The following is a 57,671-nucleotide window of genomic DNA, read 5'->3' as shown; positions in this document are numbered from 1 at the left end:
GAACTCCGCACCGATGCCGATGTTGCACGAGAGGTGCGCGTTCAGGTCGCGGAAGCCCACGGTCTTGACGAGGTCGGAGATCCCGGACACCACGTCGCGCACGGTCGCCAGCGCCTCCGACGTGCCGGCGACGCTGACGACGAGGAAGACGGCCGCGCGCGACAAGGGCGCGTCCACGCTCTGCGGCTCGATCGGGACACGTTGCCAGGGGTGATCGCCCGTGCTGTTCGCCATGCGCCAACTCTGGCGGAAAGTCCGCGTCTGCGGAAGCGTGGGAAGGCGAGGATCATGAGGGTGTTCTCACCCTCGATTCGCGATCGCTGCGAGAACACTGATAGCGTCGAAGGCGCCCCGGCGTGCCGAACGGCATGGCGCACCGGGTGAACCAGCCCGCGATCCGGGCCGTGTGGCCGCACAGGTGGCCCGGTGGGATCGTATGGTCGGCTGGCGTGGGCGCACCCCGATGGTCGCGCCGGCGATGGCGATTCGCGCGGATGGTCCGCGCTCGAGTCGTGCTGCCGTCGCCACACGCCTCCGGCCCGGGCGCAACAACTGTGCGTGCCTCGCGGAGGCGAGTGCGCCTGGGAGTACAGAGTTGAGTGACACGATCGCCGTCGAGGCGAGGAACATCTTCAAGGTCTTCGGACGCAAGCCCCACGAGGCGGTTCGCCGTCTGCGGGACGGGGCGACGAGGAGCGACGTGACCGGTCTCGGGACCGCCGCCGTCATCGATGCGGGGCTGACGGTGCGGCGGGGCGAGATCTTCGTCGTGATGGGGCTGTCCGGCTCGGGCAAGTCGACGCTCATCCGACTGCTGAACGGGCTGCTGGAGCCGACCGCCGGTGAGGTGGATGTGATGGGCACGACGATCACCGGGCTGCCGCCGAAGCGTCTCCGCGAGGTGCGCCGGAAGCACATCTCGATGGTCTTCCAGCATTTCGCGCTGCTGCCGCACCGCACAGTGCTGGACAACATCGCCTACGGTCTGGAGGTGCAGGGCATGCCCGCCGCGGACCGGCGCTCCCGTGCGACCGAGATCCTCGAGCTGGTCGGGCTCGGCGGCTGGGGCGAGAAGCTGCCGTCCGAGCTCTCCGGCGGGATGCAGCAGCGGGTCGGCCTCGGCCGGGCGCTGGCCGCCGACACCGACGTGCTGCTCATGGACGAGGCGTTCTCGGCGCTCGACCCGCTGATCCGCCGTGAGATGCAGGAGCAGCTGCTCGAACTGCAGGGCTCGCTGGGCAAGACCATCGTGTTCATCACCCACGACCTCAACGAGGCGATGTTCCTCGGCGACCGCGTGGCCGTGATGCGCGACGGCCGCGTCGTTCAGACCGGCACGCCCGAGGAGATCCTCACCGACCCGGCCAACGACTACGTGGCGAGCTTCGTTCACGACGTCGACCGCGCCCGCGTGCTGACGGCCGCGAGCGTGATGGAGCCGGCGCGAGCGCTGGTCACCGTCGCGGGCGGACCGCGCGCGGCGATGCGCACCATGCGCGACCTCCAGACCTCGGCCGCCTTCGTGGTGGGCCAGGGCCGGCGCCTGCTCGGGGCGGTGCGCGATCGCGACGTGATGCGGCAGGTGCGGGAGGGTCGCTCCGACCTCACCGAGTCGATCACCGAGGACATCGCGACGGTGTCCCGTGACGAGGTGCTCAGCGACCTGGTCGAGCCCGCCGTGGGCAGCGCCCTTCCGCTCGCGGTCGTCGACGACCGGCGCCGGCTGCTCGGGGTCATCCCGCGCGTGACGCTGCTGGCGGCCCTCGGCAACGTCAGCAGCGACACCACGGAGATCCCGGTGGTGGTCGAGCCCCCGGCGACGGTCCCGGTGGACGCGATGACGCTGGCCCTGCGGGAGACCGCGGACGACGAGACGGAGGTGCACGCATGACCGCCGCCTACACATTCGGAACCACCAAGGTCATCCCCCTCGGAGACGCGGCGACGCACGTCGTCGACTTCGTGACGACGACCTTCGGCGGAGTCTTCGACGCGATCCGCATCGTCTTCACGGGCATGTACGACGGCGTCGACTGGGCGCTGCAGACGCCGCCGTTCTGGGGCGTCATCCTCATCGTCGCGATCCTCGGCGTCTGGTTGCGCGGCTGGGTCTTCGGTGCCGGGGCGGTCGTCGGGCTGCTGCTCATCGCCGGGATCGACCAGTGGTCGAACGCGATGGACACCCTCGCGCTGGTGCTCGTCTCGGCCGCCATCGCGGTCGCGCTCAGCGTTCCGCTCGGTATCCTCGCCGCCCGCTCGAAGACGGCGTCGGCCGTCATCCGGCCGGTGCTCGACTTCATGCAGACGATGCCGGCGTTCGTGTACCTGATCCCGGCGCTCATCCTGTTCCGCGTCGGAGTCGTGCCGGGCATGGTCGCCACGATCGTGTTCGCCATGGCTCCGGGCGTGCGGCTCACCGAGCTCGGCATCCGCGGTGTCGACCGCGAGCTGGTGGAGGCCGGCCGGGCGTTCGGCTCCCCGCCCGGCCGCATCCTGCGCCAGATCCAGCTGCCGCTCGCGATGCCGTCGATCCTGGCGGGCGTCAACCAGGTGATCATGCTCTCCCTGTCGATGGTCGTGATCGCCGGCATGGTCGGCGGCGGCGGCCTCGGCCGTGACATCGTGCAGGCGCTCAGCCGCGTCGATGTCGGGCTCGGCTTCGAGGCGGGGGTCGCCGTGGTGATCCTGGCGATCATCCTCGACCGGCTGACCGCCGCAGCCGGCCGGGCGCGGTCGCGGATGCCCAAACGCGCCCTGGCCGTGCTCGGCGCCGCCCTTCTCGTCGTGGTCGGCGGCACGGCCGTGACCGCGGCCTCCACGGCCGGCGGCGACAAGGGCACCGTGAAGGTGGCCGTGTTCAACGGCTGGCCGGAGGGCGAAGCGGCTTCGTACCTGTGGAAGCACGTGCTCGAGAAGCAGGGGTACACCGTCGACTTCGAGTACGCCGACGCCGGTCCCGCTTTCGCCGGCCTGAGCACCGGCGACTACGACATCGCCTTCGACGGCTGGCTGCCGACCACGCACGCGCAGTACATGAAGACCTACGGTGCGCACCTGACCGACCTCGGCGCCTGGAACGATGAGGCGAAGCTCACCATCGCGGTGAACAAGGATGCCCCCATCGACTCCCTCGACCAGCTCGCGTCGCACGCCTCGGCGTTCGGCGACCGGCTGGTGGGCATCGAGCCGGGAGCAGGCCTCACCGAGGCGGTCCAGCAGAAGGTCATCCCGCAGTACGGGCTCCAGAAGCTCGACTTCGTGACGTCCTCGACCCCCGCGATGCTCGCCGAACTGTCGAGCGCCATGAAGAGGGCGACAACGTCGCAGTGACGCTCTGGAGGCCGCACTGGGCGTACGACCAGTTCGACCTCAAAGACCTGAAGGACCCGAAGGGCACGCTCGGCGCCGCCGAGTCGATCCACTCGATCGCGAGCGCGGACTTCCCGAAGCAGCAGCCGCAGATCGCGAAGTGGGTGAAGAAATTCCGGATGAAGTCCGATCTGCTCTACTCGCTCGAGAACGCGATGTTCAACAGCGGCGCCGACTCAAGCGAATACGACCGCATCGTGGCGAAGTGGATGGATGAGCACTCGTCCTACGTCGAAACGCTGACGCGGTAAGGACGCTTAACCCGGTCGCGCTGACGCCCTCCGGGCGCAGCCAGTCGAACAGGCTGCGCTGCGCGCGGAGGGCGACCCTGCCGTGCCTTCGGCAGGTTCGCCGAGTCGCCGTCAGCCTGGCCGTAGGCTGGCAGCATGAGCCTCCCCGCCGCCGACACCGTCGTCACCTATCCCGACGGCGACCTCGCCTCCACCGGAACCGTGCTGCACCTCCAGCCCCTGGACGACGGACGGACGGCGGTCGTCCTGGATCGGACGGCGTTCCACCCCGTGGACCCGGTCTGGCCCGACCAGCCGGCCGACACCGGTCTCCTCCGCGTCGACGGTGACGTCGTCGCCGTCGTCGCCGCCGTCGTCGGCGCGACCGACGGCACGACCCTCCACGTCGGCGACGCGCCGGTGCGGACCGGCACGCCGGGCTGGGCGTTCGTCGTCTGCCACCTCGTCGACGACGCCACGCGGTTCGCGCCGGGCACCACGGTCGAGGTGGAGGTCGAACCGGAGGTCCGACGCGCGCTGTCGAGCGGACACACCGCGTGCCACCTCGCCTCGCTCGCGCTCGACGACGCGCTCGCCGGGCTGTGGACCAAAGAGGTCCCCGTCGACGGACGCGGCAAGCCCGCCTTCGACCAGCTCGCCATCGCCTCCTCGCGGATCCTCCCCGACGGCTCGCTCGACGAGTACCGCATCGGCAAGAGCCTGCGCAAGAAGGGTTTCGCCGCGGCCGAACTCCCGGCGGCGCTCGCCGGGGTGACCGACGCCGCGAACGCACTGCTCGCGCAGTGGGTCGCCGCCGGCGACGGCATCGCCATCACGATCGAGCGCGACGGCGACGGCCTGGGGGAGCGCCGCCGCTGGCGGGCCGACCTTCCCGACGGCGCCGTCGAGATCCCGTGCGGCGGCACGCACCTGCGCTCGCTCGCCGGACTGTCCGCGATCGTCATCGAGCTCGACTACGACCAGGAGGCCGCCTCCCTCACGATGCGCACGAGTGTCGAGCGCGCCTGAGCCGCGCCCGACGCGCCCGACCTCTCAGCGCACCCCCGGCCCTCGGGCCTCAGTGCGGGAGGAACGGCAGCGCCACCGCGAGCATCGCCAGGGCCGCCGCGACCGCCCATCCCGCACGCACCCGACGCGCAGCCCGCACTTCGCGTTCGATGAGCGCGAACCGCTCCAGCGTGTCCGGTGACGACTCGGCGGGCCGCCAGGTTGCCGGATCGTCGAACAGGCGGGCGATGTCGGAGACGGTCCCTCCGTCGATCACGGCCGGACGCCGGGTCAGCCAGCGCAGCAGGGCCTCCGCGCGCAGGACGCGCACGCGCCGCGGCTGCTGGCGCACAGTGACCTCCTTGGTGCCGACCAGCACCACGAGCGCCGTGACCGGTGCCACCAGGCCCGCCTGAGCGAGCACTCCGCGCACGCGGGAGGCCTCCAGGTCGGAGTTGCGCAGATAGGGCTGCTTCTGACCCGAGACCAGGACAGCGCGCTCGCCCACCCAGACCCGCTGGCCGCGGTGATGCTTGGTGTTGATGACGAAGACGCCGGCGGGCCCGACGACGACATGGTCGACATCGGCGACACCTCCCGACTCGTCGGGCCGGGTGCCGACCGGCACGGCATGGAACGCGCTCCATCCCGGCGGGAGCCGGTCGAGGAGCGCGCCGACCTCGCGCTCGCCGAGGGCGCCGGCGAACCACGGTTCGGTCTCGGCTCCCAGCGGTCGCGCTCCGAGAGCGCGGGCGAGCGGGGAACGCGGGGGGGACTGGGTGTGCAGACGCACCACCTGCTCCATCACGGCCGCCCCAGGGGCGCGATCGCGCATGCGCGCCGCGCGCCGTCCATCCTCGTTCATCCCTGCCAGCGTATGCAGGCCGATCCGGCCTCCCCAGTCCCCACTGAGGGACGACCGCCTCGGCCTACCCCTGGCCGGGTGCCCCCTCCCCGTGGGGCACCCCGTCGGCCTCGCCCGCCTCGGCGTCGCCCGCCTCGGCGCCGTGGTCGACGCCCGGCTCCGCACCCGGGAGGCGCTCCTCGAGTGAGTCGTTGCGGCCGGCGACCGCCTTCAGGGCGTCCTCCGGAGTCTCGCCGAGCTCGGTGACCGCGTCGGCCAGGTCGTGCGCGTCGCGCGGCGCTTCGTGTCCATCCGTCATGCGGCGCACTGTACGCCGCAGCGCGACGCATACGATGGCCCGGCCGTTCGCGCACCCGCAGCCCGCAGCGGACCGAGGGGGACTACGATGCCGGACATGAGCCGCATCGAAGCCGGGATCGTCTCCTACACCCTCTCGTCCGACTACTACGCCCAGGTCGGGGCGGACTTCGACACCGAAGCGGTGGACGACGCCATCCTCGCCGAGCTGAACCGTTCGCTGCCGTCGGGCATCGTCGTCGAGCGCAGCGGCAAGGTGCTGGCCGACGAGGACATGGCCGATGTGGCGCGCTCGCTCGACTGGCCGGCGCTCCTGCAGCGGATCGATGTGGACCAGATCCTCGCCGATCACGCCCGCTGAGCCGACCCCTTCACGGTGTCGTAAGCGGCGAGGGCGGCGCGCCGTGTCTCGGCGAGGTCGACGACCGGCTCGGGATACTCGTCGGTGTCCCACTCCGGCACCCACCGGCGGACGTAGTCGCCGTGCGGGTCGAACTTCGTGCGCTGCAGCTCGGGGTTGAAGACGCGGAAGTACGGTGCGGCGTCGGCGCCGGAGCCGGCGACCCACTGCCAGTTGAACGGGTTGCTGGCCGGGTCGGCGTCGACGAGCGTGTCCCAGAACCACTGCTCGCCGCGCCGCCAGTCGATCAGCAGATTCTTGGTGAGGAAGGACGCCGTGACCATCCGCACGCGGTTGTGCATGGTGCCCGTCGCCCACAGCTCGCGCATGCCCGCGTCCACGAGCGGGATCCCCGTGCGACCTCGCTGCCAGGCGTGCAGCGCGGACGGGTGCAGCCGCGGCCAGGGGAACGCGTCGTACTGCCGGTGGATGTTGACCGTGGCCAGATCGGGGTGCTCGAAGAGCGTGTGGTAGGCGAACTCGCGCCAGCCGAGCTCGGACAGGAAGACTGCCGCGCTGTCGGCGAGCCCCCGGTCGCGATCGCGGACGGCGGAGGCGGCGTGCCAGACCTGATGCGGGCTGAGCTCGCCCCAGCGCAGCCGCGGCGACAGCCGTGAGGTGGCGTCGATCGCCGGGACGTCGCGGTCCGCGCGGTAGCGGGCGAGGTCGTCGCCGACGAACCTCCTCAGGTCGGCGTGCGCCGCGTGCTCTCCCGGCTGCCACGCGTCGCGCAGCCCTCCCGCCCAGTCGGGTCGGGTGGGAAGCAGGGCGAGATCGTCGATGCCCACGCCGGCCGGCGGGCGTGCCCCGTCGATGCCGCGAGGTGCCGCCAGCGGCTTGCGCGGAGTCGGAGCCGAGAGGCATGCGCGCCAGAACGGTGTGAAGACCGAGAAAGCCGTGCCCGAGCCGGTGCGGATCGTCCACGGCTCGAAGAGCAGGTTCGCGCCGAAGCTCTGGGCGTCGATCCCGGCCTCCCGTGCCGCCGACTTGACAGCGGCGTCGATGGTCCGCTCCGCCCCGCCGTAGCGCCGGTTCCAGTACAGTGCGCCGGCGTCCAGCTCGGACGTCAGCGCCTGCAGCTCCGCCTCGGCCGCTCCCCGGCGGACGACGAGCTGCCCCCCGCGCGTGCGGAGCTCCTGGTCGAGAGCGGTGAGGCTGTGATGCAGCCACCAGCGCGCAGCGCCTCCGGGCAGCCGCAGGCCGGGCGAGACGTCGTCCCAGAGGTAGACGCACACCACCGGCCTGCCGCTGCGTACGGCGGCGTCGAGCGCGGGATTGTCGGCGACCCGGAGGTCGTCGCGGAACCAGACGACCGCAGGCCGCCGGTCCCGGCCCGCGCTTCGGTCGCCGCTCACAGGTCGAGGGTGTCGCCCGGCTCGAGCGCGAAGAACTCTCCGCCGCCCTGCTCGGTTGCCCAGCCGATGCGGGAGTTCGAGAGGTCCTTGCCCGCACGCGACAGCACCATCTCGTGGGTCGGGAAACTGCGCTTCGGCTTGGTGGCGAGCACGTAGTCGATGGTCTCGGCGACCTTCATCCAGGGCGCCCCGGCCGGCACGGCGAGGACGTCGATCTCGACGCCCTCCGGGATGACGAACGAGTCGCCTGCGTAGTAGAGCTCGTCGTTGATGAGGACGCCGACGTTGTCCACGACCGGGATGCTCTCGTGGATGACCGCGTGCCGTCCGCCGAAGAAGCGGAGGGTGAACGGACCGGCCTCCACGGCGTCGCCGGCGTGCACGACCGTGACGTCGAAGTCGGCGGCCGCACGTGCCACGCCCTCCGGCGCGAAGATCGGCACGCCGGGGTTCAGTTCGAGGATGCGGTTGAGCTGTTCCGGGGTCCAGTGGTCGGCGTGCTCGTGCGTGATCACGACGGCCACCGTGTTGGCCGTGTCGGTCAGGGGGGAGGTGAACGAACCGGGATCGAGGAACAGCTTCTTGCCGGAGTCTTCGAGGAGCAGTGCGGCGTGTTCGAACTTGGTGAGTCTCATGGCTTCATCATCCTCCAGCTGTGTCATAGTCGTGGTCTATGCCAGTCTCCCCTCGGACCGTGGTCGTCGCGGTCAACCCGATGGCCTCGTTCGGCCGCCGCCGCGATGTCGGACCCCGGGTCGTCGAACGACTGCGTTCCGCCGGCCACACCGTGATCCCCGTGGACGAGGCGAACATCGAGCTGCTGCGCCGCGAGACCGCGCGCGCCGTCGAGGCCGGAGTCGACGCCCTGGTCGTGGTCGGGGGAGACGGGATGGCGAACCTCGGGATCAACATCGTCGCCCAGACGGAGGTGCCGCTCGGCATCGTGCCGAGCGGCACCGGCAACGACCTCGCCGACGGCCTGGGCATCCCCACGGACGACAGCGAGGCGGCCATCGACCTGCTGCTGGCCGCCCTGCAGCGGGCGCCGCGCGTGATCGACGCCGGCGTGATCCGTCACGGCGAGCTGCACGCCGAGCTGACCACCTGGTTCGGCTGCGTGCTCTCCGCCGGCTTCGACGCCACGGTGAACGAGCGCGCCAACCTCATGACCCGGCCGCGTGGTCGCAGCCGCTACGTCTTCGCCCTGCTCCGCGAGCTGACGACGCTCCACGCGCGCCCCTACCGGATCGTGGCGGACGGCGAGTCGATCACGGCGGAGGCGATGCTGGTCTCCGTCGCGAACAACCGGTCCCTCGGCGGCGGGATGCGCATCGCGCCGCACGCCGAGCTCGACGACGGCCGCTTCGATCTCTTCGTCGTGACCGCGATGTCGCGGGGGCGCTTCCTGCGCCTGTTCCCGAAGGTGTTCCGCGGTGAGCACACCGGCCTGCCCGAGGTCTCCTTCCGCGGACTCAGCGCGGCGCGCATCGAGGCGGACGGAGTCGTCGCATACGCCGACGGCGAGCGGATCGGCCCGCTTCCGGTCGAGGTCTCCGTCGTCCCTGGCGCGCTGCGCATGCTCGCCTGAGCGGCCGCGCGACACTCCCGGGGTGACCCGCTCGTTTTGGAGCTCAGCACCCATCTGTGGCATTATCGATGAGTTGCAAGACGGCCCCATCGTCTAGCGGCCTAGGACGTCGCCCTCTCACGGCGGTAACGCGGGTTCAAATCCCGCTGGGGTCACAACCGCCCGCTTCCCTTGATTTTCAAGGGAAGCGGGTTTTTTGTTACTCGGCCACGAGTGACGAAAACCGGGTGTGTGGCAACACCTGTGGGTAAGTCGAGTGGATAATCTCCACCGTCGAAAAGCTTCGATGGCACTGAACTGGCGCCCGAAGCAAAACCGTCAGGCGCTGTACGCTCGCGGCATGACCAAGGGACGAGCGAGGCTGTATGTCGGATGCTGAGGGATCAGTCTGGCCGGAGATAATGCGCCAGATTCACGACGCGTCCGTGGATGTCGAAGTTCTTCCCGTCGATCCCCGTCGGGGCCGAGCGGTCTTGCAGGAGCTTCAGCTCACTGAGCGCTCCGCATTGGGAGCGATCGCCGCCAATACCGGGGGCGTACTCATCGAAAGCGGCTGGTTGCGCATTCTCGGCGGGGGCGCGCCGGGCCTGCCGAGTCTGTCGGAAGAGAGCGGAGGAAGCCGTGCTCAGTCGCACCTCGTCGTCGCACTCGATGCGCTTGGTGGGCGCTTCGCCATCGATGGCGGTGGCCTGGGTGTGGCCACGGGAGAGGTTTGCTATTGGGGGCCGGACACACTCGCGTGGTCTGGCATCGGCGGGAGCCACTCGGCCTTCGTCGCCTGGGCGCTCGGCGGAGGGCTGGACGAGTTCTATGGCGCGCTGCGGTGGACCGGCTGGCAACAGGATTCGTCGTCGCTGACCGTAGACCAGGGCTGGTCGCTGTATCCGCCGCCCTTCTCGAGAGAGGGACAGGACGCAAACGCCGTGTCCCGCTCGGCCGTTCCACTCGCCGAGCTCCACTACTTCTACGCGGAGGCCGCGCGCCAACTCGATGGCGGCGACGCGTAAGGACGGGTACGGGAACCTCGCCAGTCGACAACCTACTGGCGGGGGTCCAGGACAAAGTCCTGGCGGAAGTGGCGCTCGCCCGTCATCGCCCGCTTCCCTCTGATTTTCAAGGGAAGCGGGATTTTGGCCCCGTTCCATCGCCGCCCGCCTGCGACCGCCGGTAACCGCTCGGGGTGAAGCCGAGCGTGAGCCGGAAGTCGTTCGTCAGGTGGGCGTGGTCGGCGTAGCCCAGTTCAAGCGCGAGGGCGGTCAGGTCGAGGCCGGGGTCCTCCCGGAGCCGTTCGGCCGCCTCTTGGAGCCGCCGGCGCCGGATCAGTGCGGCGGGTGGCAAGCCGACAAAGGTGGCGGCCAGCCGTTGCAGGGTGCGAGTGGACACGTGGAGGCGGCCCGCGAGGTCCGTGATCGTCGACAGAGTGCGATCGGACTCGGCGAGCTCGACCATCCGGTTCGCGAGCCGGCCGTCGTCGGTCACCTCGCCCAGGCGGTCGTGCAGCCAGGCGCCGAAAACGGCGATCGCGGCGCGATGGCGGTCGCCGGGTGGCGCGTCGCCGGCCATGATCGCGGTGACAGCGTCGGTCAGGTCGGGGAGGTCGAGCGGGCGGAAGTCGTCGCGGAGCGCGGTAACGTCGTCGACCAGTGCAGGCACGGCTGCAGGGAGCAGCAGGGCGCCGACCGCCCAGCCGGTTCCGGAGAGATCGCGGAAGGACGCCCGGGTCGTCGGACCGGCGATCCCCGCCGCGCCGTTCTCCACCACGAGGTTGCACGCCGGGTAGCCCACGACATGCTGTCGGGAGACGCGACCGGGCTCGACATCCCACTCGGGGATCCAGAACCAGCGCACGAACACGGCGAGGTCGCCCTCGGCGGGCAGGCGATGGAAGGTCGGCAGCCGCGCCGGGTAGAGCACTCCGCGCGACGACGGCGGGACGGTGTTCACGCGGCCACACTATCCTCGCGCAGGCCGCCTGTCCGGGCCCGGGCCTGTCGCGTATTTACAAGCCGGCCTTCTCCGATGGCCCATAACCTCATCGCATGACACGAGCAGCGCACGGCGAGCACACCGATCACGGCACCCCACGGGGTGCCAGCAGCATCACCCCGTTCCTGGCGATCCCGGACGCGCGGGGCGCGATCGCCTTCTACCGCGACGTGTTCGGAGCGCGCGTGGTCGACGTCACCGAAATGGGCGGTGTGGTCGCCCACGCCGTGCTCGACTTCGGACACGGACTGCTGCAACTCGGGGAACCGATGCCCGACTACCACCTCGTCGCGCCGCCCTCGGGAGACGACGACTGCTATTCGCTCGGACTCTACGTTCCGGACGTCGACGCCGTCGTGGCAGCGGCCGAAGCCGCGGGTGCGGTCATCCGCGAGCCCGTCGCGGACTTCGTGTCCGGCGACAGGTACGCCAGCATCCGCGACCCGTTCGGCGTGCGGTGGTCCATCATGACCCGGGTCGAAGACCTTTCGGAAGAGGAGAGCGCGCGCCGCGTGGCCGAGTGGGCGGCGACCCTGCAGTGAGGCGGGCACGTCAGGGAACCCATTCCTCGGGGAACCGGTCGCGGATCCGCTCGGCGAAGTAGCGCCCGGCGGACTCGGCGGCTGTCAGTTCGCGCCAGACGCTCGGCGGGACGAGCCGGTAGCGGTAGAGGCCCCCGCCGGCGAATTCGATCTCCAGCACCGCCGTCGCCGGGTCGTAGCCGGCCGACGCGATCGCGGTGCTGTCGAACTTCACCCGGCGCATGGGGCGGACGATACTCCTCGACCCGGTAGGATGGGGGTCTGCGAAGGGGAGTATCCCGAAGGGGCCGAACGGCTCCGCGCTGTGCACGTCATCACGGTCCGACCGGCAGAGCCGATCAGACCCGGGCACAGCGGCACCGAAGAGTGCGGGAGAGACTTTCGGGTCCGTCATGTACGCCCTCCGAAAGGTCCCTCGGTTGGAACTCGCCCTTCCCCTCTGGTTCGAGGTCGGCAGCTTCGTCGTCCTCCTGCTCGTCCTCGCGTTCGACCTGCTGATCGTCTTCAAGCGCCCGCACATCCCGGGGCCGAAGGAGTCGGCACTGTGGGTGTCGTTCTACGTCGCCCTGGCGCTGATCTTCGCGCTGCTCATGCTCCTGATCGGCGACGCCGAGCATGCGGGGCAGTTCCTCGCCGGCTGGCTGACCGAATACAGCCTGAGCATCGACAACCTCTTCGTGTTCGTCATCATCATGGGCCGCTTCGCGGTGCCCAGGAAGTACCAGCAGGAAGTGCTCATGGTGGGCATCATCCTCGCGCTGATCTTCCGCGGCGTGTTCATCCTGCTCGGCGCCGGCCTCATCGCCAGCTTCAGCTGGATCTTCTACCTCTTCGGCGCCTTCCTGCTCTGGACCGCGTTCAACCAGGCGTTCGGCAGCCACGACGACGAGGGCGCGAACGACAGCTGGTTCATCCGCTTCGCACGCAAACGGCTGAAGGTGTCCGACCAGTTCGAGGGCAACAAGCTGCGCACCACGGTGAACGGTCGCCGCATGTTCACACCGCTGATCATCGTCTTCCTCGCCCTCGGCACCACCGACCTGCTCTTCGCGCTCGACTCGATCCCGGCGATCTTCGGCATCACCCAGAGCCCGTTCATCGTGTTCACCGCCAACGTGTTCGCGCTGATGGGCCTGCGGCAGCTGTACTTCCTCCTGGGACACCTGCTCGACAAGCTCGTCTACCTCAAGTACGGGATCGCGTTCATCCTCGCCTTCATCGGCGTGAAGCTGGTGTTCCACGCGATGCACGAGAACGAGCTGCCGTTCATCAACGGCGGCCAGCACATCGAATGGGCGCCGGACATCAGCACCTGGACCTCCCTCGCCGTGATCCTCGGTGCGATGGTGGTCGCCACGGTCGCTAGTCTGGTCAGGCTGCGCATGAGCGGCAGCACCGTCGCCGACGCCATCCACGGGGATGACGATGCGGCCGAGGACGACCCGGCCGCCGGGTCGGCTCCGGCCGAGGCACCGACCACCACCGCATCGACCGAGACTCCCACGGAGGACCCCCGCACATGACTTCCGCCGTCGACGTGAGCGCCCGCAGCGACATCGGTGCGGTACGGCACGTCAACGAAGACAGCTATCTCGCGCAGGATCCGGTCTTCGTCGTGGCGGACGGCATGGGCGGGCATGCCCGTGGCGATGTCGCGAGCCGCACCGCGGTGGAGAGCCTCGCGCACACCCTCGCCGCCGGCACCACGCCGACGCCCGACGAGGTGATCGCCGCGGTCGACGAGGCCAACGCCGCCGTGCGGGCGCTCTCCGACGCGGAGGAGACAGGGGCCGCTGTCGCGGGAACGACCCTCGCCGGTGTGGTCCGCGTGCGCGTGCCCGAGCGCGCGGCGGAGGAGTGGATGGTGATCAACGTGGGCGACTCGCGCGTCTACGCGTGGGACGGGCGCACGCTGGAGCGTCTGACTGTCGACCATTCCGCTGTGCAGGAACTCCTGGACGCCGGGCTCATCACGGCCGAGCAGGCGGAGGTCCATCCGGAGCGCAACGTCATCACGCGCGCCCTCGGAGCGGAGGATTTCGTCGACACCGACAGCACGTTCGTGCCCGCCGACGCCGTCCCGGACTTCGTGGTCTGCTCCGACGGACTCACCAGGGAGCTGAGCGACGAGACGATCGCCGAGATCCTCGCCGGCGACCCGGACGACCCGGCCGCCGTGCTGGTGGAGGCCGCCGTCGCGGCGGGCGGCCACGACAACGTCACCGTGATCGTGATTGAATCGAAGCCAGGGGATGACGCTCCGGCCGCTGTCGACACCGTCGACAGACTCACCGGCCGAGAGCTCGACGACACGCAGCCGAGGGAGTAGCCAGCACGTGTTCGAGGTGCAGCAGACGACGGCAGGGGAATGGGCGGTCGTCGTCGCGGAGGGGCGCGCGCTCGTCGTGGCGCGCACCGACCGCGAGCGGCTGCTGCGCTACCTCACGGCCGTGCGGACCGGTTTCGCGGAGACTCTGGATGAGCTGATCGCCGACGGTCTGGGGCGTACCCCGCCCTTCGGCCTCCTCGACGTCAGCGACGGTACCGCGATGCTCGCCGTGCGCGGCGGGCTCCGTGCCTCGGTCACCGACCGTGCGGGCACGCGCGACCTCAGAGCCGCGGTGTCGTCGTGGCTGGAGACCCGGCTCGACGAGGCGACGTCCGTCACGCTCGGGTCGCCGTCCGGCGAGACCCTTCCCGTGGTCCACGGCGTCGTGCGCGGCGGCGCCCTGGTCTGGACGGCGTCGGACGACGTGCGCGCACAGCCCTCACCCGCACCGCAGGCGGCGAAGCAGTCGCGAGCGATCGAGCCGGTGGTGCTGGAGCCGACCCGGGTCTCGGAGCCGACGCAGGTCTCCGAGCCGATGCCGGTCTCCGAGCCGACGCTGGTCTCGGAGCCGACGCAGGTCTCCGAGCCGACGCCGGTTTCCGAGGCGACACGGGTCTCGGAGGCGACGATCGTGGAGGCGCCCGAGCGCGAGGGCGCCGGTCCCGAGGAATCGAACGCGGGGGCGCCCGGGTTCGAAACGGGCTACGACCATCTCTTCGGCGCGACGATGATGCGCGGCATCGAAGAGGCCGCGGTTCGGCCGGATGCGGCTCCGGCGGAGCCGGAGCGCATCGATCTGCCGGGGTTCATCACCGACTCCTTCCCGCAGGCGGTTGCAGTCGGCGACCACGACGGGCTGACCGTGCTGAGCGGTGACCTCCCACGGCGGGCGGCCGCCGGGCCGCCGGACGCCCTCGACCAGCCGCCGGCCTCCCCGGCGCCCCCGCGCTACCACGTCGTGCTCTCCGACGGGCGGCGCGAAGACCTGCTCGGACCGGTGATCGTCGGGCGCGCGCCGAACGCAGCGGCGGTCCGCACCCTCAGGGGCGCTCGCCCGCTGACACTGACCGGGGCCGAGGGCGACATCTCGCGCTCGCACGTCGCCATCTCCGTGGAGGGCGACACCGTCGTCGTGACCGACCTGCACTCGCGCAACGGCACACTCGTGGTGCTGCCGGGCAAGTCGCCGCAGAAGCTCCGCGCGGGCGAACCGACCACGGTCGTCGCCGGAACCGTCGTCGACCTGGGCAGCGGGGCGACCGTGACCGTCGAGGCGACCGAATGAGGAGGATGGCGTCGACACCGCCCGTGCTCGACGGCCTCCACTTCATCCGCCTTCTCGGCTCGGGCGGCTTCTCCGACGTCTTCCTCTACGAGCAGGAGCTTCCCAAGCGCAGCGTCGCCGTCAAGGTGTTGCTCACCGACAGCGTCGACGATGCGGCGCGCGCCCGGTTCGTGACCGAGGCGAACGTGATGGCGCGACTGTCGGCGCACCCGTTCATCGCGACGATCTTCGACGCGGGCGTATCGGCCGACGACCGGCCCTACCTCGTGATGGAGTACTGCTCCGGCCCGTCGCTCGCCGATCGGCTGAAGCGTGAGCGCATTCCGGTCGAGGACGCCCTGCGGACCGGGGTGCGGCTGTCGAGCGCCGTGGCCACGGCGCACGACGCCGGTATCCTGCACCGCGACATCAAGCCGGCCAACGTGCTGACCAACTCGTTCGGCTGGCCGGCGTTGACAGACTTCGGCATCGCCTCGGCCCTCGAGGAGCTCCCGGTGCACACGACGACGTTGTCGGAGTTGCGGCGGGGCGAGGCGCACACGACCACGAACGGGAGCCGTTCGGTGGGGCTGAGCGTGCCGTGGTCGCCTCCCGAGATGTTCACCGACGATCCCGATCCCGATGTGCGAAGCGACATCTTCTCCCTCGCCGCCACACTGCACACTCTCCTCGCGGGCCGGACGCCCTTCGAGGTTCCCGGCCGCTCGAACGGCACACTCGACCTCATCGGCCGCATCGAGCGCGGCATGATCTCGCCACTCGACCGGCCCGACCTGCCGACCTCGCTGACCACGGTGCTCCGCACCGGGATGGCAGCGAGACGCGAGAACCGGTACGGCTCGGCGGTCGAGTTCGCGCGCGCTCTGCAGCGGGTGGAGCTGGAGCTCGGACTGGCCCCGACCAGCATCGACGTCCCCAACCTCCACCTGCCGACCGAGCACCCGCCTGCGGAGGACGGCGCTGACGCCGCAGAGGCGACCCGGGCCCGCTCGGTGGCCACGATCGTCGCCCAGCCGGTCGCGGCGCCGTACGAACCGAAGGGGGACACGCCCGGCCCGGCGCCGGCTGTGCCTCCCGTGTCGACCGACGCGCCGTCGTCGGAGGCCGCGTCGACGGCGGAGCCCACGCGGGTCCGCGGCGTGACTCCGGTCGCGCCGGCCGCCACCCCGGTGGAGAGCACCCGCCTGCGTCCGGTCGCAGTCGAGCCGTCGACACCAGTGGTCGACACCGCGGAAGGCGGACACGCCGGTGACGCCGGGAGCCCGCCTCGCCGGCGACTCGTCGCGTGGATCGGAGGAGCGGCGGCCGCTGTCGTCGTGCTGGGAATCGGGGCGGCGATCCTGTCGAACGCGCTTGCAGCGTCGACCCCGCCGTCGACCCGCCAGGGAGGCGACGACGGCGCCATCGCGGTGACGACGGTCCCCGCGCCCACTCTCGTGTCGGCGAAGCGCGACGCCACCGGCACGGCGGCGACGATCGTCTGGAAGACGGCGGCGCCCCGAGACGGCGACCGGTACAGCTGGGTGCGCGACGGCACGACGGATCCGCCGACCGTCACCGGCCGGCCGACGGTCACCCTCACCGGCCTCACGCCGGGCGTGCCGGTCTGCGTCGACGTCACCACCATCCGAGCGGGTCGCACGTCCGAGCCGCTGAAGGCGTGTTCCTCATGACACTCACGGTCGAGTTCTGCGGCGAGGAGTACCCGGTCGGCGACGGCGCCGATTTCGACATCGGGCGCGAGGGCGACCTCGCGATCGACGACAATCCCTACCTGCATCGCCGGTTCCTCAGCATCACCAGCGACTTCGGGATGTGGTGGCTCAGCAATGTCGGGACCTTGCTGACGGCGACCGTCACCGACGCCTCGGGCACGATGCAGGCCTGGCTGGCGCCTGGGGCGAAGCTCCCGATCGTCTTCCAGACCCTGCACGTCATGTTCAGCGCGGGGGCGACCACGTACGACTTCACGATCACGAGCGACGCGGACTACTTCAACACCTCCATCGCGGTGGAGGGCCCCGGCGGGTCGACCACGGTGCTGCCGGTGACGCTCACCACGAGCCAGCGGCAGCTGATCGTCGCCCTCGCCGAGGGAGTGCTGCGGCAGTCGATTCCCGGTCGCGGCAGCATCCCGACCTCTTCGGAGGCCGCAGAGCGTCTGGGCTGGAGCATGACGACCTTCAATCGCAAGCTCGACAACGTCTGCGACAAGCTCGACCGCCTCGGCGTGGCCGGCCTGCGGGGAGGGCGCGGCAAGCTCGCCACCAACCGCAGAGCACGTCTGGTCGAGTACGCGGTCACCACCCGGCTCGTCGGGGTGGAAGACCTCCCGCTCCTTGACGAACCCGCTGGTCCGGCGGAATCTGGGAGCGACTGAGCGAGGCTCGCGCCGGTTCTGATGGGGAGTGCTCCCCATTCCTCTCCCGTTCGGGGGGCGTGCTAGCGTGATTCGCGTTTCAGTCTCAATGGATATCGCTTAATGGATATCGCAGCCTGCCCCGGGGGATAGCAGAGTCTTGGCTTCGTTCAGCACGTGGATCCGCGAACGGAAGTCCTTGGCGATCGCCACGGCCGTCGCCGTGGTCGCGGGCGTGCCGCTCACGATCGCTGTGCTGCACCGTGGCTTTCCGACCAACGCGGTCGAGCTGGACACGCGCGACGTCTGGGTGACGAACGGCGAGCGGCTGCTCGGCGGCCGGCTCAACCATCAGATCGATGAGCTCGACGCTTCGGTCACCGGCTCCTCCGCCGACCTGGACGTCCTCCAAGACGGCTCGTCCTACTTCCTCACGGATCTGCCCCACGGGACGGTGGACCGCATCGATCCGGCGTTCGTGTCGCTCGGCGGACGCATCCAGGTGCCGGAGGGGTCGCAGGTCGGTTACGGAGGCTCGACGTTCTCCGTGCTCTCGCCCACGGGATCGCTCTGGGTCCTCGACGCCTCGGGCCGACTCGACTTCGACAAGTCGAAGACCAAGGCGGTCGCCAGCGTGGGCGCTGGCGCGAAACTCGTCGTCTCGAAGTCGGGCAAGACCTTCGTGGCCGCGCCGAAAAGCAAGCGGCTGGTGAGCGTCGATCACCCCGGTGCCGGCGCGGTGTCGTCGTCGCTGGCGGTCCCCGGCTCGTTCCAGCTCTCCACGGTCGGCGACCATCCCGTGCTGCTCGACACCCAGGACGACCGGCTCATCACCGGATCCGGGACGGTCGTGGAGCTCCCCGCCAAAGGGCTCCGTCTGCAGCAGCCCGGCCCGGACGATCCGGATGCGCTCGTCGCGACGGCGAACAGCCTGCTCAAGGTTCCGCTCGGGGGCGGCGCCGTCGTGTCCGTTCCGGCGGGGGCGACCTCGTCGGGAGGCGCCACCGCGGTGTCCGCACCCGTCCGGCTCGCGGGCTGCTCGTACGGCGCCTGGGCGGGATCGGCCCGCTACCTCTACGCCTGCGACGGCAGGAAGCCGATCGGCCTGGACATCGACCAGCCCGTGACGGGCGACGACCTGGAGTTCCGCGTCAACAACGGCGTGATCGCCCTCAACAACCTCCGCGACGGCAACGCCTGGGTGGTCTCGTCGAACATGCGCCTGGTGCAGAACTGGGCGCAGCTCAAGCCTAACGACACGAGCGTCCAGGGCGACACGGGCGAGGAGAAGCCGGTGGTGCAGTCGTTCGCCGACACGCTCGCGCAGCGCACCTCGGTCAACCGGCCGCCCACGGCCGTCGACGACACATTCGGCGTCCGGCCCGGCCGCTCGACGGTCCTTCCGGTGCTGGCCAACGACACCGATCCCGACGGGGATGTGCTGACCATCACGCAGGTGTCGGCGATCCCCGCCGATCAAGGCGAGCTCACCCTCGTCGAGGGAGGCCGGGCCATCCAGCTGACCCCGAAGGCCGGGCTGAGCGGCACCGTCAGCTTCCGGTACTCGATCGACGACGGCCGCGGAGGCACGGCGTCCGCGACCGTCGACGCGACGCTGCATCAGGACGCGCAGAACGACGCACCCGTCTCGACCCGATCCAGCACCGCCCAGACCGAGGTCGGGCAGTCGGTGACCTACAACGTCCTGAACGACTGGCTGGACCCCGACGGCGACGACCTGTCCCTCGTCACCGCGACCGCGACGACCGAGGACGACGTGCGGTTCAAGCCCGACGGCGACGTGACCTTCACCAGCAAGACCGGTCAGGCCGGGTCGAAGGAGGTCCGGGTCACGGTCTCGGACGGACGCAAGTCCACCACCGGCAGTCTCATCGTCACGGTCAAGCCGGCCGGCACGCTCGACCCGGTGGCCGTCCCCGACTTCGGTTCCGGCTTCACCGGGCGGCCGATCGTCGTGCACCCGCTCGACAACGACCAGTCGCCGTCGGGAGAGCCGCTCGCGCTGGTCGGCGCCACGCTCCAGGGCTCCGGGGCGCAGGTCACGGCCGATGCCGCGCACGGCACGATCACACTGAAGACGAACGCGGCGGGGGAGTACTACGCGGCGTACACCCTGGGTGCCGGGCCGAAGAGCACGACGGGGATCGTGCGATTCGACGTGGCCGAGCAGGGGGCGTCCGATGCTCCGCCGGTCGCCGTCGCCGACCGCGCCTACGTGCGCCCGGGTGAGCCGACCTCCGTCGCCGTGCTCGACAACGATGTGTCGCCGTCCGGCCGGGTGCTGGTCGTGCGGCAGGTGTCGGCGGGTGCGGGTACGCAGGACCTCGCGGTCGAGGTGCTCGACAACGCCGTCGTCAAGATCACCGCCCCCACGGTGCTCACCCAGCAGGTACAGCTGCAATACGTGGTCTCCGACGGCGTGCACGAGTCGACGGCCGGCATCACGGTCGTGCCCGTCCCGCCCCTGGTGGTGCACCAGCCTCCGGTGGCCGTCGACGACACGGTGACGGTGCGGGCCGGGGACGTGGTGACCGCGTCCGTGCTCGACAACGACTCCTCGCCCGACAACGCCCCGTTCTCGCTCGACCCGCAGTTGCGCGACACCTCGGCGGCCGGCAAAGGCGCCACCGCCTTCGTGAGCGGCTCGACGGTGCGCTACCAGGCGCCCTCGGCTCCGGGCCAGTACAGCGTCGTCTACGGCATCACTGACAAGTACGGGCAGAAGGCCCAGGCGACGGTGACGTTCGTGGTGACGCCGCCCGACAAGGGCTCCGACCACGCGCCGCAGCCGCAACCGCTGACCGTGCGTGCGTTCGCGGGGTCGGCCGTTCCCGTGGAGGTGCCGCTCGACGGCATCGACCCGGACGGCGACTCGGTCGTGCTCGCCGGCCTCGGCAGCCAGCCGTCGCTGGGCCGGATCACGGACACGACGAGCACGGCCTTCACGTACGAGGCCTACCCGGACTCCGCGGGGACCGACTCGTTCACGTACACCGTGAAGGACACGTACGGGAAGTCCGCCACCGGCACCGTGACCATCGGTGTCATCCCCCGCCCGAGCCAGGTGCGACCGCCCATCGCCGTCGACGACCCCGTGCAGGTCAAGCCGGGGCGGACGATTGCGGTACCCGTGCTCGACAACGACTCGGATCCGAACGGCTACGCCATCGCCCTGCAGAAGAAGCTCCTGCAGGTCGATCAGGGCCTCACCGCCTCCGTGCACGGCAAGGTCGTGCTCGTGAAGGCCCCGCAGCGCCAGGGCTCCTACGTCGTGCGCTACCAGATCACCAACGGCCAGGGCGGAGTCGCCAGCGCCTTCATCCAGCTCACCGTCACCCCGGACGCGAAGGACGTCCCGCCGACGGCGGTGGACCACGTGCTGGAGGCGGACGCGGTCGCGGACAAGCAGACCGTCAAGGTCGATGCGCTCTCCGGCGCGACGAACCCGTCCGGGCTGGTGGGCGACCTGCAGGTGGCGGTGACCGGCGCGAACGCCGCGTCGGCCGATGTCGCGAGCGACGGCACGGTGTCGGTGCGGCCGGGTGAGCGCCGCATGGCGATCGCGTACTCGGTGACGGACCGGGTCACGGGACTCACCGGCGACGCCTTCATCATCGTGCCCCCCAAGGGCGACGCGACCGCACCGCCCAGGATCGCGGACGGCCTCCCGCAGCAGATCGTTCCCATGAACGGATCGAAGAGCTGGAAGCTGGCGGACATCCTGACGGTGCCCTCCGGCCGAAGCGTGAAACTGACCGGCGCCTCGGGCGTCAGCGCGACGAACAGCTCCGGCGCGTCATCGTACGGCGGCGAGGACACGCTCGACTTCACCGCGGCGAAGGGATATCGCGGCCCCGCGGCGATCACGTTCAAGGTGAACGACGGCAGGGAGGCCGGTGCGTCGACGGACAGGATCACCACGCTCGTGCTGCCGCTCACGATCGGCGACCCGGAGCAGTCGGACATCCCGCCGACCTTCACGTCGCCGACCGAGAAGATCGAACCGGGCGAGGCTCCGTTGTCCGTCGACCTGCGGGCGTCGAGCTTCCACCCGAACCCGGCGATCCTCGCCAAGCTGAGCTACGCGAACCCGCAGTGGTCGAACAAGAAGATCTCCGTGGGGCTCAGCGGGTCGACGCTGACGCTCTCCGCGCCGCTCGGGGTCCAGCCGGGGGAGTCCACGACCGTCTCGGTGACGATGAGCTCGGGCACGCACACGATCACCGGCACCGTGAACGTTCAGGTGGTGAGCTCGTCGCGCCCGATCGCCGCGCAGAAGAACCCCCCGCAGACGTCGGAGCTCCAGCGCGGCACGTCGGGCACGCTGAACGGTGCGGCGTCGGACTCGGCCTGGGTCAACCCGTTCCCGGGAACGCCGCTGACGATCACGGACGCCCAGGCGCAGAGCGCTCCCGCCGGTGTGACGGTCACCCATACGGCGTCCTCGATCACGGTGAGCGCGGCTTCCGGGGCCGCGATCGGCGCGGTCAACGTCGTCTATCACGTCGAGGACGCGACCAAGGACCCGAAACGCACCGCCGCCGCGATCGGTCAGTACCGCGTGACGATCCACGACGTCCCGGGCAAGCCGCCGGCCCCGTCGAACCCGACCGCCGGCGACGGCAAGGCGAGCGTGACCATCGCCGCCCCCGCCGACAACGGCAAGCCGATCGACTCCTACGAGATCAGCGGCGGCGAGAGCACCGTGACGACCGGCAGCATCGGCCGGGTGGACATCGGCGGACTCACCAACGGCAAGGCGTACCGGTTCGCCGTGCGAGCCCACAACGCCGACGGGTGGGGGCCGGTCTCGGCGCAGAGCGCAGCGGTCACCCCCTACGGCACGCCCACCGCCGTCGGCGGCCTGAAGATCTCGAACGACGGCTACGCCCCGGCCACGATCACCATGAGCTGGAACGCCCTGCGCGACCCCAGCGGCACCGGCGGCGGCGCGGTCGTCTACCACTACAAGTTGAGCGGCGACTCCTGGAAGACCACGACCGGCACCAGCGCGTCGGTCGGCGGCCGGGGGGCCGGCAGCTATTCGTTCGAGATCTACGCGGTGAACGACGGCAGCGGCAAGGCGGGCCCGCACTCCACCTCCGGCTCGACCCAGGTCGAGAACAAGCCCGCGCCGCAGCCGTCGATCGATCTCGCGCAGGGCAACAAGGAGCCGGGCTACCCGCACAGCTTCACGTACGATGTGACGCTCCACCACTTCCCGGCGAACCGCACGTTCCCCATGCAGGTGCACTGCAACGGCGGCACACTCTGGGCCCCGAGCATCTCCACCGACGGCAACGGCTACGCGCACTACCGCGGTGCCGCCGACGGGCAGCAGCCGTACTGCGGCTACAAGGGCGCCTACGTCGTGGTCAACGGAGTGCAGAGCAGCGTCCAGGACTGGTCGCCGTGATCCGCGACGGCCGGGCGGCCGGGGGAGCTCCGGGCGAGAACCCGACGTGTCAGAGCGAGAACCCGAACAGTCAGAGCGAGAACCCGAACAGAAGGACGAATCCGTGGCAGTGACCCAGGAACAGGCGGACTGGTTCGCCGGCGCGTTCGCGCAGCTCGTCGCGAACGTCGACAAAGCGATCCTCGGCAAGGAGGAGACGATCCGGCTCGTCGTGGCCGCGATGCTCTCGGGGGGCCACGTGCTGCTCGAGGATGTGCCGGGCACCGGCAAGACGGTGCTCGCCAAGGCGCTGGCGAACACGATCGAAGGCACCCAGTCGCGCGTGCAGTTCACCCCGGACCTCCTGCCGTCGGACGTGACCGGCGTGACCATCTACGACCAGTCGACGGGCCGTTTCGAGTTTCACCCGGGCCCGATCTTCGCCTCGGTGGTCCTCGCGGACGAAATCAACCGCGCGAGCCCCAAGACGCAGTCCGCGCTGCTGGAGGTCATGGAGGAGGGCGTGGTGACGGTGGACGGCGTCGGCCACCCGGTCGGCACGCCGTTCCTCGTGATCGCCACGCAGAACCCGGTCGAGCAGTCGGGAACCTACTCCCTCCCGGAGGCCCAGCTCGACCGCTTCCTGATCAAGACCTCCCTCGGCTACCCCGACCATGCCACGACGGTCGACCTGCTCCTGGACTCCTCGAACCGGTCGCGGGCGACCGCCGTGCGCCCGATCATCGCGGCCGACTCGGTGACGACGCTCGCTCAGCTGGCCTCCGAAGTGCACGCCGACGCCTCGGTCATGGGCTACCTCAGCGAGATCGTCACGGCGACCCGCGACGACCGGGACGCCGCCCTCGGGGTCAGCATCCGCGGCGCGCTCGCGCTGGCCCGTGCGGCGAAGACCTGGGCCATCTCGGCGGGCCGCACCTATGTGACGCCGGACGACATCCGCGACCTGGCACAGCCGGTGCTGGCGCACCGCATCATCGTCGATCCCGAGTCCGAGTTCGCCGGGGTCACCTCGGCGGACATCGTGGCCCGGTCGGTCGCCGCGGCGACGCCGCCCGCCTACCGGGCAGCATGACCGCTCAGGAGACGGGGACGCGAAGCGGGGCCGGCGTCCGGGGACGGCGGAGCGCCGCTCCGCGCAGAACGGCCCCGCGGCGCGGCGCGGTCCAGGCCCGCATCGCGGGATCCCAGCTCGCCGCGGCGGGAGGCCGGCTGCTCGGGCGTGCCGCACCGGCCGCACGGAGCGTGGCGGGCCGGGTCGCATCCGTCACCGACACGGTGAGCCCGCTCGGCTGGGTCGTGCTCGCGTCTGCGGCGGTGTCGTTCGTCCTCCTCTTCGCGCTCGGCTGGGCGGAGTTCGCGTACCTCGGCTCGACGCTGCTCGCCGCCGTGCTCCTGGCCGTCGGCTTCGTCGTCGGCCGCTCGACCTACGCCGTCGGCGTCGAGCTCACCCCGCGTCGAGTCGTCGCCGGCGACCGTGCGTACGGGAGGCTGAGCGTGCGCAACAGCGGGCAGCGCCCGGTCCTGCCCACCCGCATGGAGCTGCCGGTCGGGGAAGGGCTGGCCGCTTTCACGGTGCCGCGCCTGGCCCCCGGCGCCGAGATCGACGAACTGTTCGCCGTGCCGACCGCCCGGCGCGCCCTCATCCTGGCCGGACCGGCCCTGTCCGTCCGCGGCGACCAGCTCGGGCTGCTCCGGCGCACCACGCGCTGGACCGACCAGGTGGAACTCTTCGTGCACCCCAGGACGGTGCGCCTGGCAGCGACCGCGCGCGGGCTGGTGCGCGACCTGGAGGGTCAGACCACCAAGGTCATCACCGACTCCGACCTGGCGTTCCACGCGCTGCGCACGTATGAAGCGGGCGACGACATCCGCAATGTCCACTGGCGCACCTCCGCCCGCACCGGGCAGCTGATGGTGCGGCAGTACCAGGAGTCGCGTCGCTCGCAGCTGCTGCTGGCGCTGGACGCCGAGCGGTCGCGCTTCGCCTCCGACGACGAGTTCGAGCTCGCCGTGTCGGTGTTCGCGTCCCTCGGCTCCCACGTCATCCGGGAGGAGACGGGCATCGATGCGGTCTCGCAGGGTGCCGCCCTGCGCGTGTCGACTCCCACGGCCTTCCTCGACGACTCCTGCCGCATCCAGCCGGTCGTGTCGGCCGTCGGCGTGCGGGAGTTCCTGCGCCAGGCGACCCTTCGAAGCGCTGTACCGAGCCTCGCGGTCACGGTCGTCGGCTCGCAGGCGACGCCGGCCGAGCTGCGGTCGGCGGCTGCGCTGTGGTCCGCCGACACCGAGACCATCACCATCCGGGTGGACGAGACCGCCGAGCCGCGGGTGGCCCGACTGGGCCGTACCCTCCTGATCGCGCTCGGGCGGCTCGACGAGCTGCCCGCCCTCCTCAGGAGGGTGGGCCGGTGAGCGCCGTGGATCGTCTCGAGCGCGTCACCTGGATCGACGCCGCCGTCGTCATCGGGCTCAGTCTCATCGCCGTCGCCGGTTTCGAGCCGGCGTTCGGTCACTACGCCTTCGTGTCGGCCGCCGTCGGCGGCATCGTCATCGGGGGAGCCGTCGCGGTGATCGGGAGGCTGTTTTGGCTGTCGGTGATGCTCACCGCGTTGATCGCTCTGGCGGCGTACGTGCTCCTGGGCACGGCGCTCGCACTGCCGGGACTCGCTCTCTACGGCGTGCTGCCCTCACTCGACAGCCTCTCCGGGTTGGCGATCGGCCCGGTCTTCGGCTGGAGCGACGCGGTGACCCTTCGCGCTCCGCTGGAGGCCCCGCCGTACGTGGCGGTCGTGCCCTACTTCGCGGGCTGGCTCGTGAGCCTGGTCTCGGTCACCCTCGCCGTGCGCTGGCTGCCGCGGACGAGCCGGCGCCCGGGTGCGCCGTCGGCCGGCCGGCCGGTGGGGCGGGCGGCCGTGCTGTTGATCGGACCGCTGCTGCTCGTGCTCGCGGGCATCCTCCTCGGCACCCGCGATGCCTACTTCGCCGGCGCCCGCGGCGTGCTGTTCGCGGTCATCGCGCTCGTCTGGCTCGCCTGGCGTCGCACCGGGGACCAGGGGCGGCTGAACGCCGGCGCCGGCGTGCGGCGGACCCGGTTCCTCAGCGGCGTCGTGGTCGTCGTCGGAGCGCTCGTGGTGGGCGCTGTTGCGGGCTCGCTGCTCACCCCGGCCGCCGCGTCACGCCTGGTGGTCCGCGACGAGGTCACGCCGCCCTTCGACCCGCTCGACTACCCGAGCCCGCTCGCGGGGTTCCGCAAGTACACGAAGGATCTGCAGAAGACCAAGCTCTTCACGGTCGAGGAGTTGCAGAAGGGCCAGGTCATCCGGCTCGCCACGATGGACAGCTACGACGGCGTCGTCTGGCGGGTGACGGAACCCGGTTCGCAAGCGGGCGCCTCGGGGGCGTTCGAGCTGCTCGGCAGCTCCATCCCGCGGCCGTCCCTCTTCACCCCGGGCGCGACCAGCACCGCGACCATCGACATCCTGGGCTATTCCGACGTCTGGCTCCCGACGCTCGGCTATCTCGACCGGCTCGGCTTCGACGCCCACACGGGCCAGGACCCGACGCAGACGGTGCGCGTCAACACGGCCACCGGAACGAGCGCCGTCACCAGCGGAGTCCGCGACGGCCTGAAGTACACGGTGGAGGCGACAGCGCAGCGCATCCCGAACGACCAGCAGCTCGCCAAGGCGGCGCCCGCGCACGTCGTCCTGCCGCCCGTGGACAACGTGCCGGACGTCGTCTCCGCCAAGGCCGAGGAGTATGCCGGCTCGGCGAACACGGCCATCCAGAAGCTGCGGAACATCGAGCGCTCGCTCAAATCGCTCGGCTACCTCAGCCACGGCCGGGCGTCGGATCCCGTCCCGTCCCGGGCAGGGGAGGGCGCAGACCGGATGACCGACCTGCTCAGCAGGTCGCCGATGGTCGGCGACCAGGAGCAGTACGCGAGCGCCTTCGCCCTGATGGCCCGTCGCCTCGGCTACCCGGCCCGGGTGGTGATGGGCTTCGCCCCGAAGGCCGTCTCCTCGACGACGACGGTCACCGGCGACGACGTGACCGCGTGGGTGGAGGTGCCGTTCGAGGGCGTCGGCTGGGTGCCGTTCTTCCCGACGCCCACCAAGACCGATGCGCCCAAGAACCAGACGACGAAACCCAAGCTGGAGCCGCAGCCGCAGGTGCGGCAGCCGCCGCCCGCCGATCCCCGCGCCGACGAGCTGCTCACGCCGGTCAAGACGAAGGACAACGACAAGAAGCCGCCACGCGGCGCTTTCCAGCTGCCGGCCTGGGCCTGGGTCGCGCTCGGCATCGTGGGTGTTCCGCTCCTGCTCTATTTCGTGCCCCTGCTGATCATCGGAGCCCTCAAGCGACGCCGGCGGCGCGTGCGCGAGACGACGGGCCCGCCCGATCGCCGTGCCGCCGGCGCATGGGAGGAGCTGTCCGACCGGTACGTCGAGCTCGGACTGTCGGTGCCGCCCCGCTCGACCCGGCTGCAGACCGCCGCCGCGCTGGAGGAGCAGTCGGCGAGCCAGGGGCTGACCGTGCCGGCGGCGGGGCTCGCCACGATCGCGCGGCAGGTCGACGCCGCCGTCTTCGACGGCTCGGAGGTGTCGGAGGAGCGGGCGAGAGCGGCCTGGACCGCGGCGGACGAGGCCGTCGACGGCGCGACCACCGCGGCAGGGCGGCTCCGCGCGCGGCTCGCTGCCTTCCGGTATCGCGGGCGCGCCTCCCGCTAGCGCCTCGGGCCGCAGTCCGTAGAGTGGGCGTGTGGGGACATCGGACGGCGCCGGCGACGACAGGCCGGGCTTCATCGTGCCGCCGCCGGGGCTGATACCGGCGCGCCGGCCGGACGACGGCGGCGACGCGCGCGACGTCGGCCGCCCGATCGGCGGCGGGGCACCGTCGCCGCTGCCCTCGTTCCTGCCCCCCGCGGTTCCCGGCGCCGTGCCGCCGCAGCCCGCGCCGGTGTGGAGGCTCACCGCGCCGGGCGGTACGCGCATCCCCGTGACGGCGACCGTGCTGCTCGGCCGTAACCCGTCGGCCGCCGTCCACCCCGGGCCAGCAGAGCTCGTCGTGCTCGACGACCCGACGTCGACCGTCTCGAAGACCCACGCCGCCGTGCGCCCGGCTGGCGATGAGCTGGAGATCACCGACCTGCACTCCACCAACGGCGTGACCGTCGTGTCGGCGGGCGGCGCGGCGACCCGCGTGCCGCCCGGCACCACGGGCAGGATCGGCAGCGGCGGCCGGCTGCTGCTCGGCGACCTCGCGCTCCTGGTCGAACGGGCGTGAGCGGCGGTGCGCCTGCGGGCCGACGCGCACCCGGGTGATACCCTGAAACGGTGTTCGCGGGTCTTCTCCTCCTTAGCCGCCGCGGCGAGTCCTAGTTCTCAGGCCACCCTCGCCGCGGAGTCCGTCGACGGCTGATCCGTTCACACGAAAGCTCAAGGAGTACACCGAGATGACGACGCAGTTCCCCGGGTCGGATTCGCCGGCCCCGCAGTCTCAGGACGCAGCGGCCCAGCGCACCCCGCTGACCCTCGCAGAGAAGGTCTGGCGGGACCACCTGGTCGTGAAGGGCGAGGACGGCTCGCCCGATCTGATCTACATCGACCTCCACCTGGTGCACGAGGTCACCAGCCCGCAGGCGTTCGACGGCCTGCGGATGGCCGGCCGCCCGGTGCGGCGGCCCGACCTGACCATCGCCACCGAAGACCACAACACCCCGACGATCGGCATCGATCGCCCCATCGCCGACCTCACCAGCCGCACCCAGATCGAGACGTTGCGCAAGAACGCCGAGGAGTTCGGCGTCCGCCTGCACTCGCTGGGCGACGTCGAGCAGGGCATCGTGCACGTGGTCGGGCCGCAGCTCGGCCTCACCATGCCGGGCATCACCGTGGTCTGCGGCGACTCGCACACCTCGACGCACGGTGCGTTCGGCGCCATGGCGTTCGGCATCGGCACCAGCGAGGTGGAGCACGTGCTCGCCACGCAGACCCTGCCGCTCAAGCCGTTCAAGACCATGGCCATCACGGTGGAGGGCGAGCTGCGCCCCGGCGTGACGGCCAAAGACATCATCCTGGCGGTCATCGCCAAGATCGGCACCGGCGGCGGGCAGGGCTACGTGCTCGAGTACCGCGGCAGCGCCATCCGCTCGCTCTCCATGGAGGGCCGGATGACGATCTGCAACATGTCGATCGAGGCCGGCGCGCGCGCGGGGATGGTCGCGCCCGACGAGACCACCTACGCCTACCTGAAGGGCCGTCCGCACGCGCCGGAGGGCTCCGACTGGGACGACGCCGTCGCTTACTGGAACACGCTGGCGACCGACGACGCCGCGGTGTTCGACGCCGAGGTCTACCTCGACGCAGCCGAGATCGAGCCGTTCGTGACCTGGGGCACGAACCCCGGGCAGGGGGTCTCGCTCAGCCAGGCCGTGCCCGACCCGGCCGCCATCGACGAGCCGAACGCCCGCGCCGCCGCCGAGCGCGCACTGGAGTACATGGACCTGACCCCGGGCACTCCCATGAAGAGCATCCCCGTCGACGCGGTCTTCATGGGCTCCTGCACGAACAGCCGGATCGAAGACCTGCGCGCCTTCGCGTCCGTCATCAAGGGCCGCAAGAAGGCCGACGGCGTACGCGTCATGGTCGTCCCGGGCAGTGCGCGGGTGCGCATCGAGGCCGAGGCGGAGGGCATCGACAAGATCGTCGAGGAGTTCGGGGCCGAGTGGCGGTTCGCCGGCTGCTCGATGTGCCTGGGCATGAACCCGGACCAGCTCGCGCCGGGGGAGCGCTGCGCCTCCACCTCGAACCGCAACTTCGAGGGCCGGCAGGGCAAGGGCGGTCGCACGCACCTGGTGTCGCCGCTCGTCGCGGCCGCCACCGCGATCCGCGGCAGGCTCTCGAGCCCCTGGGACCTCGAGCACGACGATGCGGACAGCCCGGACGGTGCCGGCCGCACGGGAGAGAAGGTGGGCGCCTGATGGAGAAGTTCGAGACCGTCACCGGTGTGGCTGTGCCGTTTCGCCGGTCCAACGTCGACACCGACCAGATCATCCCCGCCGTCTTCCTCAAGCGCGTGACCAAGACCGGCTTCGACGACGCCCTCTTCCACGAGTGGCGCAAAGACCCGCAGTTCATCCTGAACCAGGAGGCCTACCAGGGCGCGAGCGTGCTCGTCGCCGGCCCGGACTTCGGCACGGGATCGTCGCGCGAGCACGCGGTGTGGGCTCTGCGCGACTACGGCTTCCGGGTCGTTCTGAGCCCCCGGTTCGCCGACATCTTCCGGGGCAACTCGGGCAAGCAGGGACTCCTGACGGGCATCATCTCCGAGGAGGACGCCGAGCGCCTCTGGGACGCGATCGAGGCGAGCCCGGGAATAGCGGCGACCGTCGATCTGGTTGCCAAGACTGCGACCGTCGGCGAAGTGCAGGTGTCTTTCGACATCGACGACTACACTCGCTGGCGTTTGCTCGAAGGGTTGGACGACATCGCTCTGACCCTGCGCGACGAGGCGCGCATCTCCGAATTCGAAGCCGCCCGCGCCCGTTGGCGGCCCAAGACCCTCCCGGTGAAAATGTGAACTCTCTACTTCAGGACGCTCAGGCGGCCGGCGCACACGTCGGCCTGACGGCCGACCGCATCACGATCAACGGCGGACGCCCCCTGCGGGGCCGCATCGAGGTGCGCGGCGCCAAGAACTTCGTCACGAAGGCCATGGTCGCCGCCCTGCTGGGCGAGGGCCCGAGCGTGCTGCGGAACGTCCCGGACATCAGCGATGTCCGCGTCGTCCGCGGCCTGCTCGAGGTCCACGGGGTCAAGGTGACGGACGGCGCCGAGGAGGGCGAGCTGCTGCTCGACCCGAGCGCGGTCGAGTCGGCCCACATGGCCGACATCGACGCGCACGCGGGCTCCAGCCGCATTCCGATCCTGTTCTGCGGCCCGCTCCTGCACCGGCTCGGCGAGGCGTTCATCCCCGACCTCGGCGGCTGCCGCATCGGCGACCGGCCGATCGACTACCACCTCGAGGTGCTCCGCAAGTTCGGCGCGGTCGTCGACAAGCTCCCGAGCGGCATCCGGATGTCGGCGCCCGAGGGCCTGCACGGCGCGAAGCTCGAGCTCCCGTACCCGAGCGTGGGCGCGACCGAGCAGGTGCTGCTCACCGCGGTGCGCGCAGAGGGCATCACCGAGCTCAAGGGTGCGGCGATCGAGCCCGAGATCATGGATCTCATCAACGTCCTCCAGAAGATGGGCGCGATCATCTCCGTCGACACCGACCGGGTGATCCGCATCGAGGGCGTCGACAAGCTGGTCGGCTACAGTCACACCGCACTGTTCGACCGCAACGAGGCCGCGAGCTGGGCGGCGGCCGCGCTCGCGACGCACGGCGACATCTACGTCGGCGGCGCCCGCCAGCCCGAGATGCTGACCTTTCTGAACGTCTTCCGCAAGGTCGGCGGCGCGTTCGAGATCCACGACGAGGGCATCCGCTTCTTCCACCCCGGCGGCGAGCTCAAGCCGGTCGTCATCGAGACGGACGTGCACCCGGGCTTCATGACCGACTGGCAGCAGCCGCTGGTGGTCGCGCTGACAAAGGCGAGCGGGGTCTCGATCGTGCACGAGACGGTCTACGAGCAGCGCTTCGGCTTCGTCGACGCACTCATCGAGATGGGCGCGAAGATCCAGGTGCACAAGGAGTGCCTCGGCGGCCACGCGTGCCGGTTCGGCCAGCGCAACTTCAACCACTCCGCGGTGATCATGGGTCCGGTCGACCTGAAGGGCGCCGACATCGAGATCCCCGATCTGCGCGGCGGGTTCAGCCACCTGATCGCGGCGCTGACCGCCGAGGGGCGCTCGACCGTCAGCAACGTCGGCATCATCAGCCGCGGGTACGAGAGGTTCATCACCAAGCTGCAGCTGCTCGGAGCGGACTTCGTCCTCGAGGGCTGAGGCCCGCGATAATGGGACGGTGCCCCATCCCGAAGAACCCGTGAACCCCGACCGAGCGGCGAACTCCGCGAAGCCTGCGCGACCCGGCGCGCGTCAGCGATCCGAGAAGAGCAGACCCTCGATCTTCTGGGTGCTGGCTGCGCTCATCATCCCGCTGGGGAGCCTCCTGGCCCGCTTCCGCATCACCGACGGCGACAAGCTGCCCCGGCACGGCGCCTACATCATCTCGCCGAACCACTACAGCGAGATCGATCCCGTGATGATGGGCATGGTGGTCTGGAAGCTGGGCAGGCTGCCGCGCTTCCTGGCCAAGGACAGTCTCTTCCGGGTGCCGGTCGTGGGCTGGTTCCTGCGGAAGTCCGGGCAGGTCCCGGTCGCCCGGGGCGGTTCGGGCAGAGGCTCGGCCCCGCTCGACGAGGCGCAGAAGATCGCGGACGACGGCAAGGTCGTCATCATCTACCCGGAGGGCTCGCTGACCCGCGACCCCGACATGTGGCCGATGCGGGGCAAGACCGGCGCCGCCCGGATGGCGCTCGAGCACGATCTCCCCGTCATCCCGATGGCGCACTGGGGAACGCAGCAGGTCATGGCCCGCTACGCGAAGAAGGTCAGCTTCTTCCCGCGCAAGACGATCCAGGTCAAGGTGGGCGATCCGGTCGATCTGTCGGCGTTCCGCGGCCGGAGCCTCGACCAGGCGACGCTGACCGAGGCCACCGACGTCATCATGAACGCCATCACCGAGTTGCTGGCAGACCTGCGCGGAGAGAAGGCCCCCGAGACGCGCTGGGACCCGTCGGCGCACAACCAGAAGGAGACCGGCCGCTTCGATGGCTGACAGGAAGGCCCAGGCGGCCAGACGATCGACCACGCCTCCGCGCCGGATCGCCGTTCTCGGCGCCGGGAGCTGGGGTACGACGTTCGCCAAGATCCTCGCCGACGGCGGCAACGACGTCGTGCTCTGGGCGCGGCGGCCGGAGCTGGCCCGGGAGATCAACGAGGTCAAGCGCAACAGCGACTACCTCGAGGGCATCAACCTGCCGCGTGATCTGCGCGCCACCTCCCACCTCGGCGAGGCCATGCGCGGCGCCGAGCAGGTGTTCGTGTCCATCCCGAGCCAGACGCTGCGTTCGAACCTCGACGCGATCGCACCGCACCTCGGCCCGTCGACCATCGTCGTCAGCCTGATGAAGGGTGTCGAGAAGGGCACCGGGTTGCGGATGAGCGAAGTGATCGCGCAGGGCCTCCCGATCGACGCCGAGCGCATCGCCGTGGCCTCCGGCCCGAATCTGGCCCTCGAGATCGCGCGCGAGCAGCCGACCGCGGCGGTGGTGTCGTCGGCCAGCCTCGAGACGGCCCAGGCCGTCGCGATGGCCGCCACGAACCGGTACTTCCGCAGTTTCGTCAACACGGACGTGATCGGCACCGAGTTCGGCGGTGTCCTCAAGAACCTGATCGCGGTCGCGATCGGGATCGTGGACGGCGTCGGCTACGGCGAGAACACGAAGGCCTCCATCATCACGCGCGGCCTGGTCGAGATGACCGACTTCGCGGTCGCATACGGTGCTGAGGCGCCGACGCTCTCAGGGCTCGCCGGCTTGGGCGATCTGATCGCGACGTGCGAGTCGCCGCTCAGCCGCAATAACACCGCAGGGCGCCTGCTGGGCCAGGGCTACAGCTTCAACGACGTCGTGAAGCAGATGAACCAGACGGCGGAGGGCCTCGCGTCGGTGGCCCCGATCCTCCGGCTCGCAGAGGAGCGCGGGGTGGAGATGCCGATCGTCCGGCAGGTCAGTCAGGTGCTCGCCGGCACCCTCGACCCGAAGGACATCGCACCCCACCTCACCACCGACGACGACGAACCGCAGGGAGAAAGGACAACGGATGACGGACAAGGTCGCAGTCGCACTTCTGTTTGGAGGTCGCTCAAGCGAGCATTCGATCAGCTGCGCGACGGCGGCGGGAGTACTGGCGGCGATCGATCGTGACCGGTACGACGTCATCCCGGTCGGCATCACCGACGAGGGGGCGTTCACGCTCCAGCCGGATGACGCCGCACGCTTCGCGCTGAACGCCGATGCGCTCCCGGAGGTCGAGGACAACGGTTCGCGCATCGTCTGGCCCGACTCGGTCGCGTCCCGCGAGCTGTTCGTCGTGACGGCCGACGGCGCCCGGTCGTCGCTCGGCGCCGTGGACGTGGTCTTCCCGATCCTGCACGGTCCGTGGGGAGAGGACGGGACCGTGCAGGGCATGCTCGAGCTCGTCGGCCTGCCCTATGTCGGCAGCGGCGTGCTCGCGAGCGCGCTCGGGATGGACAAGCACTTCACCAAGACGGTCCTCCAGCAGGCGGGCATCCCGGTGGCGCCGTGGCAGACCGTCACAGCGCATCAGTGGCGCACGCAGCCCGAGGCGGTACGGACTGCAGCCGACGCGCTCGGTCTTCCGGTGTTCGTGAAGCCCGCTCGTGCGGGGTCGAGCGTCGGAGTGTCGAAGGTGTCGTCCTGGGCCGAGCTGGCCCCTGCTATCGAGACCGCGCTGGCCGAGGACGACCGCGTGCTGATCGAGGCGTCGGTCGCCGGCCGCGAGGTGGAGATCGCCGTACTCGGCGGCCGTCCCGGCGAACCGGCACGCGCGTCCGTCGCCGGTGAGATCGTCATCACCGGCCGCGACTTCTACGACTTCGCGGCGAAGTACCTCGACGCGCCCGGGATCGAGCTGGTCTGCCCCGCCCCGCTGAGCGAGGCCGACCTGGCGGAGATGCGCGACCTCGGGGTGCGGGCGTTCGATGCGATCGGCGGCGAGGGGCTCGCGCGGGTGGACTTCTTCCTCACGCCGGACGGATTCGTCGTCAACGAGATCAACACGATGCCGGGGTTCACGCCGATCTCGATGTTCCCGCGATGCTGGCAGGAGTCGGGACTGTCGTATCCCGATCTGATCGACGAGCTCATCCAGGTGGCGATCGCGCGCGCGGCGTGACGCACGCGTTTCGCCGCGCGCCGCGGTGCTTCCGCGGCAGTCAGCGGGTGGGCGTCGGAGCCGGGGTGGACGTCGGCGGCGTCAGCGAAGCGTCGAGCGTCGACAAGCACTTCTGCGTCTGCTTGACACTGCCGATGGCCGAAGCGAACTCCGGGAGCACGGCGGCGTCGGACGCGCCCGAGACGTGGTCGATGACGACCTCCGTCGCCGGCGTGCGGCCGAAGGTCTGGTAGACGACCTGTTTGGCGGCCGGGTCGGACATGAGCACCCAGTCGATCCCGTTCACGTCGACGCAGGGCTTGGTCGTCGGTCCCAGCGGCGGCACCCCGCAACGCAACAGCACGGCTGCGGGGTCGCCCCAGGCGCCGGTGGCCTGGGCATCGGTCTCCCGGCGATCTTTGTCGGCGACCGAGTCGGGGAGCCGCACCGAGATCTCGGCGCATCCGGGATCGTTGGCGTCGGCAGCCGGGTCGAGTGAGACGGTGGGCGCGCAGCCCGTCAGGGCGAGCGCCGCAGCGGCGATCGTGAGAACGAGGGCGACCGGGCGGGGGGAGCGGCGTGGGGACATCAGGATTCAGGCTACCGTTGGGAGTCATGGTGGATTCTGGGAGCCCTGCCGACACGGTCGCGGCGGTGTCGGAGCGGGAGGCGCTCAAGCGCATCTTCCCGCGCCTTCCGGAGTCCGTCGCGACACTGGTCGGTCCCGGCGACGACGCCGCCGTGCTCGCGGCGCCCGACGGCCGGTATGTCGTCTCGACCGACATGATGGTGCACGGGCCGGATTTCCGTCTGGCCTGGTCATCGCCGGAGGACCTCGGCTGGAAGGCCGCGGCGACGAATCTGTCGGATATCGCGGCCATGGGCGCCGTGCCGACCGCGCTGGTGGTCGCGATCGCCGCCCCGCCGTCGCTCCCGGTCGCCGCCCTGGAGGCGTTCGCCGACGGGCTGCGCGCCGCGTGCGCCGCGCTCGCCCCCGGCTGCGGGGTCGTGGGAGGCGATCTCTCGGCGTCCGACACGCTGACGATCGCCGTGACGGCCTTCGGCGATCTGCAGGGACGCGCTCCTGTTCTGCGCAGTGGCGCGCGGCCGGGCGATGTCGTGGCGGTCTCCGGGCGGTTGGGCGCGGCGGCCGCAGGGCTGAAGCTGCTCTTCGCTGAGGCCGTCGATTCCGCCGGGGAGCCCGACATCGACGCGTTCCGGCGGGTGCTGGCCGACCATCCCGAGCTCGTCGACGCGCAGCTGCGGCCCCGGCCGCCCGTCGCGGACGGGCCGCGCGCGGCGGACGCCGGCGCGACGGCGATGCTCGACCTGAGCGACGGGCTCGCACTCGACGCACGACGTGTCGCGGAGGCCAGCGGGGTAGCAATCGATCTCGATCCGGGCGAACTGGGCGATGACCCGGTCACGGCGCTGACCGGGGGAGAGGACCACGGTCTTCTCGCCTGCTTCCCCGCCGGCACGCTGCTGCCCGGCGGTTTTCGCCCCGTGGGCATGGTGCGCGAGGGCTCCGGCCTCCTCGTCGGCGGGCGGCCCTTCGTCGAACGCGGCGGCTGGGACCCCTACCTGGAGTGGGACGGCGCCGCGGGCTGACGTGGTGGGACCGGGGACCGGCGGCGCGACCGGGATCGGATCGGCGCCGACCGGCCGCCGATGGTGTCAGCCGCCGGCGCTGAGGTAATGAACGGCGGTCTCGCCATAGGAACGTGTGCGGTCGAGCTCGAGGCCGTCGGGGAGCGTGGGCGCGCCGTCGCGGGTTCTGCGCTCGACGCACACCACGGCGTCCTCGGCGAGGAGCGGGACGAGCGCCGTCAGCACGGCGCGCAGCTCGGCGTCCGGGAGATCGTAGGGCGGGTCGACGAAGACCAGGTCGAAGGGGGTCGACGACGCCGCCGCCAGATACGGCAGCACCGCGGTCGCGCGCACGTCCACGGTCGGCCGGCGAGCGTCCTTCGGAGCGGCGCGGACGACCGCTGCGGCGTTCCGGCGGCAGATCGCCGCGGCCGCCGCCGACTTCTCCACGAGGACAACGTGCGCGGCGCCACGGCTGGCCGCCTCCAGCCCGAGCGCTCCGGAACCCGCGAACAGATCGAGGACGTGGGCGCCCCGCACCCGGTCGCGCGCGTCCAGTCCCGAGAACACGGCCTCCCGCACGCGGTCGCTCGTCGGCCGGGTGCCGCTCTTGGGAACCTGCAGCGTCAGCGAGCCGGCGAAACCGGAGACGATTCGGGTCATAGCCATCCGAGCCTAGGGCATGGCCGCCGACGGCTGACACGCCCTAGCGGTGTCGTGCCGGCGTCAGCAGAATAGGAGGATGGACGAACGCCTCACGCAGGCGGAACTCGACGCCCTGTGGCGGTTCGACGACCCGATCGCCTCCGCCGAACGCTTCGCGATCGCCGCTGCCGAACCCGACCGCCCCGAACTGGTGCGCGCCGAGCTCGAGACCCAGCGTGCCCGCGCTCTCGGCCTTCAGGGCCGGTTCGCCGAAGCGGACGGCCTGCTCGACTCCCTCGAGCCCGCGATCGGAACCCTCGCCGTACGCATCCTCCTGGAACGCGGCCGGCTGAGGAACACTGCGGGCAGCGTCGACGAGGCCGTCGCCCTGCTCGAGGAGGCCCTGCTCGCCGCACGCCGGGAGGGTGAGGACTTCCTCGCGGCCGACGCCGCGCACATGCTGGCCATCGCCGACCCGTCCCGTTCCGAGCAGTGGACGGAGGAGGGGCTGGCGGGGCTGCGGTCCTCCGACGACCCGCGGACGCTGCGCTGGGGCGTCGCCCTGCACAACAATCGCGGCTGGACGCTGTTCGAGGCCGGCGACGCTCGGGCGGCGGTGGGCGAGTTCGAGGCGGCGCTGGAGGCGGCGGAACGCCACGGGACCCTCGACCAGCAGTTCGCCGCGCAGTGGTCCCTCGCCCGCGCACTGCGCGAGGTCGGACGGTGGCAGGAGGCGCTCGCGATCCAGCGCAGGCTCGCGGCCGAGCGGCCGGAGGAGAGCGATGTGCAGGCCGAGCTGGCCGCGCTGGCGGAGGTGGAGGGACAGGCGCACGTCGCGACGGACGACGCGGCGCGCGACTCGGCCCGTGACCATCCCGCGACGGAGGCCGCCCCTACGATCGAACCATGACCTCCAGCACCGCCCCGGCCGCCGACGGCACCGTCTCGCTCGAGTCCCGGCTCACCGGCGTGCTCGGCGGACGGACCGCATCGGCCTTCGAGAAGGCGTTCGGGATGCGCACGGTCGCGGATCTGCTGTCGCACTACCCGCGTCGCTACGCCACCCGTGGGGAGCTGACCGCGCTGGCCAAGCTCCCGCTCGACGAGAACGTGACGATCATCGCCGAGGTCCTGCGGGTGCAGGAGCGGCCCATGCGCGCGCGGCGCGGTTCGATCCTGGAGGTCACGATCTCCGACGGCGAGGGCATCCTGACGCTCACGTTCTTCAACCAGGCGTGGCGGGCGCGGGAGCTCCGGCCCGGCGTGCGCGGGATCTTCGCGGGCAAGGTGTCGGCTTATCGCGGTGCGCTCCAGCTTGCGCATCCCGATTACGAGCTGTTCGAGGACGACGCGGAGAACGTCGTGGCCCCGGGGAGCGCCGCCGCGAAGGAATGGGCGCAGACGCCCATCCCGATCTACCCGGCGACCGGCACGGTGGCGAGCTGGCAGGTGCAGAAGGCGGTCGCCCTGGCGCTCGACGCGCTGGGGCCGTGCCCCGATCCCGTGCCGGCAGCCGTGGTCGCCGAGCGCGGCCTGCTGGCGTTCCGCGACGCCCTCGAGGGCATCCACCGCCCGCAGAAGAACGCCCAGTGGCAGCGCGCCCGCGACGCCCTGCGGTTCCAGGAAGCGTTCGTGCTGCAGGCGGCGCTGCTGCAGCAGCGCGCCGAGGCCCGCAGCGTCGCAGCGACACCGCGCCAGGCGGTGCCCGGCGGCCTCCTGGAACGGTTCGACGCCGTGCTGCCCTTCACCCTGACCGGCGATCAGGCCGACGTCGGACGCGAGATCGCCCACGACCTGGCGGCGTCACAGCCGATGCACCGGCTCGTGCAGGGCGAGGTGGGCTCCGGAAAGACGCTGGTCGCGCTGCGAGCCATGCTCGCCGTGGCCGACAGCGGAGGCCAGTCGGCGCTCCTGGCGCCGACGGAGGTGCTGGCCGCGCAGCACCTCCGCTCGATCGCCGAGATGCTCGGGCCCGACCTTTCGGCCGAGCTGATGCCGACGCTCGTCACCGGCCAGCTCTCGACCGCGGAGCGCAAGCGCGCGCTGCTGCGCACCGTGAGCGGGCAGTCCCGGATCGTGGTCGGCACGCACGCCCTCCTCGGCGACGCGGTCGGCTTCTACGATCTCGGCCTCGTCGTCGTCGACGAGCAGCACCGGTTCGGCGTCGAGCAGCGCGAGGCGCTGCGGGCGAAGGGCGGAACCCCGCCGCACGTGCTGGTGCTCACCGCGACGCCGATCCCTCGTACCGTCGCGATGACGGTGTTCGGCGACCTGGAGGTGTCCACGATCGCCCAGCTCCCCGCCGGGCGCCAGGGAATCGAGAGCTTCGTGGTGCCGCTCGCCGACCGGCCCGGCTGGGAGCGCCGCATCTGGGAGCGGGCTTCGGAGGAGATCGCGCGCGGGCGCCAGGTGTTCGTGGTCTGTCCCGCGATCAGCGCCAAGGAGGCGGAGGACGACGGCGAGGAAGCGCCGGCCGACAGTGCAGCCGACAGTGCCGGCCCGCCCCGGCCGGCGGCGAACGTCGAGTCGGTCGCCGCGCAGGTGCGCGCCGACCCGCTGTTCGCGCAGACGCGCGTGGGGGTGCTGCACGGCCGGTTGGCGTCCGACGAGAAGGACGCGGCGATGCGCGCCTTCGCCGCGGGCGACATCGACCTCCTGATCGCCACGACGGTCATCGAGGTCGGCGTCAACGTTCCGAACGCCTCGGCCATGATCGTGCTGGACGCCGACCGGTTCGGCGTCTCCCAGCTGCACCAGCTGCGCGGCCGGGTGGGCCGCGGCGGGGTGCCGGGGCTCTGCCTGCTGGTGACGCACGCGGAGGACGGATCGCTCGCGCGGCAGCGCGTCGATGCTGTCGCCGCGACCCTCGACGGCTTCGAACTCGCCAATGTGGATCTCGAACTGCGGCGCGAGGGTGACGTGCTCGGCAGCAGGCAGTCGGGAGGCCGTTCCTCGCTGAAACTCCTGCGGGTCGTCTCGGACGGCGAGCTGATCGCAGAAGCCCGGGTCGCGGCGGCCGAGACGCTGGACGACGGCGGCCTCGCCGCGCACCCCGCTCTCGCGGCCGCGCTGGCGCGCCGGCTGGACGAGTCGGAACGGGCGTTCCTCGGCAAGTCCTGACGGCCGCACGGCGGCCGGGCATCCTGCCGTCGCTTCGCGGGCCCACGCAACACGCTGCGTCGGCAAGATAACGGATTCACAACGAAATGCCGGGTATCGCGGGATAGTCTGGACGCCTATGAACAGGATCGCCGTAGTCCCTGGATCGTTCGACCCGGTCACTCTCGGGCACCTCGACGTCATCGAGCGGGCCGCGCGACTCTGGGACGAGGTGCACGTGCTGGTCGTCCACAATCCGGACAAGTCGGCGTTGCTGCCGATCGCCCAACGAGTCGCCCTCATCGAACGGTCCATCGAGGACGCGGGGATCGGCGGCCGCATCATCGTCGCGTCCTGGTCGGTCGGCCTCCTCGTCGACTACTGCACCGACGTCGGCGCCGACGTGCTGGTCAAGGGCATCCGCTCCCAGGTCGACGTCGCCTACGAGACGCCGATGGCGATCGTCAACCGGCACCTGGCCGACGTGGAGACCGTCTTCCTCCTGCCCGACCCGGCCAACGCGCACGTCTCGAGTTCCCTCGTGCGGCAGGTGGCCTCCCTCGGCGGGGACGTGAGCCCCTACGTTCCCTCCGCGGTATCCGAACTGCTGTCGACCACATGACCCGGGTGGAGAGATGAACAGTTACGCGACGCGTCAGCCCACCGAATCCTCGGTGGGCCCGGAGGTGGACGGCCTGCCCGCGCCCGGAATGGACCTCGACGAGCTGAGACGCGCCGCGGAGCAGATCACCGCCAACGTCGAATCCGTCATCGACGGCAAGCACGAAGCGGTGCAGACGGCGCTCGTCGTGCTGCTCGCCGAGGGCCACCTGCTGATCGAAGACGTGCCAGGGGTCGGCAAGACGATGCTGGCCAAGTCGCTCGCCAAGTCGGTCGACTGCTCGGTGAGCCGCATCCAGTTCACCCCCGACCTGCTGCCGAGCGACGTCACGGGCGTCTCGGTCTACAACCAGGCGGAGCGACGCTTCGAGTTCAAGCCGGGAGCCGTGTTCGCGAACATCGTGATCGGCGACGAGATCAACCGCGCCAGCCCCAAGACCCAGTCCGCTCTGCTGGAGTGCATGGAGGAGCGGCAGGTGACGGTCGACGGCTCCACGTATCCGCTCGCGGCGCCGTTCATCGTGGTGGCGACCCAGAACCCGGTCGAGATGGAGGGCACGTACGCCCTTCCGGAGGCGCAGCGCGACCGGTTCATGGCCCGTATCGCGATGGGCTATCCCGATGAGACGTCCGAACTGGCCATGCTGACGACCCGGGACACCTCCAGCCCGCTGTCGCGCATCGGCCCGGTGGTGACCGCCGATCAGCTGCGGTCGATGATGACGACGGCGCGCGCCGTCTACGCCTCCGCCCCGGTCAAGCAGTACGCCGTCGATCTGGTGCGGGCGACGAGGGAGGACAGGGACCTCCGGCTCGGTGCGAGCCCGCGTGCGACTTTGCAGCTCGTGCGGGCGGCCAAGGCGATGGCTGCGCTCGACGGACGCGACTTCGTGCTGCCGGACGACATCGACGTGCTCGCGGTTCCGGTCCTCGGTCACCGCCTGCTGCCGACCAGCAGGGCGCTGGGCCACCACCACGAGAGCGCGCCGGTGATCGCGGACATCGTGCGCCGCATCGTCGCGGCGACACCGGTGCCCGTGGGCTCGGGCGCCATCGGGGCAGCAACGGGCGGGGCAGGCGGCTCGCCGGCCCGCACAGGCAGGGAGTAGCCGTGCGCGGGCGCGCCGGGGCGTCGTCGCCCGTGCGGAAGCCGCGCCCCACTGCGCGCGGCTGGGCGCTCGGCGCGGTCGGTGTCGTCGCCCTCGCAGCGTCCGCGTGGTTCGGGCGCACGGACGTCCTCTTCGTCGGCGTGTTCCTCACCGTGCTGCCGCTGGCGGCGATGATCTCGGTGACCATCGACCGGCCTCGCCTGACGGTCGGCCGGAGCTTCCATCCCGACGTGGTCGCCGTCGGCGAGCAGGCCACCATCGTGACGACGGCGCGCAACCAGGCGTCGCGGCCGAGCCCGCCCGCGCGGTGGCGCGAGTTCGCCCCCGCCGGCGTGAACGTGCAGCCATCCGCGCCGTTCCCGCGGCTGGGCGCCCACCAGGTGAACGTCGCCCACGGACGCGACACGGTGGTGCTGCGGCAGGATGTCGTGGCCGTGCGACGCGGCTCCCACCCGGTCGGGCCGCTGATCGTCAGCCGGACCGACCCGTTCGGCGTGGCCTACGCGGAGTACGCGGTGGGGCAGCCCCGCCCGTTCCTCGTGACGCCGCGTGTGGTCCCGCTGACGAGCGGCGAGTTGGATGTCGCCCACAGCGAAGGAGCCGAGCACGAACTCCAGCGCCACAGCATTCCGAGCGCTGACGAACTCATCGCCCGGGAGTACCGGCCGGGCGACCCGCTGCGCCGTGTGCACTGGCGGGCCACCGCCCGGCACGACAAGCTCATGGTGCGGCAGGAGGAGCAACGCAGCAACCCGGAGGCCTGGCTGCTGATGGACACACGGCTCACGGCGCGTGCGGCGCCGACCCACCGGCCTGACGAGCAGGCGGACGACCTGTTCGAGACCCTCGTCGAGCTGGTCGCGTCGGTCGGTGTGCACCTGCTCGACGAAGGCTTCGTGCTCAGCGTGGTCGAGACCGCCCCGCGCCAGCTCAACGGCCGCAGCGGTGCGGGGCGCACTGGAACGCTCGGGTCGGTCACCCCGACCTACGACCGCGGGACGGCCGACCGGCTGCTGCTCGCCGACCTCGCGGCCGTGGAGGCCGCACCCGACCTGCGCGACGACGCGGTCGCTGAACTCGCCTCCGGCCTGCGGCGTGCCGGCCGCGCCGTCCCGATCTTCGCCGTGCTGCTCGACGGCACGCCCGAGCTGGGATCGCTGGCGTCCCTGCGCGGCATGGGCGACCCTGCCGTCGCGTTCCTCGCCGATGGCGCCTCGCCCGAGGCGGAGGAGGTCCTGGCCGACGCCGGGTGGCTGTGCGTCGGGTTCGGGGCCGGCGATGACCCGGCCGAGATCTGGCAGCGTGCCCTCGACCGGCAGCGTGCGGTGGTCGGCCATGGTTAGCGAAGCCGTGTCGCTCGGAGCCGTCGGCGTTCGACGCCGGCAGGCCTACTGGCGCATCACCGGCGCGCTCGTCGTGCAGATGCTCGCGCTGAGCATCGCGCTCGTCGGCCTCATCCAGGGCCCGACCTGGTGGTTCGCGCTCATGCTGACCAGTTCGTTCCTGCTGGTCGCCGGCGCGGGTCTGCGGGCGATCGGCGCACGCCGGAGGCTCGTGCCGCTGCTCCTGCTGGTCCTCGCCGCGATGATCATGACGGTCGGGTTCGGCAACGGCACGGGTCTGCTCGGCCTGATCCCCACCGCGGGAACGGTGCAGCGCTGGGGCGACTACGTCCAGCAGGCGATGCTGTCGATCTATCAGCAGGGCACGCCGGCGCAGAGCCTGCCGGAATTCCTGTTCCTGGTGGTCGGCGGGGCGTGCGTGATCGCGATCGTGCTCGACACGCTCGCCGTCGCGTTCCGCGCACCGGCGTACACGGCCGTCGGAGTCGGCATCGTCCTCGTCGTGCCGGGAGCGCTGCTCGGCGACGGGCTCGACCCCGGCGCCCTCGCCGCGTCCGCCGCGGCCTTCCTGTGGCTGCTGCGCTCGGACGTCCGCACGCGACGCCCCGGTGCGGGGCGGCCGGGCGTCTCGCTGTCCGTCGGCGCAGCGGCCGTCGTCGTGGCCATGCTGCTGGCGGGGACGGCGCCCGGGTTCGACAAAGGGGGCGCGACGTCGTTCACCGCGGGCGGCATCTCGATCGGCGGCTCGGTGACGCCGCTGATCGATCTCGGCAAGGATCTGCGGCGGCCCGCGGCAGTCCGCGCACTCACCTACACGACCAACGCTGCGACCGGTCAATACCTCAAGCTGGCGTCGCTCGACCAGTTCACCGGTTCCGTGTGGAAACATCGCGAGCGCGACACCAAGCGCTTGTCGAACGGGGTGGCGATCGGACCGGTCGCCGGGCTCTCGGACAGCGTCAAGACCACCAAGATCTCCACGTCGGTCGAGATCGACGACATGACCAGCCGCTGGCTTCCCGTGCCGGCCCCGGTGCAATCGGTGAAGGGGCTGAACGGCACCTGGTCGTGGGACCCCGACGACCTGACGCTCGGCGGCATCAATGTCACGACCCAGGGGCAGAAGTACACGGCGACCAGTCTGCTGCTCGCGCCGACTGCGGATCAGCTCAAGGCTGCGGGCGGTTTCGTGCCGACGGATGTCGAGCGCGACCTGTTCCTCCCGCCGAACACGCCGGCGATCATCGCGCAGACGGCGTTGACGGCCACGGCTGGCTCCGTCTCGGAGTACGACAAGGCCGTCGCGCTGCAGGACTACTTCCGCGACAACGGCTTCGTCTACTCGACGCAGACTCCGCTCAAGCAGGGCTACGACGGCGACGGGGCCCGGGTGATCGCCCGGTTCCTGGAGGTCAAGAGCGGGTACTGCGTCCACTTCGCGTCCGCCATGGCCCTGATGGCGAGGAGCCTCGGCATCCCGGCGCGCGTCGCCGAGGGCTATCTGCCCGGGACGTCGTCCGGCGGCACGGCCAACAGCCCCGGCACCTACACGGTCACCAGCGACGATCTGCACGCCTGGCCCGAGCTGTACTTCGCGGGTGTGGGCTGGGTGCCGTTCGAGCCGACGGTCGGCCGGGGCACCATCCCGAGCTACACGCGGCCGGAGGCGCTCCCCGGCCAGACGGCGCCGACCTCGGCTCCCGGCGCGTCGTCGGCCCCCCGGCGGCTGGTGCCGACCGACCCGGCCAACGTCGCGGGAGCGGCGGGGACGACCCCGCCGTCGCCGTTGCAGCCCCTGCTCTCCGGCCTCGGCGTGGCGCTGCTGATCCTCGCCGTACTGCTGACGCCCGCCGTTCTGCGGCGGATGCGGAGGCGAGCACGGCTCAGACGGCTGGGCGAATCGTGGGGCGGCGCGGCCGTGGTGTGGGACGAGCTGCGCGACACGGCGCGCGATCTCGGCTGGTCGGCGCCGGATACCGAGACACCGCGGGTCTTCGCGCGCCGCATCGCGGCGGTCGTCGCCGGCTCGCCGGGGGAGGCGGCAGTGCTTCGCCTGCTCGCTGTGCGCGAGCGCGACGCATTCGGGCCGCCGACGCGCGCCGTCGCCGTCGGCCTCGCCGACGACCTCCGGCTGGTCATCGATGCGCTCGAGGCCCAGGCGGGCCGTGCGTTGCGTCTCAAGGCGGCCCTCATCCCTGTGTCGTTGCTGCCAGCGGGCTGGCGGTCGCCTGCGAGCGTCGGGGGAGCCGCGTAAAATAGCCGATCGTGAGCACCTTCAGAAACAGTCCGTACCGCGTCAACGTGTACGACCTCATGCGGCGTCCCGGCGAGATGCGCGAGCAGCGTCTTGCCATCCCTGTCGCCGAGAAGCTGGGCGAGGGGCTGCTGGCCGTGCCCCAGGGCGCGACCATCGACGTCGACCTCCGTCTGGAGTCGATGCACGAGGGCATCCTGGTCACAGCGGAGGCCGAGACGACCGCCACCGGCGTCTGCGGGCGATGCCTGATCGACATCGAGCAGCCTGTCGAAGTCGATTTCCAGGAACTTTTCGCGTATCCTTCTACGGAAGCTTTCGATCATGAGGTTCACGACGACCACGTGGATCTTGAACCTCTGATCAGGGATGCGGTAGTGCTGTCACTGCCGTTTCAGCCGGTGTGCCGGCCGGACTGCCCGGGTCTCGATCCAGAGACCGGGGAGAGGCTGGCGGATGTACCGGACCGCAAGCCGAACGAGACCATCGATCCTCGCTGGTCCGCGCTCGCGGCGTTCCAGGCTTCCGACACCGAGTCCACCAGCAACAACGCCCCGGCCGCCGGGGCTGGAGAAGAGAGATAGTCATGGCCGTTCCGAAGCGGAAGCAGTCTCGCGCCAACACCCACGCCCGTCGTTCGCAGTGGAAGGCCGAGGTCCCCACGCTCGTCAAGTCGATCGAGAACGGCAAGGTCGTCTACAGCCTCCCGCACCGTGCCAAGGTCGTCGAGGACTCCGCGGGCACCGCGCTGTTCATGGAGTACAAGGGCCGCAAGGTCGCCGACGTCTGATCAGCGTTCGTAGGTCAGCCGAGCACCGCATGGCCGGCGAGAATTCTGATCGCACTGCGCTCATCGAGAAGCTCGGGGTCGACATCGACCCCGAGCTTCTCGAGCTTGCGCTGACCCACCGTTCCTACGCATACGAGCACGGCGGCATCCCGAACAACGAGCGCCTGGAGTTCCTGGGCGATTCGATCCTGGGACAAGCCGTCACCGTCAAGCTGTTCCGCGAGAACCCCGAACTCGACGAGGGCGAACTGGCGAAGCGCCGGGCCAGCCTGGTGAGCTCCGTCGCACTGGCGGAGGTCGCCCGTAGCATCGGCCTGGGGGAGTACCTGCGCCTGGGGCGCGGCGAGAACCAGAGCGGAGGGCGCGACAAGGCGTCCATCCTCGCCGACACCGTCGAGGCGCTCATCGGCGCCGCATACCTCGACGCCGGCGGCGACGAGGCGACGGCTCTCGTCCTGAGGCTGGTCGATCCGCTGCTGGCCGATCCGGACCGCTTCGGCGCCGCGATGGACCCGAAGACGAGCCTGCAGGAGGCCGCGGCACACCGCGGCGCCGGGCTCCCCGTCTACTCCGTGACGAACACCGGGCCGGACCATTCGAAGACATTCCACGCCACCGTTTCGGTGGGAGACCTCGTGACCGCGACCGGCGAGGGCACGAGCAAGAAGCAGGCCGAGATGGCCGCCGCGCTCAACGCCTGGACCGAGCTGACCCGCCGCCGTGCCCGAGCTCCCCGAGGTTGAGGTCGTACGCGCCGGGCTCGCTCCCGCGGTCAGCGGCGCGACGATCCTGGGCGTGGAGGTCTTCGAGCAGCGCTCACTGAAGCGGCACGACCCTCTCGCCGGCGCCTTCGAGACGTTGCTGACCGGACGGGTCATGCAGACGCCCGCCCGGCGCGGCAAGTTCCTCTGGATTCCGTTGCAGGGCGCCCCACGCCGCGCGATCGTGGCGCACCTGGGCATGAGCGGGCAGATCCTGCTCCGCGAGCCGGGGTGGGAGGAGCCCGGGCTGCTGCGCATCCGGCTGCACATCGAGACGGCCGCGACCCTGCCGGGCGACCGCCGCGAGTTGTGGGTGCACTTCGTGGACCAGCGGATCTTCGGCTCGATGGCCGTCGACAGCTTGGTTCCGACAGCGGACGGTGCTCCCGCAGGTCTCGGAACCGATGAGCCGCTCCTGCCGACGCAGGTGGCGCACATCGCCCGCGACCCGCTCGACCCCGCCTTCGACGACTCGGCGTTCGCGGTCTCCCTCACCCGCAAGAACAGCGGGATCAAACGCGTGCTGCTCGACCAGACGGTCGTCAGCGGAATCGGCAACATCTACGCCGACGAAGCCCTGTGGGCGGCGCGGATCCATTACGAGCAGCCGGCGTCGTCACTGAGCCGGGCGAAGGTGCGCACGCTGCTGGCGGAGGTCCGGCACGTACTCGACAAGGCGCTGGCGGAGGGCGGCACCAGCTTCGACGCGCAGTACGTGAACGTGAACGGCAACTCGGGGTACTTCGCGCACAGCCTCAACGCCTACGGCCAGGAGGGCAAGCCGTGCCCGCGTTGCGGAACGCCGATCGTCCGCGAGCGCTTCATGAACCGCTCATCGCACTTCTGCCCGCACTGCCAACGCCTGCGCTCACCACGCCCCTGACTCCGCCATCTTCCGTCTCGGGATTCGTCACGAATCGCGAGATTCGTGGCACGAAAGTCGACATTCGTGACGAATGCCGAAGGTCAGTCGAGCGTCTTCTGCCAGTGCCCGGTCAACGCGTGCAGCTGGAAGCCGAACGCCCGGTTGATGGCGAGCATCGGGATGTTCTCGTCCGCGTTCCACGTCAGCAGCCGCGTGATGTGCGGGGCATGCGTCGCCAGCTCGCGGATGTTGTGCAGCTTGACGAGCGTGCCGAGCCGGTGGCCCCGGTGCGGGACGGCGACCAGCGTGTCGTACTGCTCCGCTTTGTGGCCGTCCGCCGGCACCGCGATCTCCGTGTACGCCGCCAGCTCGCCGGATGCGATGTGCTGGGCCGCAGTGACCAGCAGCGGCTCGCCGCGCTCCGCCAGTTCGCGCTCTTGAGCCCGAACGCGTTCACCGGTCCACTCCTCACGGTCGAGGGCGATGCCGCTGTGCGGCACGTCGATCGTCATCCGCGCCTTCAACGTCGCGAACGGCTCGACCAGGTCGTCGGGAGCGTGCCCCAGCCAGGAGACGGGGCGATAGCCGGTCGCGGACGCGGCCGTGCTCGCCAGGCCGGCCTCCCGCGCGGGCGGCAGCGGTAGCCGCAACTCGCTCGATCGCTCGATCTGGCCGAGCCGGAAGCCCCGTCGCAGGGCGAAACGCACGTCGGGGGACTCGGCCGGGAGGCCGACGCCCCCTGGCGCCGCCCGCACCACCGACACGCTGTCGCCCAGGGTGCGCGCCGGATGCTCGGTGTACGCGCTCACCACACGCCGGCCGCCCTCGGCGGCGAGCTCTTCTCCCGCCGCCAGAAGCGCCGTGCCGATGCCACGACCGCGCGCCGCGGGAGCGACGTCGATCAGCAGCGAGACCGTCTCTGCGTGCTCGTCGAGCGGGAAGTCCGCCTGCACCCGGCCCACGATCACGTCGTCCTCGATGGCGACGAGCAGGATCTTCTCCTGATAGTCCTGCGCGCGGAACGACGCGAGCGCCTCCTCCGCCGTCTCCACGAAGTCGTCCGCTCCCCAGAGGGCGACGCTGATGCCGTTGAGGACGCCGACCAGTTCTTCGAAGGCGGCCGATTCCGCGGTGCCCAGCGTGGCGGGAGGCATGAGCCGCTCGATGCGCACCGTCACCTCCCACTGTGTGCGGCGAACCATTTAGAGTAGCTCGCTTCGCGATCGCTGTGAAGAGCATCGGCCGGTTTGGTTTCGATCGTGTAAATCTGGGCGGAAATGTCGGGTGCAAATGCTTGCGGCGCATGTAGTCTCAGCACACATATTCGTGGTGCGACGTGGCAATCACGCCGCGTTCGACACGGATTCACGTCGAGAGGCAGAAGATGCTAGGAAAGAAAGTCACGGTAGGTGCGGCTGTTGCAGCGTCAGTCGCACTGCTCCTCGTGGGCTGTGCCAACCAGCCGTCCACAGGAGGCTCCACCAGCTCCAACTCGAAGGTGAACATCCCGGCGATCACCTCCGTGGACACCCCCAAAGACGCGGTGCTTCCCGCGGGTGACGGCAAGGCGACCTGCCCCTCGGGTCTGACCATCGCGTACGTCGGCGCCGAGACCGGCCCCAACGCCCAGCTCGGCATCAACATCTACAACGGCGTCCAGCTCGCCATCGACCAGCACAACGCGTCGAACAAGGGCTGCCAGGTCGGCTTCAAGAAGTTCGACACCGAGGGCGACCCGAACAAGGCGACCGGCCCGGTGACCCAGGCGGTCAACGAGTCCGACATCATCGGTGTCGTCGGCCTGCCGTTCTCCGGTGAGTCCAAGGCGACCGGCAACATCTTCGAGCAGCAGGGCCTCGTCCACATCACTCCGTCGGCGACCAACCCCGGCCTGACCCAGAACGGCTGGAAGACCTTCTTCCGCGGCCTGGGCAACGACGCGGTCCAGGGCCCGGCTGCGGCGAAGTTCATGACCGACAAGCTCAAGGCCAAGAAGGTCTACCTGGTGCAGGACGACTCCGACTACGGAATCGGCCTCGGCACCACGACCTCGAAGGCGCTCGGCAGCGCACTCGTGGGCACCGACAAGGTGACCACCGGCCAGAAGGACTTCTCGGCCGTGATCTCCAAGATCCTGAACGCCAAGCCGGACGCGGTCTACTACTCGGGCTACTACGCCGAGGGTGCGCCGTTCGACCAGCAGCTGGTGAACAAGGGCTACACGGGCACGTTCGTCGGCCCCGACGGCGTGAAGGACGACCAGTTCATCAAGCTGGCCGGCGACGCGTCCAACAACGCGTACTTCACCTGCCCCTGCATCCCGGGCGAGCTGATCCCGACCTTCGAGTCGGACTACAAGAAGCTCGCGAACGCCGAGCCCGGAACCTACTCGATCGAGGGCTACGACGCCACCACCGTCCTGCTCGCGGGCATCGACAAGGGCAAGACGACCCGCGCCGACCTGGTCGACTGGGTCAAGAACTACGACGCCGACGGCCTGAGCAAGCACTACAAGTGGGATTCCACGGGTGAGCTGCAGGCGCCGACCGTCTACGGCTACAAGGTCGAGAGCGGCAAGATCGTTCCGATCGGCACCATCGGATAGCGCGACACACGAAGGTGCCGCGGGCCACCGTGGCCCGCGGCACCTTTGTTTCGACTCTCACTAGAACTGAGCCGGACCAACGACGATCCGGCACTGAACCCTGGAAGTTCGAATGCTCGAAACCCTCCTCCTCGTCCATCCCGTCCTCGACAACTCCTGGATCAACTTCGACGTCAACGCGCTCGTCCAGAACTTCTGGAGCGCGACCTTCGACGGTCTCACCTTCGGTGCCATCTACGGCCTGATCGCCGTCGGCTACACGCTCGTCTACGGCGTGCTGAACCTGATCAACTTCGCGCACTCCGAGGTCTTCATTGTCGGTGCGTACGGCGTTGTCATCACCCTCACCTCGCTCGGCTTCGGCCCGAGCGCGCCCAATCTGAGCCCGGCTGCGATCGTCGGCGACCTCTTACTGGCCTTGATCGTCGGCATGGCGGCATCGGCCTTCACCGCCTGGGTGCTCGAACGCGTCGCCTACCGACCCCTGCGAAGACGGAACGCGCCACGCCTCGTGTTCCTCATCACGGCGATCGGCGCCTCGTTCACGATCCAGTACCTGATCTTCCTGATCCGGGGCGCGAACGCGGAGCCGGCGGTGACGATGTTCGTCCCGAGGCCGGTGTTCGACGTCTTCGGGACGATCGTGAACAGCCAGCAGATCATCATCGTGGTGGCCTCGGTGATCCTGATGATCGCCACCGACTGGTTCATCCGCCGCACCCGCACCGGCCGCGGCATCCGCGCCGTCGCGCAGGACGCCGACACGGCGACGCTGATGGGCGTGAACAAGGAGCGGATCATCCAGATCACCTTCATCACCGGCGGTGTCCTCGCGGGCGCGGCTGCGCTGTTCTACGTGATGCTGGTGCCCTCTGGCGTGATCTACAACGGCGGCTTCGTGCTGGGTGTGAAGGCGTTCGCCGCCGCCGTCCTCGGCGGCATCGGCAACGTCCGGGGCGCACTCCTCGGAGGCCTGCTGCTGGGCATCATCGGCAACTACGGCCAGATCCTGCTCGGTGACTCGCAGTGGACCGACGTCGTCGCCTTCGTCGTCCTCGTCCTCGTGCTCCTGGTCAAGCCGACGGGAATCCTCGGCACCTCCCTCGGAAGGAGCCGCGCATGAGCATGACAGAAGGTCCCAGGGTCCTGCCCGACGGGCGGGGGGAGCAGGCCGAAGATGCGATGGAGGCCGGCCGCGCCCGCAAGCGCGGCGGGTTCCTCCAGCCGCTCCGAGATCGGTGGAACGCCCTCCCGCGCGCCGTGCAATGGGCGTGGCTGCTCATCGTCGTCGCGCTGGCGTACGCACTGCCGTACCTGAACTTCTTCCCGCTGACGACCGAGCCCGGCAACGACTGGCCGCTCGCCTGCTTCGCGATGGCGACCTACGGTCTCATCGCGATCGGCCTGAACGTGGTGGTCGGCTACGCCGGCCTCCTCGACCTCGGCTATGTCGCCTTCTTCGCCGTGGGCTCCTACACCGCGGCGATGCTGACCAGCCCCGACTCGCCGTTCCTGAAGATCCCCTATCTGTGGACCATCCCGGTGGCCATGGCGGTGACGATGACGTTCGGAGTCATCCTCGGTGTGCCGACGCTCCGCCTCCGCGGCGACTATCTGGCCATCGTCACGCTCGGCTTCGGTGAGATCGTCCGCATCCTCGCGACGATCATCCCGGCGATGAAGGGCCAGGTCGGCTTCCAGAACGTCGGGCACCCTCCGGGGGAGACCGACAAGGGCATCCCGATCTTCTCGAACTCCAACGGCGTGCCCTGGTATTGGCTCACGGTCACGGTGATCATCGTCATCCTTCTGCTGGTCGGCAACCTGGAGCGCAGCCGCGTCGGTCGCGCGTGGATCGCCATCCGAGAGGACGAGGACGCTGCCGAGATCATGGGCGTGCCCACCTTCAAGTACAAGGTGTGGGCGTTCGCGATCGGCGCCGGCGTCGGCGGTCTCTCCGGCGCGCTGTTCGCCGGTCAGGTGGGCTTCGTCAACAACCAGAAGTTCGACGTGCAGACCTCGATCCTGTTCCTCGCGGCCGTCGTGCTCGGCGGAGCGGGCAACAAGGTCGGCGCGATGATCGGCGGTGCGATCGTCGCGTACATCCCGCTGCGGTTCACCGCGATCGCCGACTACAAGTACCTGATCTTCGGCATCGCGCTCGTGCTGATCATGATCTTCCGTTCGCAGGGCCTGTTCCCCGCGCGCCAGAAGCTGCTGGCGTACGGCAGGCACGCGTACCGGAGAGTGGCCCAGGCGGCGAAGGGAGGCGCACGATGAGCGACCAGGACACGACTGCCGTCCCGGAGGAGGAGCCGGTCCTCGGCGCCAACGAGGAGGACCTCGAGGCAGCCGGGATCGACCTGGAGGTCGCGGAGGCGGCGGCACCCGACCGCGAGATCGCGGTCGAGGTCGGCGAGAACATCGTGGAGGTGCGCAACCTCACGGTGAAGTTCGGCGGCCTCCTCGCCCTCGACGACGTCTCGTTCGACATCCGCCGCGGCGAGATCCTCGGCCTGATCGGTCCGAACGGCGCGGGCAAGACGACGTGCTTCAACGCGATGACCGGCGTCTACAAGCCCACGAGCGGCGACGTGCTGCTCGAGGGCCAGTCGATCAAGGGCCAGAAGCAGCACAAGATCACGCGGCTCGGGCTGGCGCGCACGTTCCAGAACATCCGGCTGTTCGGCGAGATGACGGCACTGGAGAACGTCGTGGTCGGCCTCGACGCGCGGCACAGGACGTCCGTTCCCGGTGCGCTGCTGCGCCTTCCCCGCCACACCCGGGAGGAGAAGTCGGCCATCGAGCGCGGGATGGCGCTGCTGGAGTTCGTGGGCATCGCCGACAACGCGGGCGACCTGTCCCGCTCGCTGCCGTACGGATCGCAGCGTCGTCTGGAGATCGCGCGCGCTCTGGCGACGGACCCGAAGGTGCTCTGCCTGGACGAGCCGGCCGCCGGCTTCAACCCGGCCGAGAAGGAGGAGCTGATGGACCTCATCCGGACCATCCGCGCCGACGGCTACACCGTCCTCCTGATCGAACACGACATGAAGCTGGTCATGGGCGTGACGGATCGCATCGTGGTGCTCGAATTCGGCCGCAAGCTCGCCGACGACGTACCGCAGGAGATCCGGAACGACCCGCGCGTGATCGCCGCCTACCTCGGGGAGCCCGAAGATGACGTTGCTTGAACTGAAGAACATCAGTGTGTCCTACGGGCGCATCGAGGCGATCCACGACATGTCGTTCTCCGTCGAGGAGGGCGAGATCGTCAGCCTGATCGGAGCGAACGGCGCGGGAAAGTCGACCACGATGAAGACCATCTCGGGCATCCTGAACCCGTCGAAGGGCTCCATCCTGTTCGACGGCCAGGACATCACGAAGATGAAGGCGCACATCCGGGTGATCCGGGGCATCTCGCAGGCTCCGGAGGGACGCGGGATCTTCCCGGGTATGACCGTGATGGAGAACCTCGACATGGGGGCCTTCGGCCGTAAGGACCGGTCCAACATGGGCCCGGACTTCGACCGGGTGTTCGCGCTGTTCCCGCGCCTGGCCGAGCGCAAGACGCAGGTGGGCGGCACGATGTCCGGGGGCGAGCAGCAGATGCTCGCCATCGGTCGCGCGCTGATGTCCAACCCGCGGCTGCTGCTGCTCGACGAGCCCTCGATGGGCCTGGCGCCGCAGTTCATCCGGCAGATCTTCTCGATCATCACGGAGATCAACAAGCAGGGCACCACGGTGCTGCTGGTGGAGCAGAACGCCAACCAGGCGCTCGCCCGGGCCAACCGCGCGTTCGTGCTCGAGACGGGGAGCATCACACGCGCCGGAACCGGTCGCGAGCTCCTCGCCGACCCGGCCATCAAGGAGGCCTACCTCGGCGTCGGCTGAGATCCACCCGTCGAGGGGCGCGTCGTCGTCACTTTTCGAGCCGGAAAGTGACAACGACGTGCCCCTCGGCTGCGTAGTGGGACGCGAGACCTCGGGTAGATTCGCACCGTGTATTTGAAGAGTCTGACGCTCAAGGGCTTCAAGTCGTTCGCCACGCCGACGACTTTCGCCTTCGAGCCGGGCGTCACCTGCGTCGTCGGTCCCAACGGGTCCGGCAAGTCGAACGTCGTCGACGCGCTCGCCTGGGTGATGGGCGAGCAGGGCGCCAAGACACTTCGCGGCGGCAAGATGGAGGACGTCATCTTCGCGGGCACCTCCACTCGCGGGCCCCTCGGCCGCGCCGAGGTGCAGCTCACGATCGACAACTCCGACGGCGCCCTCCCGATCGAATACACCGAAGTCACGATCTCGCGCACCCTGTTCCGCAACGGCGGCAGCGAGTACGCCATCAACGGTCAGTCCTGCCGCTTGCTCGACGTGCAGGAACTGCTCAGCGACTCGGGTCTCGGCCGCGAGATGCATGTCATCGTCGGCCAGGGTCAGCTCGACGCCGTGCTGCGCGCCACTCCTGAGGAGCGCCGCGGCTTCATCGAGGAGGCCGCCGGGATCCTCAAGCATCGTCGTCGCAAAGAGAAGACGCTGCGCAAACTGGAGGCCATGCAGACCAACCTGACGCGTCTGAGCGACCTCGCCGGCGAGGTGCGCCGGCAGCTGAAGCCCCTCGGTCATCAGGCGGAGATCGCGCGGGAGGCGCAGTCCATCGCGGCGATCGTGCGCGACGCCCGGGCGCGCCTGCTCGCCGACGACGTCGTCGCGCTGCGGCGCTCCCTCGACGACCACTCGCGGTCGGAGGCCGAGCGGCACAGTGAGCAGATCGTGCTGCAGGAGCAGCTGGAGCAGAAGCAGCTGCGGCGCACCCGCCTGGAGCAGGCGCAGGTCGGCGACGCCGTCGACGTCGCCCGCAGCACCGCGTTCGCGCTCGAGCAGGCACAGGACCGGCTCCGCAGCCTCTACACCCTGGCGACCCAGCGGCTGGCGCTGCTCGGGAGCCAGGCGGAGGCGACCGACGACGGACCGCGGGTCAGCCCGCAGATGGTCCAGGACGCCGCCGACGAAGTCGAGCGCCTCCGCGGCGCCGTCGCCGAGGCCGAGGCGGTGTGGGAGGCCGCCCAGGCCACGACCCGCGCGGCCCGCGCCCGGCTCGACTCCGTCGATGAGGAGATCGCCGCCCAGAGCGCCCTGGTCTCCAAGCACGATCTGGAGATCAGCAAGCTCAACGGGCAGGCGGAGGCCGCGGCGCAGCGCCTGGCGGCCGTGCGCGGCGAGGTGCTCCGGCAGCAGAATGCACTCGACGCCGCGACCGAGCGTCGCGAGAAGGCCCGCTCGGAGTTCGCAGCCCGTGAGGCGGACGCCGAGTTCGCCGACCCGGGTGAGGGCAGCCTCGACGAGGCGTACGAACTCGCACAGGCCGACGTGTTCGAGGCGGAGGGACTCATCGAGACGCTCCGCGACGACCTGCACGCGCTGGAACGCGAACGCGACGCTCTCGCGGCGCGCACGTCCGCCCTTTCGCTTGCGCTCGATCAGAAGGACGGTTCGGCCGCACTGGTGGGCGCCCGCCTGGCCGGCGTGCGCGGGCTGGTCGCCGAGCACCTCCGGGTGCACCCGGGGTTCGAGACCGCGATCGCGGCCGCACTGGGAACACTGGCCGACGCCGTGCTCGCAGACACCAGGGAAGCCGCCTTCGAGGCCGTCGGGCACGCGGCGGCGGACGACCTCGGCCGGGTGGAGGTCGTCGTCGCCGACGCAGCGGCGCCCGAGGTCGACCTCGGCGGCGTGGCCGGAGTCGTGCCCGCGCGGTCGGTGGTCGACGGCCCCTCGGGCGTCGCGGGGCTGCTGGCGTTCACAGCGATCGCCGACGACCTCGACGCCGCGCGCGCCGCGGCGGAGGCGTTCCGCGGGCGCGGTCTGGGCGCCCCGGTCACGTTGATCACACGTGCCGGGGATGTGCTCACCGACTTCGTGCTGCGCGGCGGCTCGGGCGCCAAGCAGAGCCGCATCGAGCTCGTCGCCGAACGCGACGCCGCCCAGGAGCGGCTCGACGAGGTGACCTCCCTCATCGATCGCGCGCGCTTCGCGTTGGCCGAACAGCGCGGAGTGGTGCAGGTGGCCAAGGAGCAGTCGCAGGCGGCGCTGTCGGCACTGCGGGAGTTCGACGCGAAGCTGGCGGCGCAGACCGAGCAGCTCAACCGGCTGCGCGTGCAGGCGGAGGCCGCCGAAGCGGAGTTCGACCGGCTCAGCCGTGCGCTCGAGCAGGCGGCCGAGCGGGTCGCCGACGCCGAGCGGGCGGCCGAGACCGCGAAGTCCGAGCTGGAGGTCGCCCGGTCGCGTCCGCGGCCGATCCTGGACGTCTCGGCTCGCGATGGCCTCTCACGCGAACTGGAGGCCGCGCGCGAGGCCGAGGTGGAGTCCCGCCTGGGCGTGGAGACCGCCAAGGAGCGTGTCCGCGCCGAGCAGGCGCGCGGCGCGGCCCTCGCCCGGCAGTTGGAGGCCGAGCGCGCTGCAGCCGAGGAGGCCGCGCGGCGCGCCGTGATCCGCCGCAGGCAGCTCGACGCGGCACAGGGCGTCGTCGACGCGCTGCCGGCCGTGCTCGCCTCCGCCGATCGGTCCGTGGCGCAGGCGCGTGTCGAGCTGGCGACCGCGGAGGCGCAGCGTGCGAGTCAGAACGAGGAGCTCGCCGCCGTGCGCCGCGAGGAGTCAGCGATCCGCGAGCGCCTGCACACGATCACCGAGGCGGTGCACGGGCTCGAGCTGCAGATCTATGAGAAGAAGCTGCACCTGTCGAGCCTGCTCGAGCGTGCGGGCAGCGAGCTCGGGCTCGTGGAGGACGTGCTCGTCGCCGAGTACGGCCCGGACGTGCTGATCCCCGTCGAGCGGACGACCGACGACGACGGAGGCGACCGCGCCGAGGCGGTGGACGGTGCCGGCGACGAGCCGCAGGGCCTCCCGTTCGTCCGCGAGCAGCAGCAGAAGCGCCTGGCCGCGGCCGAGCGCAAGCTCGCCCAGCTCGGCCGGGTCAATCCGCTGGCACTGGAGGAGTTCGCGGCGCTGGAGCAGCGGCACAAGTTCCTCACCGAGCAGCTGA

At 70.6% G+C, this 57,671-nt stretch carries 49 protein-coding genes, 1 tRNA gene and 1 pseudogene (1 of these 51 running past the window's edge); 41 read left to right on the top strand and 10 right to left on the bottom strand.

The window, feature by feature from the left end; all coding sequences use genetic code 11:
• Nucleotides 1–234 carry the beginning of a Dyp-type peroxidase gene (locus Q0Q23_RS02500; protein WP_295118809.1) on the bottom strand. 735 nt of this gene lie to the left of the window's left edge, so the window shows 234 of its 969 coding nt (coding positions 1–234); it begins with the start codon at nt 232–234; its stop codon lies off the left edge, out of view.
• A 361-nt stretch (nt 235–595) separates the two neighbouring features.
• Between Q0Q23_RS02500 and Q0Q23_RS02495 the strand changes: the two genes are divergently transcribed.
• From Q0Q23_RS02495 to Q0Q23_RS02475, 3 genes and pseudogenes are all read left to right on the top strand, one after another.
• Entirely contained in the window at nt 596–1,891 is a 1,296-nt protein-coding gene (locus Q0Q23_RS02495; protein ID WP_295118805.1) for a glycine betaine/L-proline ABC transporter ATP-binding protein, read from the top strand.
• Nucleotides 1,888–3,620, top strand: a pseudogene (locus tag Q0Q23_RS19970) (ABC transporter permease/substrate binding protein). Before Q0Q23_RS02495 ends, Q0Q23_RS19970 begins: the two are co-directional and overlap by 4 nt.
• 135 nt (nt 3,621–3,755) lie before the next feature.
• Complete coding sequence (locus Q0Q23_RS02475) at nt 3,756–4,628, top strand: metal-dependent hydrolase (protein ID WP_295118799.1); 873 nt, start codon at nt 3,756–3,758, stop codon at nt 4,626–4,628.
• Between the two features lie 49 nt (nt 4,629–4,677).
• Here Q0Q23_RS02475 and Q0Q23_RS02470 read toward each other — a convergent pair whose 3' ends face one another.
• Both Q0Q23_RS02470 and Q0Q23_RS02465 read right to left on the bottom strand, forming a co-directional pair.
• Complete coding sequence (locus Q0Q23_RS02470; protein WP_295118796.1) at nt 4,678–5,472, bottom strand: nuclease-related domain-containing protein; 795 nt, start codon at nt 5,470–5,472, stop codon at nt 4,678–4,680.
• Between the two features lie 64 nt (nt 5,473–5,536).
• Entirely contained in the window at nt 5,537–5,770 is a 234-nt protein-coding gene (locus Q0Q23_RS02465; protein ID WP_295118793.1) for a hypothetical protein, read from the bottom strand.
• 96 nt (nt 5,771–5,866) lie between these two features.
• Here Q0Q23_RS02465 and Q0Q23_RS02460 point away from each other — a divergent pair, with 96 nt between their 5' ends.
• Nucleotides 5,867–6,130, top strand: a complete 264-nt coding sequence (locus tag Q0Q23_RS02460) for a hypothetical protein (RefSeq protein ID WP_295118791.1) — start codon at nt 5,867–5,869, stop codon at nt 6,128–6,130.
• Here the strand turns inward: Q0Q23_RS02460 and Q0Q23_RS02455 are convergent.
• Nucleotides 6,118–7,524, bottom strand: coding sequence for a deoxyribodipyrimidine photo-lyase (locus Q0Q23_RS02455; RefSeq protein ID WP_295118788.1), 1,407 nt, complete (start codon nt 7,522–7,524; stop codon nt 6,118–6,120). The two genes, Q0Q23_RS02460 and Q0Q23_RS02455, sit on opposite strands and share 13 nt — an antisense overlap.
• Nucleotides 7,521–8,159, bottom strand: coding sequence for an MBL fold metallo-hydrolase (locus tag Q0Q23_RS02450; RefSeq protein ID WP_295118785.1), 639 nt, complete (start codon nt 8,157–8,159; stop codon nt 7,521–7,523). The genes Q0Q23_RS02455 and Q0Q23_RS02450 overlap by 4 nt, the downstream gene beginning before the upstream one ends.
• A gap of 38 nt (nt 8,160–8,197) precedes the next feature.
• Between Q0Q23_RS02450 and Q0Q23_RS02445 the strand changes: the two genes are divergently transcribed.
• The 3 genes from Q0Q23_RS02445 to Q0Q23_RS02435 all read left to right on the top strand — a co-directional run bounded on the left by Q0Q23_RS02445 (nt 8,198) and on the right by Q0Q23_RS02435 (nt 10,119).
• Nucleotides 8,198–9,112 (top strand): diacylglycerol kinase family protein, encoded by a 915-nt coding sequence (locus Q0Q23_RS02445; protein WP_295118782.1) that lies wholly within the window; start codon nt 8,198–8,200, stop codon nt 9,110–9,112.
• 82 nt (nt 9,113–9,194) lie between these two features.
• Nucleotides 9,195–9,267, top strand: a tRNA-Glu gene (locus Q0Q23_RS02440).
• 210 nt (nt 9,268–9,477) lie between these two features.
• Nucleotides 9,478–10,119 carry a DUF2625 family protein gene (locus tag Q0Q23_RS02435; RefSeq protein ID WP_295118779.1) on the top strand — a complete coding sequence of 214 codons (642 nt, stop codon included), beginning with the start codon at nt 9,478–9,480 and terminating at the stop codon, nt 10,117–10,119.
• A 106-nt stretch (nt 10,120–10,225) separates the two neighbouring features.
• Here Q0Q23_RS02435 and Q0Q23_RS02430 read toward each other — a convergent pair whose 3' ends face one another.
• Nucleotides 10,226–11,056, bottom strand: a complete 831-nt coding sequence (locus tag Q0Q23_RS02430) for a helix-turn-helix domain-containing protein (RefSeq protein ID WP_295118776.1) — start codon at nt 11,054–11,056, stop codon at nt 10,226–10,228.
• Between the two features lie 95 nt (nt 11,057–11,151).
• Here Q0Q23_RS02430 and Q0Q23_RS02425 point away from each other — a divergent pair, with 95 nt between their 5' ends.
• Nucleotides 11,152–11,640, top strand: coding sequence for a glyoxalase/bleomycin resistance/extradiol dioxygenase family protein (locus Q0Q23_RS02425; protein WP_295118772.1), 489 nt, complete (start codon nt 11,152–11,154; stop codon nt 11,638–11,640).
• Between the two features lie 10 nt (nt 11,641–11,650).
• On the opposite strand, the gene Q0Q23_RS02420 is transcribed toward Q0Q23_RS02425, so the two are convergent.
• On the bottom strand, nt 11,651–11,863 hold the full coding sequence (locus Q0Q23_RS02420) for a KTSC domain-containing protein (protein WP_295118769.1): 213 nt from the start codon (nt 11,861–11,863) through the stop codon (nt 11,651–11,653).
• 196 nt (nt 11,864–12,059) lie between these two features.
• Here Q0Q23_RS02420 and Q0Q23_RS02415 point away from each other — a divergent pair, with 196 nt between their 5' ends.
• The 16 genes from Q0Q23_RS02415 (at nt 12,060) to Q0Q23_RS02340 (ending at nt 34,974) form a co-directional block, all read left to right on the top strand.
• The gene (locus Q0Q23_RS02415; protein ID WP_295119118.1) at nt 12,060–13,163 is read left to right on the top strand and encodes a TerC family protein; all 1,104 of its coding nucleotides are present in this window, start codon (nt 12,060–12,062) and stop codon (nt 13,161–13,163) included.
• Nucleotides 13,160–13,969, top strand: a complete 810-nt coding sequence (locus Q0Q23_RS02410) for a PP2C family serine/threonine-protein phosphatase (RefSeq protein WP_295118766.1) — start codon at nt 13,160–13,162, stop codon at nt 13,967–13,969. Before Q0Q23_RS02415 ends, Q0Q23_RS02410 begins: the two co-directional genes overlap by 4 nt.
• 7 nt (nt 13,970–13,976) lie before the next feature.
• The gene (locus Q0Q23_RS02405; protein WP_295118764.1) at nt 13,977–15,254 is read left to right on the top strand and encodes an FHA domain-containing protein; all 1,278 of its coding nucleotides are present in this window, start codon (nt 13,977–13,979) and stop codon (nt 15,252–15,254) included.
• A 5-nt stretch (nt 15,255–15,259) separates the two neighbouring features.
• Nucleotides 15,260–16,927: a serine/threonine-protein kinase gene (locus tag Q0Q23_RS02400; RefSeq protein ID WP_295118761.1), complete on the top strand. Its 1,668-nt coding sequence runs from the start codon at nt 15,260–15,262 to the stop codon at nt 16,925–16,927.
• On the top strand, nt 16,924–17,634 hold the full coding sequence (locus tag Q0Q23_RS02395) for a hypothetical protein (protein WP_295118758.1): 711 nt from the start codon (nt 16,924–16,926) through the stop codon (nt 17,632–17,634). Before Q0Q23_RS02400 ends, Q0Q23_RS02395 begins: the two co-directional genes overlap by 4 nt.
• 139 nt (nt 17,635–17,773) lie before the next feature.
• A complete protein-coding gene (locus Q0Q23_RS02390; RefSeq protein WP_295118755.1) occupies nt 17,774–23,050 on the top strand; it encodes an Ig-like domain-containing protein in 5,277 nt (1,758 codons plus the stop codon).
• A 109-nt stretch (nt 23,051–23,159) separates the two neighbouring features.
• Complete coding sequence (locus Q0Q23_RS02385; RefSeq protein WP_295119116.1) at nt 23,160–24,122, top strand: MoxR family ATPase; 963 nt, start codon at nt 23,160–23,162, stop codon at nt 24,120–24,122.
• Complete coding sequence (locus Q0Q23_RS02380; protein ID WP_295118752.1) at nt 24,119–25,462, top strand: DUF58 domain-containing protein; 1,344 nt, start codon at nt 24,119–24,121, stop codon at nt 25,460–25,462. The genes Q0Q23_RS02385 and Q0Q23_RS02380 overlap by 4 nt, the downstream gene beginning before the upstream one ends.
• Nucleotides 25,459–27,780 (top strand): transglutaminase-like domain-containing protein, encoded by a 2,322-nt coding sequence (locus Q0Q23_RS02375; RefSeq protein WP_295118749.1) that lies wholly within the window; start codon nt 25,459–25,461, stop codon nt 27,778–27,780. Before Q0Q23_RS02380 ends, Q0Q23_RS02375 begins: the two co-directional genes overlap by 4 nt.
• Nucleotides 27,781–27,811: 31 nt before the next feature.
• Nucleotides 27,812–28,336, top strand: coding sequence for an FHA domain-containing protein (locus Q0Q23_RS02370; protein ID WP_295118746.1), 525 nt, complete (start codon nt 27,812–27,814; stop codon nt 28,334–28,336).
• A gap of 169 nt (nt 28,337–28,505) precedes the next feature.
• On the top strand, nt 28,506–30,032 hold the full coding sequence (gene leuC / locus Q0Q23_RS02365) for a 3-isopropylmalate dehydratase large subunit (protein WP_295118743.1): 1,527 nt from the start codon (nt 28,506–28,508) through the stop codon (nt 30,030–30,032).
• Nucleotides 30,032–30,631 (top strand): 3-isopropylmalate dehydratase small subunit, encoded by a 600-nt coding sequence (gene leuD, locus Q0Q23_RS02360; RefSeq protein ID WP_295118740.1) that lies wholly within the window; start codon nt 30,032–30,034, stop codon nt 30,629–30,631. Before leuC ends, leuD begins: the two co-directional genes overlap by 1 nt.
• Nucleotides 30,628–31,998: a UDP-N-acetylglucosamine 1-carboxyvinyltransferase gene (murA, locus tag Q0Q23_RS02355; RefSeq protein ID WP_295118737.1), complete on the top strand. Its 1,371-nt coding sequence runs from the start codon at nt 30,628–30,630 to the stop codon at nt 31,996–31,998. The genes leuD and murA overlap by 4 nt, the downstream gene beginning before the upstream one ends.
• A 40-nt stretch (nt 31,999–32,038) precedes the next feature.
• Nucleotides 32,039–32,833, top strand: coding sequence for a 1-acyl-sn-glycerol-3-phosphate acyltransferase (locus Q0Q23_RS02350; RefSeq protein ID WP_295119113.1), 795 nt, complete (start codon nt 32,039–32,041; stop codon nt 32,831–32,833).
• Entirely contained in the window at nt 32,826–33,983 is a 1,158-nt protein-coding gene (locus Q0Q23_RS02345) for an NAD(P)H-dependent glycerol-3-phosphate dehydrogenase (protein ID WP_295118734.1), read from the top strand. Before Q0Q23_RS02350 ends, Q0Q23_RS02345 begins: the two co-directional genes overlap by 8 nt.
• A complete protein-coding gene (locus tag Q0Q23_RS02340; protein WP_295118731.1) occupies nt 33,880–34,974 on the top strand; it encodes a D-alanine--D-alanine ligase family protein in 1,095 nt (364 codons plus the stop codon). Before Q0Q23_RS02345 ends, Q0Q23_RS02340 begins: the two co-directional genes overlap by 104 nt.
• Nucleotides 34,975–35,014: 40 nt before the next feature.
• Here the strand turns inward: Q0Q23_RS02340 and Q0Q23_RS02335 are convergent, their stop codons facing one another.
• Nucleotides 35,015–35,542: a DUF3515 family protein gene (locus Q0Q23_RS02335; RefSeq protein WP_295118728.1), complete on the bottom strand. Its 528-nt coding sequence runs from the start codon at nt 35,540–35,542 to the stop codon at nt 35,015–35,017.
• Between the two features lie 26 nt (nt 35,543–35,568).
• Here Q0Q23_RS02335 and Q0Q23_RS02330 point away from each other — a divergent pair, with 26 nt between their 5' ends.
• On the top strand, nt 35,569–36,564 hold the full coding sequence (locus Q0Q23_RS02330; RefSeq protein ID WP_295118725.1) for a thiamine-phosphate kinase: 996 nt from the start codon (nt 35,569–35,571) through the stop codon (nt 36,562–36,564).
• Nucleotides 36,565–36,630: 66 nt separating this feature from the next.
• Here Q0Q23_RS02330 and rsmD read toward each other — a convergent pair whose 3' ends face one another.
• Entirely contained in the window at nt 36,631–37,206 is a 576-nt protein-coding gene (gene rsmD, locus Q0Q23_RS02325; RefSeq protein WP_295118722.1) for a 16S rRNA (guanine(966)-N(2))-methyltransferase RsmD, read from the bottom strand.
• Between the two features lie 79 nt (nt 37,207–37,285).
• Here rsmD and Q0Q23_RS02320 point away from each other — a divergent pair, with 79 nt between their 5' ends.
• The 10 genes from Q0Q23_RS02320 (at nt 37,286) to mutM (ending at nt 48,048) form a co-directional block, all read left to right on the top strand.
• The gene (locus tag Q0Q23_RS02320) at nt 37,286–38,098 is read left to right on the top strand and encodes a hypothetical protein (protein WP_295118719.1); all 813 of its coding nucleotides are present in this window, start codon (nt 37,286–37,288) and stop codon (nt 38,096–38,098) included.
• Complete coding sequence (locus Q0Q23_RS02315) at nt 38,095–40,308, top strand: ATP-dependent DNA helicase RecG (RefSeq protein WP_295118716.1); 2,214 nt, start codon at nt 38,095–38,097, stop codon at nt 40,306–40,308. The genes Q0Q23_RS02320 and Q0Q23_RS02315 overlap by 4 nt, the downstream gene beginning before the upstream one ends.
• 118 nt (nt 40,309–40,426) lie before the next feature.
• The gene (gene coaD / locus Q0Q23_RS02310; RefSeq protein WP_295118713.1) at nt 40,427–40,909 is read left to right on the top strand and encodes a pantetheine-phosphate adenylyltransferase; all 483 of its coding nucleotides are present in this window, start codon (nt 40,427–40,429) and stop codon (nt 40,907–40,909) included.
• A gap of 13 nt (nt 40,910–40,922) precedes the next feature.
• Nucleotides 40,923–42,017, top strand: coding sequence for a MoxR family ATPase (locus tag Q0Q23_RS02305; RefSeq protein ID WP_295118710.1), 1,095 nt, complete (start codon nt 40,923–40,925; stop codon nt 42,015–42,017).
• A gap of 2 nt (nt 42,018–42,019) precedes the next feature.
• The gene (locus Q0Q23_RS02300; protein WP_295118706.1) at nt 42,020–43,360 is read left to right on the top strand and encodes a DUF58 domain-containing protein; all 1,341 of its coding nucleotides are present in this window, start codon (nt 42,020–42,022) and stop codon (nt 43,358–43,360) included.
• The gene (locus Q0Q23_RS02295) at nt 43,353–45,614 is read left to right on the top strand and encodes a DUF3488 and transglutaminase-like domain-containing protein (protein ID WP_295118703.1); all 2,262 of its coding nucleotides are present in this window, start codon (nt 43,353–43,355) and stop codon (nt 45,612–45,614) included. The genes Q0Q23_RS02300 and Q0Q23_RS02295 overlap by 8 nt, the downstream gene beginning before the upstream one ends.
• Nucleotides 45,615–45,673: 59 nt before the next feature.
• Nucleotides 45,674–46,198, top strand: coding sequence for a DUF177 domain-containing protein (locus Q0Q23_RS02290; RefSeq protein WP_295119110.1), 525 nt, complete (start codon nt 45,674–45,676; stop codon nt 46,196–46,198).
• Between the two features lie 2 nt (nt 46,199–46,200).
• Entirely contained in the window at nt 46,201–46,404 is a 204-nt protein-coding gene (rpmF, locus tag Q0Q23_RS02285) for a 50S ribosomal protein L32 (RefSeq protein ID WP_055919953.1), read from the top strand.
• Nucleotides 46,405–46,433: 29 nt separating this feature from the next.
• Nucleotides 46,434–47,147 carry a ribonuclease III gene (gene rnc / locus Q0Q23_RS02280; RefSeq protein WP_295118696.1) on the top strand — a complete coding sequence of 238 codons (714 nt, stop codon included), beginning with the start codon at nt 46,434–46,436 and terminating at the stop codon, nt 47,145–47,147.
• A complete protein-coding gene (mutM, locus tag Q0Q23_RS02275) occupies nt 47,125–48,048 on the top strand; it encodes a bifunctional DNA-formamidopyrimidine glycosylase/DNA-(apurinic or apyrimidinic site) lyase (protein WP_295118693.1) in 924 nt (307 codons plus the stop codon). Before rnc ends, mutM begins: the two co-directional genes overlap by 23 nt.
• 83 nt (nt 48,049–48,131) lie before the next feature.
• Here mutM and Q0Q23_RS02270 read toward each other — a convergent pair whose 3' ends face one another.
• On the bottom strand, nt 48,132–49,232 hold the full coding sequence (locus Q0Q23_RS02270; RefSeq protein WP_295118690.1) for a GNAT family N-acetyltransferase: 1,101 nt from the start codon (nt 49,230–49,232) through the stop codon (nt 48,132–48,134).
• 182 nt (nt 49,233–49,414) lie between these two features.
• Here Q0Q23_RS02270 and Q0Q23_RS02265 point away from each other — a divergent pair, with 182 nt between their 5' ends.
• The 6 genes from Q0Q23_RS02265 to smc all read left to right on the top strand — a co-directional run.
• On the top strand, nt 49,415–50,635 hold the full coding sequence (locus Q0Q23_RS02265) for a branched-chain amino acid ABC transporter substrate-binding protein (protein ID WP_295118688.1): 1,221 nt from the start codon (nt 49,415–49,417) through the stop codon (nt 50,633–50,635).
• Between the two features lie 112 nt (nt 50,636–50,747).
• A complete protein-coding gene (locus Q0Q23_RS02260; RefSeq protein WP_295118685.1) occupies nt 50,748–51,758 on the top strand; it encodes a branched-chain amino acid ABC transporter permease in 1,011 nt (336 codons plus the stop codon).
• A complete protein-coding gene (locus tag Q0Q23_RS02255) occupies nt 51,755–52,915 on the top strand; it encodes a branched-chain amino acid ABC transporter permease (RefSeq protein ID WP_295118682.1) in 1,161 nt (386 codons plus the stop codon). The genes Q0Q23_RS02260 and Q0Q23_RS02255 overlap by 4 nt, the downstream gene beginning before the upstream one ends.
• Nucleotides 52,912–53,826, top strand: a complete 915-nt coding sequence (locus tag Q0Q23_RS02250) for an ABC transporter ATP-binding protein (protein WP_295118679.1) — start codon at nt 52,912–52,914, stop codon at nt 53,824–53,826. Before Q0Q23_RS02255 ends, Q0Q23_RS02250 begins: the two co-directional genes overlap by 4 nt.
• Nucleotides 53,819–54,526 carry an ABC transporter ATP-binding protein gene (locus Q0Q23_RS02245; protein ID WP_363316231.1) on the top strand — a complete coding sequence of 236 codons (708 nt, stop codon included), beginning with the start codon at nt 53,819–53,821 and terminating at the stop codon, nt 54,524–54,526. Before Q0Q23_RS02250 ends, Q0Q23_RS02245 begins: the two co-directional genes overlap by 8 nt.
• A 108-nt stretch (nt 54,527–54,634) precedes the next feature.
• Nucleotides 54,635–57,671: chromosome segregation protein SMC (gene smc / locus Q0Q23_RS02240; protein WP_295118671.1), on the top strand; the 3,037-nt coding region annotated here is incomplete at its 3' end.

It is taken from the genome of uncultured Leifsonia sp., from assembly GCF_945957465.1.
Lineage (GTDB): Bacteria > Actinomycetota > Actinomycetes > Actinomycetales > Microbacteriaceae > Leifsonia.
Note: the sequence above shows the minus strand (reverse complement) of the source record. Positions and strands in the feature narration are given on the sequence as shown.

Bases quoted from the DNA above. Each gene is read 5' to 3' on its own strand.
- Q0Q23_RS02475 (WP_295118799.1), top strand. From the start codon at position 3,756: ATGAGCCTCCCCGCCGCCGACACCGTCGTCACCTATCCCGACGGCGAC.
- Q0Q23_RS02470 (WP_295118796.1), bottom strand. From the start codon at position 5,472: ATGAACGAGGATGGACGGCGCGCGGCGCGCATGCGCGATCGCGCCCCT.
- Q0Q23_RS02465 (WP_295118793.1), bottom strand. From the start codon at position 5,770: ATGACGGATGGACACGAAGCGCCGCGCGACGCGCACGACCTGGCCGAC.
- Q0Q23_RS02460 (WP_295118791.1), top strand. From the start codon at position 5,867: ATGAGCCGCATCGAAGCCGGGATCGTCTCCTACACCCTCTCGTCCGAC.
- Q0Q23_RS02450 (WP_295118785.1), bottom strand. From the start codon at position 8,159: ATGAGACTCACCAAGTTCGAACACGCCGCACTGCTCCTCGAAGACTCC.
- Q0Q23_RS02445 (WP_295118782.1), top strand. From the start codon at position 8,198: ATGCCAGTCTCCCCTCGGACCGTGGTCGTCGCGGTCAACCCGATGGCC.
- Q0Q23_RS02435 (WP_295118779.1), top strand. From the start codon at position 9,478: ATGTCGGATGCTGAGGGATCAGTCTGGCCGGAGATAATGCGCCAGATT.
- Q0Q23_RS02425 (WP_295118772.1), top strand. From the start codon at position 11,152: ATGACACGAGCAGCGCACGGCGAGCACACCGATCACGGCACCCCACGG.
- Q0Q23_RS02420 (WP_295118769.1), bottom strand. From the start codon at position 11,863: ATGCGCCGGGTGAAGTTCGACAGCACCGCGATCGCGTCGGCCGGCTAC.
- Q0Q23_RS02410 (WP_295118766.1), top strand. From the start codon at position 13,160: ATGACTTCCGCCGTCGACGTGAGCGCCCGCAGCGACATCGGTGCGGTA.
- Q0Q23_RS02400 (WP_295118761.1), top strand. From the start codon at position 15,260: ATGGCGTCGACACCGCCCGTGCTCGACGGCCTCCACTTCATCCGCCTT.
- Q0Q23_RS02395 (WP_295118758.1), top strand. From the start codon at position 16,924: ATGACACTCACGGTCGAGTTCTGCGGCGAGGAGTACCCGGTCGGCGAC.
- Q0Q23_RS02380 (WP_295118752.1), top strand. From the start codon at position 24,119: ATGACCGCTCAGGAGACGGGGACGCGAAGCGGGGCCGGCGTCCGGGGA.
- leuC (WP_295118743.1), top strand. From the start codon at position 28,506: ATGACGACGCAGTTCCCCGGGTCGGATTCGCCGGCCCCGCAGTCTCAG.
- leuD (WP_295118740.1), top strand. From the start codon at position 30,032: ATGGAGAAGTTCGAGACCGTCACCGGTGTGGCTGTGCCGTTTCGCCGG.
- Q0Q23_RS02345 (WP_295118734.1), top strand. From the start codon at position 32,826: ATGGCTGACAGGAAGGCCCAGGCGGCCAGACGATCGACCACGCCTCCG.
- Q0Q23_RS02340 (WP_295118731.1), top strand. From the start codon at position 33,880: ATGACGGACAAGGTCGCAGTCGCACTTCTGTTTGGAGGTCGCTCAAGC.
- Q0Q23_RS02335 (WP_295118728.1), bottom strand. From the start codon at position 35,542: ATGTCCCCACGCCGCTCCCCCCGCCCGGTCGCCCTCGTTCTCACGATC.
- Q0Q23_RS02330 (WP_295118725.1), top strand. From the start codon at position 35,569: ATGGTGGATTCTGGGAGCCCTGCCGACACGGTCGCGGCGGTGTCGGAG.
- rsmD (WP_295118722.1), bottom strand. From the start codon at position 37,206: ATGACCCGAATCGTCTCCGGTTTCGCCGGCTCGCTGACGCTGCAGGTT.
- Q0Q23_RS02320 (WP_295118719.1), top strand. From the start codon at position 37,286: ATGGACGAACGCCTCACGCAGGCGGAACTCGACGCCCTGTGGCGGTTC.
- Q0Q23_RS02315 (WP_295118716.1), top strand. From the start codon at position 38,095: ATGACCTCCAGCACCGCCCCGGCCGCCGACGGCACCGTCTCGCTCGAG.
- coaD (WP_295118713.1), top strand. From the start codon at position 40,427: ATGAACAGGATCGCCGTAGTCCCTGGATCGTTCGACCCGGTCACTCTC.
- Q0Q23_RS02305 (WP_295118710.1), top strand. From the start codon at position 40,923: ATGAACAGTTACGCGACGCGTCAGCCCACCGAATCCTCGGTGGGCCCG.
- Q0Q23_RS02295 (WP_295118703.1), top strand. From the start codon at position 43,353: ATGGTTAGCGAAGCCGTGTCGCTCGGAGCCGTCGGCGTTCGACGCCGG.
- Q0Q23_RS02290 (WP_295119110.1), top strand. From the start codon at position 45,674: ATGCGGCGTCCCGGCGAGATGCGCGAGCAGCGTCTTGCCATCCCTGTC.
- rpmF (WP_055919953.1), top strand. From the start codon at position 46,201: ATGGCCGTTCCGAAGCGGAAGCAGTCTCGCGCCAACACCCACGCCCGT.
- rnc (WP_295118696.1), top strand. From the start codon at position 46,434: ATGGCCGGCGAGAATTCTGATCGCACTGCGCTCATCGAGAAGCTCGGG.
- Q0Q23_RS02270 (WP_295118690.1), bottom strand. From the start codon at position 49,232: ATGGTTCGCCGCACACAGTGGGAGGTGACGGTGCGCATCGAGCGGCTC.
- Q0Q23_RS02265 (WP_295118688.1), top strand. From the start codon at position 49,415: ATGCTAGGAAAGAAAGTCACGGTAGGTGCGGCTGTTGCAGCGTCAGTC.
- Q0Q23_RS02260 (WP_295118685.1), top strand. From the start codon at position 50,748: ATGCTCGAAACCCTCCTCCTCGTCCATCCCGTCCTCGACAACTCCTGG.
- Q0Q23_RS02255 (WP_295118682.1), top strand. From the start codon at position 51,755: ATGAGCATGACAGAAGGTCCCAGGGTCCTGCCCGACGGGCGGGGGGAG.
- Q0Q23_RS02250 (WP_295118679.1), top strand. From the start codon at position 52,912: ATGAGCGACCAGGACACGACTGCCGTCCCGGAGGAGGAGCCGGTCCTC.